The following is a 55,930-nucleotide window of genomic DNA, read 5'->3' on the forward strand; positions in this document are numbered from 1 at the left end:
CATATAAAAAGTGTTTGAGAGAAGAATGAGGAAAGTTTACTGGTTATCAGTTACTTTCCTCATTTTGGTTAAAAGTGGCGAGGACAGACGAAGACGGGAATACGACAAGATGAGACAGAGGAACGTTACCTATCCGTAACCTATACCCCAAATGGGGAATGTTAAGGTTCGGAAGAATGAGGAAGGTTACGAATTGAATTTGAACGCTCTGATTTATAGTGAGTTACTAATGAGCAACGTAAGTTTTTTGGTTACGAACCAAATTTGCCGTGTTCTGCCGTGAAATGCGTAGCAAGAAAAGACTCTTCAGGTATTAATTTTGAACGCAAAAAAGAATGACGTTATGAAGAGTACATTTTCAATTATCTTCTACCTCAAAAGACAGGTAGTAAAGAAAGATGGTACTGTTCCAGTTATGGGACGTATCACAGTGGACGGAACACAGGCGCAGTTCAGTTGCAAGACAACTGCCAATCCAGATTTGTGGGACACCAAGGGCGGACGCATGATAGGTAAGAGTATGCAGGCTTTGGAGGTGAACCGTAAATTGGACAAGATGCGTGTGAGTATCAGCAAGCATTATCAGGAGATTATGGACAGGGACAACTTCGTCACTGCCGACAAGGTGAAGAACGCCTTTCTTGGCTTGGAGTATCGTTGCCATACACTGATGAAAGTCTATTCTCAAAGCCGTGATGAAATGGAAAAGCAATATAAGGCTGGCATGAAATCTTTGAGTACATACACGAAGTATAGAATCGGGTGTGCCTATGTGGGCGAGTTCTTGCAGACGCATTACCATGTGAAGGATATTGCTCTGAAAGAGTTATCGCTGCCTTTTATCACAGACTACGAGACTTTTCTCAGAACCGACAAGCACTTGAAGATAAACTCTGCGATGGTGTTTGTCCGCAATCTCCGTGCAATGGTATTCCGTGCCATAGATAATGAATGGCTCGTAAAAGACCCTTTCAGACGATATGAGTACAAGGAAGAAGAGACGACAAGAGAGTTTCTGAGCAAAGAAGAGATTCACCTGTTGATGGAAACACCTATCACAAGAAAGAAGATGAGTATGGTGCGTGACTTGTTCCTGTTCTGTTGTTTTACAGGTCTCGCTTTCATTGATCTGTACAACTTGAAGGAAGAGAACATCAAGGAATTTTTCGATGAAGGTGAATGGATCGTTATCCATCGACAGAAGACTGGAACGGAAGCCAACATCAAGTTGCTTGATTATCCCAAGCAGATTATGGAAAAATACCGTGGATTGTGTGAAGACGGCAGGGTGTTTCCAGTACCCAACTACCAAAGTTGTATGGATTCGCTCAAAAGACTGGGCAAGAAGATGTGGTATCACCAAGCCGCTGTCCTGGCACATGAGCCGTCATTCGTTCGCAACCTCGGTTTGCCTCTCCAACGGAGTTCCAATAGAAACCGTGAGTTCAATGCTTGGTCACAAGGACATAAAGACAACCCAGGTGTATGCCAAGATTACCAAGGAGAAATTGAGCAAAGACGTGGAAAAGTTGTCTCAGCAGATTAATAACATTGAGGAATTCACGTTTGGAAATGTTTGCAACGATAATACTAACACTATAAATGGCAGAGTATGAAACGACAAGTGATAACAATACAAGAAGAAATGGTCATCTACGCCCCACATCATGGTGAGGTGTGGATGACAGTTTGGGAGATTGCCGAACTGTTGAATGTAACAGGGACAGCAGTGAAGAATACCATCAAGCGCATTTGGAAACAAAGTGTGCTGAAAGATTTCCAGCTTTCTCAATACATCAAACTTGAAAATGGATATTCTGCGCATGTCTATGATATGGAAGTGATTATCGCCATAGCACTTCAAATGGATACATACCAAGCCTTGTTGTTCAGACAATGGTTTATCAGTAAGGTTGTAAACCGCAAGGATTGCCATGCAGAGCAAGTAAAACACGAGTATCCGATGATTATTGTGATGAACGGAACGATGCCAAGAGGTGCAAGTTAGAATCTCTCATCTTTTAATAAGATTCCTACACCTTTATAAATAATAGCGTACAGAGGAAACGATTTTTGTCGTTGTACCCTGTACGCTATTTTTGTTTCACTATTATGAAGCAGTACCCTCCTCTTATGAAACAGTGCCGTCGATTATCGGCTTGCGGTAATTACCAGTGAGAAGTGCTTGTATCTCGGATTCCGGATAGAGGGTTTTGCCACATAATATAATGTAGGGCAAAATGCCTTGCTTGCGATATTCCTGCAAGGTGCGGCGACTAAGCTTCAAATGCTCGGAGAGTTCCTTGTCGGTGAGGTATCGCTCCCCGTTCAAAGGTGGGCTGTAGGACTCGATGAATGAAGATAGCCAGTTGTTGGCTTTCTTCAAGGATTGCATGGCGGTGTCTATCGACTTGCTCTCATGCGTAAGAAGTTGGTTCATGTTCATTGTTTACAATTTGGATTAAGTGGTGAATATAAAATGTGTTGGCTCGCCCAGGGTGAAGTTTTCGGCTTTGCCTTGGGCGAGTTTGGCTTTACGCTATACCGATTTGATTCTGGCGATAAGCGGAACGATGGCTTTGACCTCTTCGGGACAGTAATAGAATTGGCGACCTATCTGGGTATGCCCCAAGAAACGGCGGTCACGAAGTTTTTGTAAGGTGCGCTGGCTGATGCGAAGTTGCTGGCAGACCTCATGACCTGTAAGCCATTTGTTCAGACGCTTGCCGTTAGCCTTATGCTTCAGCAACTCAACTTTCTTTACCAAGGCATCGTATCTTGCCATCATCAAGTCGAATGCCTTCTTTTCCATTGTTACTACTTCCATATTCTCTGTTTTATTGGTTCAACAAATTCGGGTGCAAAGTTAATGTGTGTATGTTGAAAAACAATGAAAATGAATAACTGTGGCAGTACTTTTCTGGGGTTTGCCGACCGCTTGGCAAGAAAAATCAAGAAAATTATACGTGGGTCATTAATGAGTTGTTAAACGGGTATTTCGCAAATGATTAATTTTGCCACCGAGAAATCAAAACAGCAAAGTTTGTAACATTTAAAACGGAATCAAAATGGAAGTAATAACAATGGAAAGTCCAGCCTTTAAGATGCTGACAGAACAGATTGCCGACGTGGCAAAGTTGGTAGCTCTCATATATTCCAATGCGAGAGAAAATACCAAAAGAAGAAGCATGGAACTTGTGCTGACAAGCAGTGATGCAGCAAGAATACTTGGGATAAGCAAGCGAACCCTGCAGCGCTTGCGCTCTACCAACAGCATCGAGTACTTCATGGTGCGCGGACAATGCAGATATAGCATCAACGCTGTACAGAAATTGATTGAGGAACGAACCATTGCCAAGGAGACATGAGTATGGAAGATGGAACATTGAGACGATTGGAATTATATCTGCATGACCTGCACAAGAAGATTGACGGCATCTATGACATGCTGATGTTGAGACATGAGCGAAGCGGAGAGGACAAGGGATGCTCTGGCATCAACGAGAAATTGCTCGACAACCAGGATCTCTGTCTTTTGTTTCAAATTTCTCCCCGTTCCCTGCAACGCTACCGCAGTCTGGGAGTGCTTCCCTACAAGCGGCTGGGACAGAAGACCTACTACACGGAGGAAGACGTGAAGCAATTTATCAAGAACAACGTGAAGGATTTCAATCAGGAGAATGTAGAGCATTATATGACTCGCATTCACCAAAAATTCAAATAACAAAAGTATTCACCATTAAACATTTACAATTATGGGACAAAAGAAAAAGAGTGATGAACAGGACGTGCTGGTAGTCCGTGACGAAAAGACGGGCGAGATCAGCGTCGTCGCCGGACTCAGCAGAGACGGCACACCGAAGCGAGCACCCGCCAAGGCGGAGAACACGTCCGACTTCCTGCGTTTTGACCGCAACAGTGACTTGATGGACAGTTTCTTTAGAAACTTCTTCCGCCAGTGCAAGGAGCCAAGCCGATTCGGATTCTATCGCATAGCGGCAGACCAGGTGGAAAACCTGCTTGGCGTGATGAAGGAGTTGCTGAAAGATCCGGAGGCTAACAAGGAGATTCTTTCTGCCCACAAGGTTGACACCTCCAATTATGAGAAAGAGGCAAAGCAATCGGAAGGTCAGGCGAAAGAAACCGCATCATCGGACGATGCGTCCAAGACGCAAGCTAACACCGAAAAAGAGAATGTATCATCTGAACAAACCAACGAAAAAGAGAACGACATGGAACAGAAACCAGAACAGACCGCAACCGAACAGCAGGCACAGACCGCTCCGGGTGTAAAGCAGAACCTCATTAGTGGTAACGATGTGAACCTGCAGGAACTTGGTGCCAAATATGGCATAGACTTCAACAGTATGAATGAGAAGGATATGAAAGCCCTGCTCAACTACGGCAAGACGGGGCTTGTGATTGTGAAGCCGACCTTCGGCGGTGAACAGATAGAGATACAGGCCCGTCTGTCATTCCGTAAGGACGATAACGACCAGTTGCAACTCGTGCCGCATTTCGTGCGCAACGAGCCAAAACTCGATGTCGCTTACAAAGGCTATACCTTCACTCCAGAGGACAAGAAGAACCTGTTGCAGAACGGTAACCTCGGAAAGGTAGTGGATTTCCCCGACAAGAACACAGGTGAACTGCGTCCTCATTTCATCAGTATCGACCGTCTCACCAATGAGATTGTGGACATCCCTACCAACAAGGTGCGCATACCCGATACCATCGGCAAGACACCTATTACCAAGGACGACAAGAGAGTGCTCTACTCAGGTATTCCGCTTCGTAAGGAGATTGAGCTTGCCAACGGGCGCAAGTTTACACCGCTGCTGCAGGTGAATGTGGAACAGCGTGGCGTGGAGTTCGTGCCTGGCAGCACAAGACAGGCGCAAGGTCAGAAACAGAATGGAGACAAGAAGCAAACCGCTGACAAGCAGGAGCAGAAGGCAGAAGGTGATGTGGGTGGTCAGAAGAAGCAGCAAGATCCCAACCACTGGCTCAATGAGGATGGAACCATCCGCCGACTCAACACCTATTTCAAGAAGGAACTGACCGAGCAGCAGAAGGACGACTATGTGGCAGGCAAGACCATCGAGATCAAGGAAGTGCCGAACAAGAACGGCAGCGGTACCTATACCGCCTACGTGAAGTTCGATTTCGACAAGATGCAGCCACGTTCCTACCGCAACAATCCAGACATCAAACAGGCAAAGGAACAGATTCCTACCAACGAGAACAAGGTACAAGTCGCCGTCAACGAGCAGGGCAAGACCCATGAGGCAACCAAGCACACCAAGGAGCCGCTGAGTCCGGGACAGTCTGCGCCAAAGAACGAAAAGCAGCAGAAGGAACAGAGCGCCGAGGAACAGAAGCCAAAGAGAAAGGCAAGAAGCGTGAAGATGTAGTTGCCGCCACTTGATCCACAGAGTTAATCATCCATCATAACAACCGACATCTGCGACCGTCTATCCCACGGTTGCGGATGTCACAAAAACAACAGACAATGAAGACAATCATCGCAGAGAAACCAAGTGTAGCCAAGGAAATCGCCCACATTGTAGGAGCTGACAAGCGTGAGGAAGGCTATATGCAGGGCAATGGCTATTATGTGACATGGGCATTCGGACATTTAGTGCAGCCAGCCATGCCGGAAACCTACGGCATGAAGGGATTCCATGCGGAGAATCTGCCTGTGATTCCCGACCCGTTCGTTCTTGTTCCCCGACAAGTCAAGACAGAGAACGGCTACAAACCAGATGCAGGTGTGCTTGCCCAGATAAAAATTATCGGCAAGCTGTTTGACAGCAGTGAGCGCATTATTGTAGCAACCGATGCCGGACGTGAGGGAGAGTTGATTTTCCGATACCTCTATGCGTATCTTGGTTGCAGGAAACCTTTCGACCGTCTCTGGATCAGTTCGCTTACGGACACCGCCATCCGTGAGGGACTTCTGAACCTCAAGGATGGCAAGGAGTATGACAATCTCTATCATGCAGCGAAGGCACGAAGTGAGGCAGACTGGCTCGTCGGCATCAACGGCACGCAGGCCCTGACGATAGCCGCAGGACGTGGCACCTATTCCGTAGGTCGTGTGCAGACTCCGACCCTTGGCATGGTGTGCGAACGCTATTGGGAACACAAGCGTTTCGAGTCGAAACCGTTCTGGCAGGTACACTTCGGTGTGGTTGATGCAGACAGTGGCAATATACTGAAGTTCACATCTGCCAACCGATGGACAGACAAAGCTACCGCAACCGATATATATAATAAGGTGAAAGAAACAGGTTCTGTCATCATCACAAAGATCGCAACCAAGCGAAAGGTGGAGAAGGCACCGCTCCTTTACGACCTCACCACCTTGCAGAAAGAAGCCAACTCCCAGCATGGCTTCACGGCAGAGCATACACTCTCCATCGCCCAGAAACTCTACGAGGCAAAGTTCATCACCTATCCAAGAACATCAAGCCGCTATATCTCGGATGATGTATTTGCCACCCTTCCCAAACTCTTCAAGAATCTGGAGAATCATTCGGAATATGGAGAAAAAGTGAAACTCTTGCCTGGCAGTGAGGACTACAGCAAGAACAGCGTGAATGCCGCCAAGGTGACCGATCACCATGCCCTGCTCATCACAGAAAATGCAGCCATTGGTCTTTTCAAGGACGAGAAGATCGTTTATGACATGATATTGTGCCGGATGATTGAAGCGTTCTCAGCAGACTGCATCAAGGACATCACATCAGTATCGGCGCAAGTGGATCATGACGTCGAATTTGGCATCAGTGGCTCCATCATCCGACAGACTGGCTGGCGAGCGTTGTCGCTCAAGGAAAAGAACAAAAGGCAGGACAAGGATGCAGGCGCAACAGACAATGAGTTCAAGGAGCAAGTCATTCCCAACTGGCAAGAAGGACAGCATATCACTCTTTCTGGCTGCACCATTACGGAGGGCAAGACCAAACCGAAGCCTTTGCATACGGAATCCACATTGCTTGCAGCAATGGAGACCGCAGGCAAAGAGATAGAAGATGATACGATGCGCCAGGCAATGAAGGACAGCGGTATTGGCACACCTGCCACACGTGCCGCCATCATCGAAACCCTGCTCAAACGAGAGTATATGGTGCGCCAGCAGAAGAAACTTGTGCCGACGGAAAAAGGACTCGCCCTGCATTCCGTGGTGAAGAACATGGCGATTGCCAATGTGGAGATGACGGGCAAATGGGAGGCGGAACTTGCCAAGATTGAACGAGGTGAAGCAAGTGCAGACGGGTTCACCCATAGTATCGAAGGTTATACCCGTGAAATCACTGCGGAATTGTTAGGTTGTGACAGACTTTTCAGCCACAAGGATTCCGGCTGCCAGTGTCCTAAATGCAAGCAAGGTACCATGCAGTTCTTCGGAAAGGTAGTAAGATGCAGCAACAAGGAGTGCGGTATGCCAGTGTTCAAGCAGGTAGCAGGAAAGTTGCTCACTGATGCCGACATCACCGACTTGCTCACCAAGGGCAAGACCAGAACGCTCAATGGTTTCACCAGCAAGCAAGGCAAATCGTTCTCCGCAGCCATTGCCTTTGACGAGAATTTCAACACGAAATTCGTCTTTGCAGAGCACAAAACAGCAGAAAAGCGAGGAAATGTGAAGAGATACAAGAAATAGTTTGTACCTTTGCCACCGAAACATGGTTCATAAATGGTGTCTTGATTCAGGATGCTTTTATTTACTGTGGATTAAGTGGCGGCACTCGGAGGGATACCGAGTGCCTTTTTCTTGCTTTCAACAAACATCAACCGCCATCCACGGTTTATTATTCACCACTTAATCCATTCAACAGACAAATGAACAGAAAGAAACAGGCACAGACAGAACTGTCCTATTACGGACTGTACCTCTTGAACCACCTCAGAGAAAACCGTTTTCCACAAGCCAGCGATGCGGACTTTATCCGCGAACGTGCAGACCATGCCGCAGAAGTATATGAGCAGGCACGGCGTGATGCCCTCTTTGCCGATGCGGCACAAGAGCTTGCCATGTCAGCATTACTGAAAGGTCTCCATATTTCCAAGTACAGCATCCTGTATGATGTTGTTGACAGTGAGTTTCCCCTGGAGGTAGCAGTAGAAGACCAGGAAGCGTTTGTCAAGAACCTCCTGCCTTTGGTTGACAACGTGTATTCCATTTACGACCTCACCGATGACAATTTTGCCCAGTCACCGGACTATGACCAGCTCTATACAGAGTTGACGGGAGCCGTTGCCCTTTTCATAGAGTCAAATGGCATACAATAGAAAACAACGTCTGAACGACAACATCAAGGCGATAGAGACGGCATTCATCCTTGACAGGGAACAGCGCACGCCGACTGCCCGTGAGCGTCTCCTTCTGGAGCGTTACTGCGGATTCGGGGGATTGAAGTGCATCCTGAACCCTGCCAGGGAACTGGCGGATGCCGTCCATTGGGCAAAGTCAGACCTTGAATTGTTTGCTCTAACAGTGGAGCTGCATAGACTTATCCGTGAAAACAGCAAGAATGAAAGCGAGTACAAACAGTTGATGGACAGTCTGAAACAGTCTGTCCTCACGGCATTCTACACGCCGTCAGCCATTACAGAGGCTTTGGTGGATGTGTTGAAAGAGCATCAGATCATCCCCGAAAAGGTGCTTGAACCCTCGGCAGGCATCGGAGCTTTTGTCGATTCCGTCTTGGATAACAATCCCAAGGCAGACATTATGGCATTTGAAAAAGACCTGCTTACGGGAAAGATACTCCGCCATCTGCACCCGGAGCAGAAAGTGCGCATAGAGGGATTCGAGAAGATAGAAAAGCCTTTCAATGACTACTTCGACCTCGCCATCTCAAATATTCCCTTTGGCGATGTTGCCGTGTTTGATCCGTCCTATACAGCCATGAAAGGCATGAGGGCTCTTGTCACCAGACGCATACACAACTACTTCTTTGTCAAGGCTCTTGATACGGTAAGGGACGGCGGGTTGGTTGCCTTCATCACCTCACAAGGCGTATTGAATGCCAAAAACAACAGTGCCGCGCGTTTTATGATGCTCTATCATGCAGATCTCGTGTCAGCGATTCGTCTTCCCAACAACCTGTTCACGGAAAATGCCAATACGGAAGTGGGCAGTGACCTCATCATCCTCCAGAAAAACAGCCAAAAGGAGTCGCTGCGAGGAGACGACAACCTGCTTGATACCGTCTATAATGACGAGAACCGCATTCCGACAAGCAACTACTTTCTGGAGCATCCGGAACGCATTATCCATACAACGGCAAAGTTGGACACCGACCCGTTCGGCAAACCTGCAATGATATACACGCATGAGGATGGTGTGGAAGGCATTGCAGAGGATTTGCGAAGGATGCTCCATGAAGACTTTAAGAAGAACCTCAATTTGAACCGATACTTGGGGATAGAGGAAACAAAGGCTGAGGAAGTTAAGGAGGTTGAAGGAACAGAAAAGATAGAAAAAACAGAGAAGATGAAGCCGTCCATTGAGGAAAAGCAGAACGATACGGTAGTATCCTTGCAAAAGCAGGAAAAGCCTACTGATGATGCTGAGCTATCCCAAAAGTCTAATCATCAGCAGCCACCAGTCCAAATGACTCTGTTTGACCTTTGGGGAATGGAAGAAGAAAAACGTCTGACTGTCCATGCTACAAAGAAGAAAGCAGAGGTAACAGTGGGAGCTGTCGCCAAGAAAGTGTCAAGGAAGAAAGCAAGTCCGTTGGTAAAAAGCGTCAATCCGACTTTTGAAGTTGTGACAAAGCCTGTGGAAAAAGAAGAAAAGCCTTCGTTGACAGATGCAAAAGATCAGGAAACAGCACAGGAGACAAAACCAATCCTGCCTGGGGATGAGCCATACGCAAGCATCTCTTGGGAAGAGAATCCGCCAATCAACGGCTTTTACGAGATGATGATGACCATGGCTCCCGAAGACAGGGTGCTGCTGCGCCAAAAGGCGGAACTGCACCGTCAGGAACAGCTCAAGGCTTTGGGCGTTGAAGATACGCTTGATCCGAAGTTCAAGCCGCCGATGGAACCGATAGAAGTTCTCAAAGTTCAAATCGGGCATGGGCAGTCGAAAGGGAATGAGGCAAAAGAAGATTCCAAGACTCAGAGCACATTGGAAGAAACAAATCATGAGCGAGAACAACAAAAAGAGCAAGAAAGAAAGCGGGAAGAGCAGGCAAAGAAGAAAGAGGATGCTATGAAGCCCCGTCCATTTGATGAGAAACTGGAAAGTTTTCATCGTGAGGGTTCTATGGTGCTCGACTCTGCCAAAAACATCGGTGTATTGAAAGACCTTACCAAGTATGGTGCTACCTTCATGCCGTTGGATCTGAATATGGAGCAGAAAGAAAAGGCAGTCTTGTATATCGCCCTCCGTGATGCCTATCAGAAACTTTACACCTATGAAGCGGAAGAACAGACGGAAAACAAGCAGATGCGTGAGAGTCTGAATGTCTATTATGATGCTTTCTTCATTCGCTTCGGCAACCTCAATGCCAAGCAGAACGTGAAGTTCATCCTTATGGATGCCTCAGGGCGCGACATGCTGTCGTTGGAACGGGTAGAAAACGGACAGTTCACAAAATCTGACATCTTCGACCACCCGGTCTCTTTTTCGCTTGACGAGGTCAGTCATGTGGATTCTCCAGAGGAAGCGCTCACCGCCTCGCTCAACAAGTTCGGCCGTATCGACTTGCCGTATATGACAGAATTATCGGATATGCCGGAACAGGAACTGACGGAAGCGCTTAAAGGGCGCATCTATTACAATCCGCTCATAGACGGCTACGAGATAGCCGACCGCTTCATTGCTGGCAATGTCATAGAGAAAGCGGAGCGTATAGAAGAATGGCTGAAGGAAAATCCCGACCATGCAATCGTGAGGGAGTCGTTGGAAGCCTTGAAGGCAAGCATTCCCGAACCGATAGCCTTTGAGGACCTGGACTTCAACTTCGGTGAGCGTTGGATACCTACAGGTGTGTATTCCGCTTACATGAGCCACCTCTTCAATACACAGGTCAGCATCGTCTATTCTGACAGCATGGACGAATATTCGGCAAAATGCAGTATGAAGACCATGGCCATCACGGATGAGTATATGGTGAAGGGATATTACCGCAACTATGACGGCATGAGTCTTCTGAAACATGCCCTGCACAACACTTGTCCCGACATGATGAAGAGCATCGGTGAGGATGAACACGGCAACGACATCAAGGTGCGTGACAGCGAGGGCATACAGCTTGCCAATGCCAAGATTGACGAAATCCGCAACGGGTTCTCTGAATGGCTGGAGGAGCAGTCTGACTCCTTTAAGGAACGCTTGACCACAATGTACAACCGGAAGTTCAACTGCTTCGTGCGTCCGAAGTATGACGGTTCTCACCAGACCTTCCCCGGCTTGGATCTGAAAGCCCTTGGCGGAAAGTATGGTGTCAAGAGTGTGTACCCAAGTCAGAAGGACTGTGTATGGATGCTTTTGCAGAACGGCGGCGGGATATGTGACCACGCCGTAGGTACAGGCAAGACCCTCATCATGTGCATGGCTGCGCATGAGATGAAACGTCTCGGTATAGCTCACAAGCCGATGATTATCGGGCTGAAAGCCAATGTCGCGGAGATTGCCGTCACCTATCAGACGGCTTATCCCCATGCGAGGATACTCTATGCCTCGGAGAAGGATTTTTCCACCAAGAACCGTGTCAGCTTCTTCAACAACATCAAGAACAACGACTATGACTGTGTAATCATGTCGCATGACCAGTTCGGGAAGATACCGCAATCGCCAGAACTCCAGCGGCAGATATTGCAGGCGGAGCTTGATACCGTGGAGGAAAACTTGGAAGTGATACGCACGCAGGGCAAAGACGTGTCACGGGGAATGCTCAAAGGACTGGAAAAGCGAAAGCAGAATCTGGAGGCAAAGTTGCAGAAGATAGCCTACAGCATCGAGCAGCGCACCGATGATGTGGTGGATTTCCGCATGATGGGCATCGACCACTTGTTTGTGGACGAGAGCCACCAGTTCAAGAACCTCATGTTCAACACCAGACACGACCGTGTGGCAGGACTTGGCAACAGCGAGGGAAGCCAGAAGGCACTCAACATGCTCTTTGCTATCCGTACCATACAGGAGCGGACAGGCAGAGATCTGGGAGCGACATTCCTGTCGGGAACAACCATCAGTAACTCACTGACTGAGTTGTATCTGCTTTTCAAGTACCTGCGCCCCAAGGAACTGGAGCGTCAGGACATCCGCTGTTTCGATGCGTGGGCGGCAATCTTCGCCAAGAAAACTACCGACTTCGAGTTTAACGTCACCAACAACATCGTACAGAAGGAACGTTTCAGATACTTCATCAAGGTACCGGAGCTTGCTGCTTTCTACAACGAGATAACCGACTATCGCACGGCGGAGGCGGTTGGTGTGGACAGACCACAGAAGAACGAGATTCTTCATAACATACCACCGACACCCGAGCAGGAGGACTTCATCCAAAAGCTGATGGAGTTTGCCAAGACGGGTGATGCCACCATCCTCGGCAGACTGCCATTGTCGGAAACAGAGGAAAAGGCAAAGATGCTCATAGCCACGGACTATGCCCGAAAGATGGCTCTCGACATGCGCATGATAGACCCGACTTGTGAGGATCATCCCGACAACAAGGCAAGCCATTGTGCCAAGATGATAGCGGACTATTACAAACGCTATGACAATTACAAGGGCACACAGTTCGTATTCTCAGATCTTGGCACATACAGACCTGGGGAATTCAACGTGTATTCTGAAATCAAGCGTAAGCTGATAGAGGATTATGGAATACCTTCATCTGAAATCCGCTTCATTCAGGAGTGCAAGAACGAGAGGGCAAGAAAGGCGGTGATAGCAGCCATGAACGAGGGTTCGGTACGAGTATTGTTCGGCTCCACATCTATGTTAGGTACAGGCGTAAATGCACAAAAAAGGTGTGTTGCTATTCATCATTTGGACACACCGTGGGTGCGACATGAAGTCGCATAGATAATTGTTGGAATGATACTTTAAGTATCAGTTTTAACCCGCTGTTCCGTCAGCGGTAGCCTACCGACCGATGCACCTTAATGTTGTATTAAGCGGTCGGGACAAAGTACACTTTCACAAGACAAGACAGAACCGTGAGGGGAAGTCAAGTATGGTTAGTATCATACCGTAGAGTGGCGAGGCTGGATAGTATGGTTAGCGTAAGCGAACTGTTAGTAAACTTCGTAATGTCGTAAAAGAGTGCAAGATACTGATACACTCTACCCAAAATGGGATGCGGTCAGATAATCCTCTCCATGGTAGGATTACACGGATGTAAAGACCGTCGGAGGATGAGACAGAACCTAACCTATCCGTTAGTTATCTATGTGGAACATGGTAAGCCTGTACATCTCCTGTCAGACAAAAGACAGGTAAGCTGAAAGTAATGGATGCTGAATGATGTGCAGGTATAAGATAACAGAGAAAGCGAATGCCGTTCTGTAATGGGACGGATAGGGTTTGAGCCACTTATCACGAGTTGACAAGGGACAACATCAACCTACCACGAAAGTGGGCAGACTTCTGTGGTAATGTTTGGGAGGCAAATACCCAACATTAGCCAAATGGTAATTCTTTACAATAAACTTTTAGAACTTTTTAAAGTAGGAATGCAAATGAACGATAAAATCAAAGAAAATCTCCTCGACCAATCGTGTGCGCCGACTGACAACCTGCAATCAAATTGGGACAGAATAGACTGGACTAAGGCGGAGCAAGCTGTTAAGAAGCTTCAAGCTCGTATTGTAAAGGCTCAGAAGGAAGGCAGACATAACAAGGTGAAAGCCTTGCAATGGACGCTTACCCACTCTTTTTACGCAAAAGCCTTAGCCGTAAAGAGGGTTACTTCTAACGGGGGTGGTTGTACTCCTGGGGTTGACAAAGAAATATGGGATACCCCTAAAGCTAAAATGCAAGCAATAACCCAACTCAAACGCAGAGGCTACCAGCCAATGCCGCTGAGAAGAGTTCATATCAAGAAGAGCAACGGCAAACTGCGACCGTTGGGAATACCGACAATGAAAGACAGAGCCATGCAAGCACTCTATCTTATGGCATTGGAGCCTGTATCAGAAACTACAGCTGATACTCGTTCATACGGTTTCCGCAAGGAACGCTGCTGTATGGATGCAATACAGCAATGTCATAACATTCTCCGAAAGGGATATTCTCCCGAATGGATTTTGGAGGGTGACATAAAAGGGTGTTTTGACCATATCAGCCATGAGTGGTTACTTGCCAATATCCCAATGGATAAGGCAATACTCCGAAAATGGTTGAAATGTGGCTATGTTTTCAACAAGCAAATGTTCCCGACCGAGGAAGGAACACCGCAAGGTGGTATAATTTCTCCGACACTTGCCAATATGACTTTGGACGGATTGCAGAAAGCTCTTGCAGATAGATATAAGCGCCATCATGTTAATGGTAAGTTGTATTCATCAATGGTGAACCTTGTACGTTATGCGGATGATTTTATCATCACTTGCGAGAACAAGGAAACTCTTGAAAATGAAATCAAGCCATTGGTTGCTGAATTTATGTCTGAAAGAGGTCTGACCTTATCAGAGGAAAAGACGGTGATAACCAACGTGCATGACGGTTTTGATTTTCTTGGCTTTAATATCCGCAAATACGGCAAGGACATATTGACCAAGCCGACAAAGAAATCCGAGAAACGCTTTATGGAGAATATCCGTAAGGTAATTAAGGAGAACAAGGGTTGCAGACAGGAGTCGTTAATCAGAATGTTGAACTCTAAAATCCGAGGATGGGGAGGTTATTATCAGCATGGAGCGACACGTGATTCATTTCACAGAATCGACCATCAGATATTCCTCTCACTATGGCAATGGGCAAAACGCCGTCATTCCAAGAAAGGGAAACGGTGGATAAAAGACCGATATTGGCATGACATTCGAGGGAACAAATGGACTTTCGCTTCAAAATTCAAGAAACCAAACGGAAAGGAAGACCAATTGACATTATTGTCTCTGACTTCATCGTTTCCATTCCTGCAATACACGCAGATTAAAGGAGACATGAACCCGTTTGATGCAGACTGTCGTCTGTACTTCTATAAAAGAAAGAAGTCGAAAATGCTTGTTACGCTAAAAGGACGCAAGTCACTGCTGTACCTATGGGAAAAGCAAGGACGCAAATGTCCTATATGCGGTGAGCCTATTGATACGCACAAGGCATGGAATGTCATGCCAACCGTTCAAAACGGAAAGAAATGCAATCTGTTGGTTCATGATGAATGTTTTAAATTATCCCGCAAATCAAATGGAAACAAGAAGTAGTTTGAGCCGGTCTCTGCATACAAACAGAGGCTTAGAAAAGCTTGAGCCGTATGAGGGGAAACTCTCATGTACGGTTCTTAGGGGGGAAGAGGGCAGCAATGCCCTTGACCTACCCGATCGACCATCAGACTTGGCACAGCGTGACGGTCGAGGGGTGCGTGCAGGCAACGAGATTGCCAAACTGTATGCTGACAATAAGGTGGACATTATCATCTATGCGGTGGAAAAGTCGCTTGACTCGTACAAGTTCAACCTCCTGCACTGCAAGCAGACCTTCATCTCGCAGTTGAAAAGCGGAGCCTTGGGGGCGAGAACCATTGACGAGGGAGCGATGGACGAGAAATCGGGCATGAATTTTTCAGAGTATATGGCTATTCTCTCCGGGAATACCGACTTGCTCGACAAGGCGAAGCTGGAGAAGAAGATTGCTTCTTTGGAGGGTGAGCGCAAATCGTTTAACAAGGGTAAGCGTGACTCAGAAACAAAATTGCAGTCAAAGACGGCAGAGCTGGGCAACAACAAAGCCTCTCTCAAGGGAATGACCGAGGACTACGGCAAGTTTATGGGCAAAGCCAAGAAAGACAAGGACGGCAACATCCTCAACCTCATCACTCTCGATGGTGTGGAGTCCACGAACTTGGAGGTTATTGGAAAGCATCTACAGAGGTTGGCGGAGAAAGAGACGACAGGCGGACAATACAAGCGGATTGGAGAAATCTACGGATTCCCTGTCAAGATTGTCAGCGAGACAAGTTTCGAGAATGGTCTTCCATTTGTTGACAACCGCTTTTTTGTCGAGGGCAATTACAAGTACCAGTACAACTACGGTCACATTGCCAAGTCGGACCCGATAGCAGCTGCAAACAACTTTCTGAATGCCTTACAGAAGATACCAAGCTACATTGAGCAGTATGATTCAAGATGCAAGGCTTTGGAAAAGGAAATACAGCAACTGGAAGAGATAGCTGGCAAGACTTGGAAGAAAGAGGAAGAACTGAAAGGTCTTAAAGCGGAACTGGCGGCGTTGGACAGAAAAATACAGTTAGAATTGGCACCACCTGTTCCAGAAAAGGATATAAGTGATAAATCTCAAAAAGAAAACAACACTATCAAATCGGGAGAATTCTACGCAGATACTATAGTACAACAAGAAAGGAAGGTCCGTATTGGTCTTTAATTGTTCTATTTATAAAGTGGCAAACAAACTTATTATGAGTTTGTTTGCTACTTCTTTTTCTTAATACTGTATAAATTATCTAAAATTCATAGCTCTCCGTTCACGTTTTGATATCAAATAGTAATGAAAAACAGCATTTGTTTATACAAAATTTCTGAGATATTAAAGCGATTCGGCTTAAATAGTCTTAAATTTACAACGTCGTATTTATATTTTCTGCCATTTCTTGTCTTTTCTCAATAAATTTTCGTATTTTTGCAGTCGGATTGTATAGCCAGACCGCAGTTGTCGCTGTAAGACGAGTTCTTTCATGATAACCGAGTCGGCAGCCTACGCCGTGCTGAGTGTAGTGAAGTCAACCATGACATATCTATACGAAAGCGGGCTTTGGGTGGGAAAACAATCCAGACATAATGGAAGGCGTTTATCGACGCTGTGTTTAAGACTTCCTGTAATCTAGCAAATTAACAGTTAATCATAGTCTTGAATATGGTCAACGGTAGATGTCCCGGGTGTGATTATTTCAATCCCGTGGAGACCTTGTAAGCATAGATTGTACCCTTTCGGGCGCAATCAAATGTATTATATAGGTCTCTTTACACGGACATGATTTTCATATCGGCGTGGGCTCTGACGTTGTCTGTTCAACTATGATAGGCAATTGCTAGAGCCTCAGGAAGTGGAATGGACAACAGGACGATTCCACGCTTTTTTTTGTCGCAATTTAACGGATTTCTGTCTAGAAAAAAGTTAGCACCGATATGAAAGTCGATGAATGGACATCAGAAGATGTACACACCTCAGGAGGAGGTGAATTCCCTCCTTGCGCTGGACTTACCTCCAACGCCCTCCCCGAAGCTCAAAGCACAGTTTCCGCCGAGAGTTCACAAACAGGGGTGTCCACCAGAAATGCCCATATAGCAAGTAAGCCTAAAGCGCAAAAAGAGGAAGAAATTCCTCATTGGTATGTTTTACGCACCACCTATGGTAGAGAGAAAAAAGCATACGACTATATGACCGCCAAAGGCATCACGGCTTTCTATCCTACCACCGAGGTAGTGAAACTTATAAAAGGTAAGCGCAAAATTGTTATCGAGTCACGTTTACCCAACATCTTCTTCGCCTACGGTACCGAAGAACAACTCAAAACCTTTGTTTACGACAATGTAAATCTCCCATTCCTTCGTTTTTACTATCGTCACGTCCACGTTGGGCGCAGAATAGAGAAGGTTCCTATGATAGTTCCAGACTATCAGATGGAAAGTCTCAAAATCATCTGTGCTGCCGATGCGGATAATACAATCGTGTCATTAGTCGAAGTGCCAAAGTTCGAGAAAGGACAGTCGGTAAAGGTTATTGATGGTGTATTCAAAGGGGTGGTTGGAATAGTTGCACGCTGGCAGGGGCAACAGAGAGTAGGCGTGGTAGTAGATGATTTGGTAACAATGGCAACAGCCTATATACCAAGTGCGTTTCTTCAAAAAATATAAGTAACTGTTCAAAATTAATTTTATAAATATGAATAATTCACGAATAAGTTCGTACCCACAGACGCCAAGGCCATGTTCGTACAATAGAAAAGCGAGTCCGTAGTCTCGTAATCTATCGGTCTTATCCATTTGCCCTTAAGTATACGCCAAAGAATCTCGGCAGGATTAAGTTCTGGAGAATAAGGTGGAAGATAGAAGAGGAACAATCCTCTTTTCTCCCAAATTTTCCTCAGTTCTTTAACTTTCCGATTTCTATGAACAGAAGCATTGTCCAAGACAATTACAGTCTTCTTCGTAACATTGAAAGAGAATCTGTCAAGATAGTCCACAATCCTGTCTGCGTTGATGGACTCTTGTGTGGTAAAACCTTTATATTGGTTCCTTTTGGTAATCATGCCAAAGATATTAAGCCGGGCTGCCTTCTCGGATGGGATGTAAATATCCTCATTCTTGAATTGCCAGCCATATGGAACATAACCATTTGTACAAACATGGCTTTCGTCGGCATAATATAGCATAAGTTCTCCTTTGGAATCAAGTTCTTCAAGTTCTTGCAACTTCTCTTTCTTGTATGCGTAGAGCTGCGGTGAGGGTTTGCCCCTTGGGCGTTTTCTTATACGCTTATATCTTGCACCAATGTTTCTAAAAAACGTTTGAAGGTAATGTCACTGGCTTCTTTACCAGTCGCATTCTGCCATGCTTCACGTGCTTTGGACACACTCTGACGGTCTTCCTCAATTGCCTTGCGGACTGCTTCTTCATCAGAACAATCCATAATAGGCTTTCGCCCCTGACCAGGACGTGTATCCAAGCCTTTGATGCCATTTTCTTCATAACGTTTTACCCATGTGTAGACAGTAGGTACTGTTACCTCAAGCATTTCTGCTATTTGGGGAGCTGATTTACCTTCTGACTTCAGCAATATGGATTTGCATCTGATACGAAAACTATGAGTAGGGCCATTATGATAGCCTTTCTCTAATTTGAGGCGATCAACCTCTGATAATTCAAGTACTTTTATTGGTTTCATAATTCTATTTTTTCTATAAAACGGAAAATGAACCATATCTATGATGTTGCAAATACCGATGAGCAAAAAAGCAATAGCGGAAGCTATCGGAGTAGATAAAAGCACTGTTTACAGGGAGATAAAGCGCAATTGCGACGCCCGAAGTGGTAGCTATAGCATGGAGCTTGCCCAGCGAAAAGCAGACAGGCGCAAGCAGCAAAAACATCGCAAGGAAGTGCTTACACCGGCAATGAGAAAACGGATAATAAAGCTGTTGAAGAAAGGATTCAGCCCGGAGCAGATTGTCGGCAGGAGCCGCTTGGAGGGAATTGCGATGGTATCTCACGAAACGATATATCGCTGGATTTGGGAGGATAAGCGGCGGGGTGGCAAACTGCACAAATATCTTCGCAGACAAGGTCGCAGGTATGCCAAACGTGGTTCTAAAAATGCAGGGCGAGGATTTATCCCAGGCAGGGTGGATATTGATGAGCGTCCCGAGATAGTGGAACTGAAGGAGAGATTTGGTGATTTAGAGATAGATACAATTATTGGTAAGAACCACAAAGGTGCCATTCTTACCATTAACGACAGAGCAACAAGCAGGGTCTGGATACGCAAGTTGTCGGGAAAAGAAGCCATCCCGGTAGCTAAGATTGCAGTATGGGCACTGCGGAAAGTGAAAAACTTAATACACACAATTACGGCTGACAATGGAAAGGAGTTTGCAAAGCACGAGGAAATTGCGCAAAAATTGGAAATAAAATTCTATTTTTGCAAACCATACCACTCATGGGAACGTGGTGCCAATGAAAACACCAACGGGCTTATCAGGCAGTATATCCCAAAGGGTAAGGACTTTAGTGAAGTAACCAACAAACAGATTAAGTGGATTGAAAATAAACTCAATAATCGACCTCGTAAAAGACTTGGATACCTCACGCCAAACGAAAAATTTAAACAAATTATTAATCAGAATTCTGTTGCATTTGCAAGTTGAATTCAGCCCTGTAAGAAGTTACTAATGACAAAAAAGAAATTGCCCGTTCGTTTTACGGGTCAGCACTTTACTATTGATAAAGTGCTAATAAAAGATGCAATAAGACAAGCAAATATAAGTAATCAGGATACGGTTTTAGATATTGGGGCAGGCAAGGGGTTTCTTACTGTTCATTTATTAAAAATCGCCAACAATGTTGTTGCTATTGAAAACGACACAGCTTTGGTTGAACATTTACGAAAATTGTTTTCTGATGCCCGAAATGTTCAAGTTGTCGGTTGTGATTTTAGGAATTTTGCAGTTCCGAAATTTCCTTTCAAAGTGGTGTCAAATATTCCTTATGGCATTACTTCCGATATTTTCAAAATCCTGATGTTTGAGAGTCTTGGAAATTTTCTGGGAGGTTCCATTGTCCTTCAATTAGAACCTGCACAAAAGTTATTTTCGAGGAAGCTTTACAATCCATATACCGTTTTCTATCATACTTTTTTTGATTTGAAACTTGTCTATGAGGTAGGTCCTGAAAGTTTCTTGCCACCGCCAACTGTCAAATCAGCCCTGTTAAACATTAAAAGAAAACACTTATTTTTTGATTTTAAGTTTAAAGCCAAATACTTAGCATTTATTTCCTGTCTGTTAGAGAAACCTGATTTATCTGTAAAAACAGCTTTAAAGTCGATTTTCAGGAAAAGTCAGGTCAGGTCAATTTCGGAAAAATTCGGTTTAAACCTTAATGCTCAAATTGTTTGTTTGTCTCCAAGTCAATGGTTAAACTGTTTTTTGGAAATGCTGGAAGTTGTCCCTGAAAAATTTCATCCTTCGTAGTTCAAAGTCGGGTGGTTGTCAAGATGATTTTTTTGGTTTGGTGTCGTCTTTTTTTAAGCTGCCGCATAACGGTTTGGCGCTTGGCGCAGTGGCGGATTTTGGAGCACAAAACTGTCAATACACCACAAAAGTTGATGCGAGGTAGAATGTTCAATTAACCACGTCACCCGCCATTGAGCCAAACGCCTGTTACCTGCTGGCATTCTTTTAAATTATATTCAAGTCTTTAAATACTTTTTTGGTAATTTCTTTTCTGCAACTTCCGAAATCACAATACTCTGTTAATTCTTATGTAATCGATTGAAAATGAGAGAGTTAATTAACGTAATATAACTAATAAAATTTGGTTAAGTGGCTGATTATCAGTAACTTTATAGTTCTCTAAGCTCAAAGTTATATGACATCAGAACCACTCAACCAATATACGGAAATATGCAGAGATGCTATCAAAAGTTCATCTGCAAAGTTAAGCAAAACTTTCGAGAGTCTACTCTTGGAAATACTTTTATTATACATGACGATACAAAGAAAGATAAATTTCACTCAAATGGAGCGTTACGGTACCCATTGTGAGCAGACCTACAGAACGAACTTCAACCGTGGTCGTGCTAAATGCATAGACTGGGTGAAGTTCAACCTTGCCCTATGCCGACGTTACTTGAATATGGATGGTCTATTGGCTATAGCCATCGATCCGAGCTACATCAGCAAGTCGGGTAAGAAGACTCCGCATATCGGTACTTTCTGGTCCGGTTGTGCAAGTTCCATGAAGCATGGGCTTGAAATCATGGGGCTTGCACTTGTCGATGTCCATGCCAACAGTTGCATGATGCTGCGCGCCCATCAGACTCCATCTACTGGAGAATTGAAAATGCGTAACATGACTCTCGTGCAACATTACATAGCGGTCATCAAGCGTTATAAGAAGGATTTGTTGAAGGTCACCGATATTGTTGTCGCTGACGCTTTCTTCTCTATCCGTCCGTTTGTGGACGGAATCAAAGAGTGCGGTTTCCATCTTGTCAGCCGCTTCAGGGATACTGCGAGCCTATATTATGTGTATACGGGACCTCGTTCCAATAAGCCTGGACGTCCCAAGACACTTGACGGAAAAATCAACTACAAGAAACTTGACCTCACACGTATGGCAGAGTTGCATATTGAAGGACTTGAAGGCACAGCCTACACACTCATAGCCTATTCAAAGGCATTGAAGCAGAAAGTGCGTCTTGTCATTTGGGTTATGCCGAACGGAAAACACAAGCTTTTCTTCTCAACAAAGACATCCATGTCGGGTGAGGAAGTGTTGCGCACATACCGCTCAAGATTCCAAATAGAGTTTTGTTTTCGCGATGCAAAGCAATATACTGGTCTTACGCATTGCCAAGCAAGACACAAGAACCAGTTGGACTTTTCCTATAATGCATCATTCGCATCACAGAATGTTGCGAAAGTGATGATGAAGGAAAATGGAGTGCCGTATTCCATGGCTTCTTTCAAGGAAATCATGGCAAGCACATACATCGCTAAACTAATTTTCGACAAGTGTCAGAGTAAACCGAACCGAAAGTTAATTAGTCATACTATCAAAGAACTCTTTGGCTGGCAGCGTAAAGCCGCTTAGCCGTTATCTCAAATTTTAACGAACCATTGATTAAAGGGAAAGTTCCATTAAATACAAGTAAAGACTATGCCTCAGAAGTAAGTTCGTACACTAAGGGCTTAGGCATTTTTATGGTTAAGCCATGTGGGTATCAAATAACAAAAGACGGTTATTCTGATAATACCCGTATGGAAGAAAAGGATAAACTTTTATTCATGTTTGAAAAATCAGTATCATCAAAATAATGGAACGATCCAGGAATTTCTATAAGACAATACGGTTGGGGTATATACTTATCTCCGTTCTTATCGGATGTATAGCATATAATAGCTTCTATGAATGGCAGGAGATAGAAGCATTAGAACTTGACAATAAAAAAATAGACGAGTTCCGAAAAGAGATAAACAATATCAATATTCAAATGATAAAATTTTCTCTATTGGGTGAAACAATACTGGAATGGAACGATAAAGATATCGAGCATTACCATGCACGGCGTATGGCAATGGACAGTATGCTCTGCCGTTTCAAGGTCACCTATCCAGCAGAGCGTATCGATAGTGTGCGCAGTCTTTTAGAGGATAAGGAACGACAGATGTTCCAGATAGTCCGGTTAATGGATGAACAACAATCTATTAACCCTCAAATCCGCAACCTATAGGGTTTAGTGGGATTTTGCTTGCAAAGCGACAAAATTCATTTTATTGTACATATTTCTTGCACAACAGAAATGTCGCAGACACAAAATCCCCTTACCCCATAAAGCGACTTGAGGTAATACGCTGGTTTAACCAGAAAAGCATGGTCTTTAACCAAAGTCTGTCTTGAACAGGTTGGCATAAGCATTGTTGTCTGAGTAAATGTTCAATACATGCCTACGTGATGTCTTAATCCATTTCGCAGGAACAGAGATGAACTTGAAAACAAAGGTCTTGATTCTGCTGGTGGCACGCAATCCAAATTCATGGGTTTTCAATCTCTGCATAATAGCTTTGTAGAAGTTTCTGATGAGAGCTGTCATAAGCAGGAATACAGTATTCTGTGCCATGAACGATTTTGGCAATCGATTCCAGCCAAAGCCATTGTTCATGTCATCGAAGATGCGTTCCTTGCCACCACGAAGATTGTAGAATTCCACGATGTCTCTTGCACTCGACTTGTAATCGTTAGTCAGTATACATCTGTAGGTATATTCGCCTTCCCAAATGTCAAGGTCTCCATCTATTCGCCTTTGTCTCTGTATGACAAGACGATACGGTTTTCCTTTCCATTTCTCAACAAGGATAGAATTCAACTCAAACTCAATACCGTTGATTTCAACAGTTTTCCATCCAGTTAAGGCAAACATGGAATCGTAGAAAGAAGAGCATCTGTTGGCACGAATATAAAAATGCCTGCAATGAGCCTCTACCATATCTACGATTTCCTCCGAACATGAGCCGCAATCCATGCGGGCACGAGAAATATATATTTCCGAAGCCTCCAATCGCTTGAAGATTCTTTCCAAAGTTTCTTTTTGGTTGAAGCGTACGTTTGTGTTGCCGTCTCTATTTTCAATACCAACAATCATGTCGTTAATGACAGCTACGCCTGGACTATAGCCCAAGAACTTCTTGTAGGTTGGTTTTGCATCATACTTCTCTGTTTCAATGAACTGATGGTCAAAGTCAAAATCATACTCTTGACCGGATTTCAATTGACCAGTAGCAAGCAGGGCATTGACCAGTAAGCAGTTCATCTTGTCTGCAGTATTGAAATCATAGGATTTGCCAGAAGCAGACTTATAGGTGATGCTCTTAAAAGTCAGTTCTTCGATAGCACGTAATATGGTGTCTGCGCTGCAAGTGCGAAGAGTTGGATGAAGAGACAAATGTTTCATCAGGTGAGTTGTAACATCCTCAATACATGAGCCACCACAAAGATATACGCACATCAGAGAGCGTAGAATCTCGCTATATTGATAACCAAACATAGTGCATCTCAATCCCAAGGTGGAATCTATGGTTTGAGCTAAAAGAGCATCAAATTGCTCCATAATCGAAAAAATTCCCCCAAAAGGAGTGAGTTTCTCAGATTTTATTTGTATCTTTGCCATGTCATATTAGAGTTTTGCTTGTCTTCTTTTCGCAACACTAAGGTAAGTGAAAATTCTGACATGGCAAAATCCTGGGTAACTTTTTGTTGCACAGGCACTTATAAATAATGTTAAATATAGTGTTGCGGAATTAAGGTTATCTAAAACAATCTGACATTTCTGAAAAAAGTCCATGCAAGACTTGTAAAGATTACGAAATATGTAGAATTCCGAAACAAGTATGTTATAGGGATATTGTAAGAAAATATGGTGAAAAACATTGGGATTATCCAGATGTTAATTGCCCTAAATGCCTATGAAAAAGTATTTGTATATTCTTTGTTTTTACCTTGTGCAAAGCACGTTAATGAGCTTTGCGCAAGGTAAACATGCCTCAATGCAGGACACTATCAAACTTTCCGATGTAACCGTCATGGCAGAAAGAACTTTGGTTCAGCATAAAGCCGACAGGATGATAGTAAGTGTAGAACATAATAAATTACTGAAGTCACGTTCTCTTTCTAGTATTTTGGACTTGATTCCTGATGTCGATTATGATGGTGAGGGAGGCATCAGCGTCATGGGAAATGGCGTAAAAATATATGAAAACGGAAAAGTGGTGAACCTGAGTGGTGTTCAACTGAAAAGATACCTGTCTTCTTTGCATGGAAATGACATCAAGAGTTTGGAAATATTACCTCGAGCAACGGCTGAGTATGATGCAGAAGGTGGTACTGCAATTCTTGTTGTCAATAGACAGAAGAAGCATGAATATGGACTTTCTGGTTATGTGGGCAGCGATTATGAGCGGAAAAGCAGAAATTCATACTCTGAATTTACTGGATTGACGTATTCATGGGGTAAGCTCGCCCTTTATTCCAATATGACTTTTGGACATTCGGAAAGTAAAAGTGTAACTTATGAAAATGACTATGGACGAGACCTAACTGTTGGCAGCAATTCGAGAAGCAATGATAAAGGGCATTACTATATGCCAAAGTTTGGTCTTGACTTCAATATCTCTCACAAACAATATTTGGGTGTCGAGTGGTCGGGAAGCTACTCAAAAGACTACTCCAATGCTTGTTGGTTAAATTCTACGATTACGGACAAGAACAATTATCCAACAAATATAAAGACCTTTGCCCCATACTCATTAAAGGACAACGCCAACAACGTTACCTTAAACTACGAATGGGCTGTAGACTCATTGGGTAGCAAGTTGAACGTTATAGCTGATTATGCAGGGAAAAGAGAGCATGATTTGTATGAATATGAGAACCTATATACTTTAGGCATTGGCTCGGACAGCATCATTTCCAAGTCGCAACCCTCTTTAGAGAGTATGGATATTTATAGCGCACAGGTAGGTTTCACCAAGTCTTTAAAACTTCATCAGTTTGCCTTCGGTGCCAAGTATGTCTATGCTGACATCGGATACAATAGCAGATTGAATCTTGGAAACACGACCTTGGCAGGAGTGTTGTCTGAAGATATAGATCAAAGAGACGATTTCAAATATTTTGAAAAACGATTAGCTGTATACGGAATGTATAAGTATACATCACAGTTATGGGAAGTTCAAGTGGGATTGCGTAATGAATACACAGAATGGGAAACAAGGCAACGTGTGAAGAATCAATTGTATACCAAAAGAAATGATAACATTCTCTTCCCTTCTTTCTTTGTGAGCAGAGAAATGGGAGAAGGCAATTCTTTATCGCTGAGTTATACACAATCAATCAATCGTCCGTTGTATCAAATGGTGAATCCGTTCGTTTTTCATCTGTCAGAGACCTCTTACAAAGAAGGTAATCCTGATTTAAAAGGTGAGTTGCTATACAACGCAGGCTTACAATTCATGCTGAAATCTAAATATATATTCTCTTTGTCTGCTCTCTTCATCGACAGGAAAATCAATGAGATATATGAACAGATTGGAGAATATCAAACTCGCTACATGTTAAGGAACAACGGCACAACGAAGAGGTTGACGCTGTACATGGGCATACCTTTTACATGGGGAATTTGGAATTGCAGAAACAATGTAGAGTTAAGTCAGAGTTGGTACCAGAATAGTGCCAATTGTGTCAACGACTTTGGTGTAGTTCTGTCCAGTTATAATCGCATCAGGTTGTCAAAACAACTTACAGCGATGTCAAACCTACGTTATGTCAGACATTACAAGCAACTCTTCCTTATCCAGAAGACAGATTACATCGGTGTTGATGTTGAGGGCGATTACAATTGCTGTAAGAATAGGGTGAATGTTAATTTTGGCGTAAAAGACTTGCTTAACTGTAGGGGAAAGAACAAGCAAATCTTTAGAAATGGCGATTTTGAGCATCATTCAGAATTTGATTTTCTTTCACGAAAGTTTTTTGTCAGTGTAACGTTTAATTTCTCAGTAGGCGCAAAACGCGCAATTCGGCATAATAAGGAATTTTCTAATGAAGAGGACAAAGAAAGAATGTAAAATTTTCCGAATCCGCTATCATAAATTCATTTTCTAAAGTAAAGCTTGAATATTTACAACATAGTCTACATGTCAAACAGGTAACTATTCAGCGAATGCCATAGCATAGCTGTCCGTGCCCCCCAAAAAAGGCACGGATAGCTATGGTGATAAGTCATACTTTTTTGCTGTTAACTTTTTTCCGAATATAAATTTAGAAAAAGAGACTCTTCCTTCTTGTTGAAGACAAAAGGTGGTAAGCAATTTATTGAGATGGATCACTGGATTGACGAAGCAACATCATCTCTCCTCCAAGATATTGCGATATTACAGCCATTGGCTACGACTTGTATTTATGAAAAACTGATGATGTTAGAAGTGAAGTTCTGAATGGTAAAGGTGTAAGAGTTAGGTAAACGACTCTCTCATTTACTCATTGATAAAGCTGACAACGCAAAAGACTTTTCAATAAGATTCAAAAGGATGGTAGGATTGAAACTCTTGCCATCCTTTTTCGATTAAGTCTCACAATCTACACTCTGTCAGCTTTTGGCTTTCTTGCCAATGGTTATTATTCAATAATGGCTCTTTTTCTGACGATATACTGTTTTTACCAAGAATTTACATAAAAGTTGTTATAATATATATAAATATTCGTCTTTGATACTTCCTGCCATTATCTTTGCCGATTAAAATGTTAGTGCAAAGCAATAATGAAGTAATAGAAACGTAAAAAGTAAACAACATGGAACGCAAAGAACAGACCGGGCATATCTGTAGATGGATGGCTTTAGGCATCATGACTGCCATCATCATCGTAGGATGTACCATTGTAATCGGCCTATTTGAATGGCGCGACAGAAAGGAGATTGAGTGTAGAAATGCAGAACTGCATCAGTGGCGAAAGAATGTGCATGACTTAAACTTGCACATAACGGAATTGTCACTGCTTGGTGAAATGGTTGCGGATTGGGACTCAACAGATGTAAATGAGTATCATTCGCTTCGATTGGAAGTGGACAGTATGCTTGAAGGCATCGCAGGTATCTGTCCGAAAGAAGATTCTGATACGATCTGCCGTCTTCTTGCAGAAAAGGAACAGCTCCTTCTGGATATAAAGGATGCCATGCAGGATCTGAATGCCACTCAAGAAAAGCTGACCGCAGAAGTTCCAAGAATTGTAGAGCAGAATAAAACTGAAAGCAAAAGACTTTCAGCTATGCCACAGCAGGCAAAGCCAAAGAAGCGCGGTTTCTTCAGCAGATTGTTCGGCAAGAAAGAAAATGCAGTAACAACAGGCAGCCGTTTAACCCAAACAGAAAAGATGCTCACCAACCTAAACCAAACGGTTGTTGCTAAACATCACCAGCAAAGCCGTAAGGTAGTGGAGATATTGGATAGTCTTGGAAACAGAAATGAAGGTATCAATAAGCAGTTGCAAAGAGTAATCAGCTTAGCTGATGAGAATGTGGATAATGGCATAAAAGTTCGTGAGCGACAAATCGCAGACTTGGAAGGCAATTATACCTATTATTATATAGGGATGATAGGATTGTTGATATTGGTATTTTTCGTATTATTCCTATTGGTATGGCGATTCGCATTCAAGACACGTAAGAGCAAGGAAGAAACAAGAAAGGTGATGCTGACAGTAACGCATGAGATGCGCAGTCCCTTGTCTGCCATCAAGGATTATGCTCGCAAGATTAGCGGACTTGATGATGCTACGGATGAAAGCAAACGATATGCCGACTTGATTGTTGACACATCGAAAGGCTTGACTTCTATGATTGACAGTTTCCTGGTTTACTCCAAATTAGCGAATGGAAAGGCGACCGTCAAGGAACGCCCTTTCCGTATGATGGACATTGCCGAGCAATTAAAGATAGAGTATGAGCCCTTTGCAGCGAAGAAGCAACTGGAATTGAGCGTCAGCAATAAGGCAGATGGTGTTGTCAATGGAGATAAGGAAAAGGTGCTTACAATAGGACGCAATCTGCTTTCCAATGCCATCAAATATACGGAAAAGGGTGAGATAGTATTGTCCACAACCTATAAAGATGGTGTGTTCATGCTAAAGGTTAAGGATACGGGAACAGGATTGGATGACAAGCAACAAAAACAAATCTTCAAGGAATTTGCAAGATTGGGAAATGCGGTCACCCAACCGGGATTTGGCTTGGGGCTTTCTATTGTCAAGAACCTCGTTTCACTGATGAAAGGAAAAATCGATGTGTCCAGTCACCAAGGGCTTGGAAGTATCTTTACCATTAGTCTTCCTATGGCTGCAGCCGAAAAGCAGAATGTGGAACCAATCCTGTATAGAACGAAACGACAAGATTCGTTTACTGTCATTGCCATTGATGATAGCCATGTGCAACTGAGTACCATCCGTGAGGCGTTTGCATCGAACGGCATCGTATGTGACACTTGTAATAATGCCACGGACTTGTTGGATATGATGCGCAAAAAATCTTATGATCTGCTGATAACGGATTTGAAGATGGCTGAAGTGAATGGTATCGAGATTCTGGAAATGATGCGTATGGTGAACGTGCGTAACTCTAAGACTATTCCTGTTGTTGTTATGACAGCAGCACCAAATGTGAGTGAGCAAGAACTGCTTGACGCAGGATTTGTCGCTTGTCTGTTCAAGCCGATGTCTGACAAGGATTTGATAAACACTGCAAGAAAGTGTGTGAATGGCAAGATAGCAGAAAAACAAATAGACTTCTCTATGTTGCTGACCTACGGCAATGAAAAAGAGACTTTGGAGAATTTCGTAAAGGAAATGACTGACACATTGGGCAGTATCCGTAATGCAGCCCAGAGAGGAGAACCGCAAGAAAATGTCCGATGCCATTCACCACGCAAGAAGCTCGTGGATGATGGCACAATCTGACGAGTCTTTGAACTATCTTTTTGACCTGATAGAAGATTCTACATCATCAGACGACGTTATCAATCAAGCGGTTGAGGATGTTTTCGCACATGGTGAGGAAATCATCAAAGCCGCACAAAAGAAAATTGAGGAGGTAACAGCATGAAGAAAGTAATAATCATTGAAGACAGCCCGACATTTTGCAATATGTTGGGCAAGAAGTTGGAGGCAAAGGGCTGGGAAATAATCTTATGCTACAATTACAGAGATGGTCTGAAAGCTGTGAGGGAATCCTCTGAATGGGATGTTGTCATTTCGGATATGCGCTTGGGGAATGATAACGGCATCGACCTGTTGGAATGGATGCGTAGTAACGGCTACCAGAATCCATTTATCATCATGACATCTTACGATGAAAGCATGAGTGCCGTGAGGACTATGAAATTGGGAGCAGAAGACTATATACCGAAGAAATTGTTGCTTGATGTAGTTTATGAACGTTTGGAAGAAATCATAGACAAGCAGAAACGACTCGTAGAGTTGAATAACAAGATTGTTTACCGCAAAAGTGAGAAGTTTCGCCGTATATACAAAATGGCAGAATTGTTTGCCAAAAGCGACATGGCTGTTATGATATTGGGAGACAACGGAACAGGCAAAGAACATATAGCGGAAAAGATACATCTGCAAAGCAAAAGAGCCGACAAGCCTTTTGAAGTAGTAGATTGCGGTACGCTTTCTGCGGAACTTGCCGTTTCCGCTCTCTTCGGACATGAGAAAGGAGCATTCACAAGTGCAGACGCAGCAAGAAAAGGTTACTTTGAATTGGCTGCTGGAGGTACGCTGTTCTTGGACGAGATAGGCAACCTGCCGAAAGACGTACAGGCGATGTTGCTGCGTGTGTTGCAATCCAAGAGCTACCGACCATTGGGAGCTACAAAAGATAAAGTGGCTGATGTGCGCATTATTGCCGCCACCAACGAAAACCTGCAAGAGGCAGTTCGGGAAGGACGATTCAGAAGCGACTCTGTATTATCGACTTCACGAAGCGGTTATTGAGATTCCACGGTTGCGAGATTGCAAGGAAGATATTATGCCATTAGCTAACTTCTTCCTGAAACTATATGATAGGCATACGGACAAAGAAATAAAATGTATCAGTAAGGAAGCGCAAAGGGCACTTGTAAGCCATACATGGCCAGGCAATGTGCGTGAGTTGAAATCATGTATCATGCGAGCTATGCTGTTATGCGAGAATGAGATAATAGATGTCGAGGACTTGCAGTTGTCACAATCGGCATTGACAGAAGAGGCTTTGGACTTTGATGAACAAGAACGCAAGATCAATCGAGAGCGTATCTTGTGGGCTTTGAAGCAATGCAATGGCATCAAGCGTGATGCGGCAAAAATGTTGGAAATGAGCCATACTACATTCTATGCCCGTATGAAAGAGTATGGTATTCCAACTAACAAGTTGTAACGGTATAAGAACCGTGTAAGGAAGATTGGACGAGTGTCCGGTTTTCCTTACACTATTTCTGCTTGCAATTTCCTTGTGAAAATCTTATTCTCTTGATAAAGTTGCTGATTATCAGGAAATATCATCATCCTATTGTTTAGTCTGTCTTGGAATGGCATAGGTGTTGGACTAATAAATGGTGTGCGCACAGAAACATCAAATTAGTACAAACCCATAAAAGAGACAGCAACATGGAATACAACATATTGATAGAGACTGATTTTTTCAACTTGCTGAATGCAGGTCATAAGAACAAAGGTGGTAACGCTTTGGAGAACTCATACCGTGAGTTTATCAAGGTTGTGGTTGATTTATGCAGCACCAACGTGAAGCAAGCGGTCTTTGCACTGTCATACGCAGAGACCGAGCTTGACTTTCATCTGTCAATGCCCCATATAAAGGATTGTTTGGGAACCGTAGGCTTGTATGTGCGCAAGGCTATTGCATTTGTCCGAAGGATGCAAGAGCATGTGGCAGCAACATATCATCTTCATGTGACCACATCCACTTCAGAAGCCTCTCCGCCAGTATCATCAGAATCAAAGCCATTAGTAAAATGGACTGGCAATGCCGTTGACCTTGTAGAAATGGTATATGGCATCTGCGTAATGGGAAGCGTGAACGATGGCGATGTGAAGTTCAAGGACTTGGCGCAAGCCATGTACCAGTTCTTTGGTATCAAAGCCAAGGACTGCTATCGTTTCTATACCGACATCAGAAGACGCAAGAACCATAGCCGTACTTACTTCCTTGACAGAATGCAGGAGAAGTTGAACGACAAAATGCGAAAGGATGATGAATTGGAAAGAATGAGACGATAAAAAACGATAAATCCCATATATGTATGCAGGGGCGAGTAACTGAAAAGGACAATTCCTAAAAGTTACTCGCCTTATTGTTTATTTCTGTATGAGATGCTTTAAGCTCTCGTCACCAGTGATGCGCTCCAGCTCGTCCTTGACAATCAGCTTGACATCTTCCTTGATTTGGTTGTAGTTGTCCTGAATGGCTTGCTTCATGCAGTCGTTGCCATCCGCATCCTTGAAGTCGTTGATGATGGGGATAGGCTGATAATGGCTTTCCTCTCGCTTTACCTTGTCGGTGTCAACGACAATCTCGGCATGGAAGATCTTCTGCTCTATGCGCTCGGTGAAGTTGTCGGAAACAGAGCCGACAAACATACCTTGGGTAAGACCACTAATCTTGCTTGGCGGAATGAGACTGTCCATTTGGGTATTGATGGACGTAGAGACATCCTGTCGGTTGATGGAAATGGACTGACGCTTTTGGAGCACCTTGCCGAAACGCTCGGATAAAGTCTTGGCGGTCTCGCCAACGACCTGTCCGCTGAAGATATTACCAACGGTATTGATAACCACCTTTGCCTCCTTGTCTCCATAATCGCGAACCAACTGCGAGAAGTCTTGGAAGCCTAAACACACCGCCACCTTGTTGCTTCGTGCCGTAGCAATCAGATTATCCAAGCCTTTGAAATAGATAGTTGGTAACTCGTCAATGATAACGGATGATTTGAGTTGTCCCTTCTTGTTGATGAGTTTCACGATGCGGCTGTTGTACAAACCGAGTGCGGCACCATAAATATTCTGTCGGTCAGGATTATTTCCGACACACAGAATCTTAGGTTCATTGGGATTGTTGATGTCGAGTGTAAACTCGCTTGCGGACATCACCCAGTAGAGTTGTGGTGAAATCATTCGTGACAACGGAATCTTTGCGCTTGCAATCTGCCCCGCCAACTGCTCCATCGCCCCACCTTGCCAGGCATCCATGAACGGAGATAAATAATTTTCAAGTTCGGGATAGCTCGTTAGTATCGGAAAGACATCTTCGTATCTGCGGTTGAGCAGTTCGATGGCATGAGGAAAGGTGCAATACTTTCCGTCCTTGTAGATTCTTAGGTACCAGATGATGGCAGCAAACAGAATAATCGGACTCTCCACGAAGAAGTCGCCCTGCTTCTGTACCCACGTCTTGTTGAGATTGAGCATGATGGTGTATGCACTCTCATAAGCATCGGAAATGTCACTCATAAAATCTGGGTGAATAGGATTGCAGCGATGACTTCTGCGAGGATCATCAAAGTTGATGACATAGAACTGGGGCTTGACCTTATATCCATTCTGATGGTTCATCATGTGGTTGTAGGCAATCGTCGAAAGGTCGGGAAACTTGAAATCATAGATATACATTGAATACCCCTTCTCTATCTGCTGTTTGATGTAGTTGTTCACTACAGCAAAGGACTTACCACTACCCGGTGTACCTAACACGATGGTCGCTCGGAACGGATTGACCACGTTGATCCATCCTCTCTGCCATTTCTTCTTGTAATAGAATCGTGTTGGCAGATTGACGGAATACTCGTTCTCCATGAGTTTGGTTTCCTGCATGAAACTCTCATTCTCATTATTGAACACATCCTCCATGAGGTTGTATTTCAAGAGTCTGCTCATCCAGAGTCCTCCCATCAACAGGCAGATATAACCTGCTGTCATTGTAAAGATGTACAGCGTGGCATTGCCCAAATGAGATATAGGCAACAATAATATCCACCAGTTGAGGAAGAATAGGCAGAAGCCCACGACAAGAACTGTAGAAATCCTGTTCCAACTCATCTTTTCTGCCTTTACGCCCTTGGTTCCCAGACATGAGAGTGCCAGGAGCAGAAGCGAAAACAGCTTGGTATAGAGGATGGAATGGAATAAACCGCCTGTACGGTTGAAGTTGATCAGGATTCTGTCAACAACCCCGATTGTCACTCCCCACATGTGCATTGCCTCGTAGCAATACCAATATACATTCATAATAGCGAGAATTATACTCACGGCACGGAGAAAATCCATAATTTTCCCCAATGCTCTCAAATCGTCTTCTTGTGCCATTGTTTTTCTGTTTTGAAGTTATACCTTGATAATACGATTAAAGGTTTCTCCCTTTTCGTTTCTTTTTCTTTCTGCGTAACTCTCTATCAAATGCTGCTTCCTGTGCCTCGTTGGAAGAACCATTCCCTGCCATAAGTCCAAGACCGCTGCCGTACTCATCGAACAAGCCAGAACCATGATATTCCAGTTCCGGCATTGTGCCATCTTCCTTCGGGATGGTAAGTGGTATCGGCTGCTCATTCTCGTAAGGCAAGGTGAAGTGCTCCTGCAGGGCATTGGCAGAAAGATTCTTTCCAAGCCTTGAACCATTGAAAACGCTTTTGGTGCGGTGATCAATGAATGTTGCTCCGTAGATACGGCCGTCAGCTGTATGGCGGAAAACAACATCAATGCCCTTTGCTTTCAGCAACTCAACGAACTTATCCTTATGATACGTCTGCTTCAAGACAGCTTCCACGCTATGACGGGTCATCTCGGAGAGTTTCTTGTCCTCCTTGAACTTCTTGGTAGAATAAGCGAACCGCTTTTCTATCGCCTCTATACCGACAGATTTATCAATCTTGGAAGCCTTGAAAGGATTTCCAACCTTATTGCCCTGTCCGTCCGTGGCAGAATAGACAAAACCATGATACTCACGACCGCCAACTTCGCCTCTGACTTCCTCCAAGGATATATTATATAAGGAAAGAAGTGCACGGTACTCGCCCAATGACTGGAACCTGTAGGTAGCGCAGAGAGATTTTACTGTGTTGGCAACCTGCTTCTTCACATTGCCTTGGCTTACATCCACCTTACGAAGTGGATTGTCTGCCTGGCGTTGCTTGCGGTCTGCCTTGTGGAGATTGTACTTCTCCTCCAAGTCACGGGTGATAGCCTTGCTCTTATGGTAGTTGTATCGGCTATCCAAGCACTTGCCGTTTTCATCCACCCGGATGGTTACGATGTGCATGTGGTGACGGTCAATGTCCTCATGCTTGTAGACCATGTATGGCTGGTTGCCATATCCCATGCGCTCCAAGTATTCACGGGCAATATTCTCCATCTCCATATCCGTCAGCACATCATCAGGATGCGGATTCAAGGATATATGCACTACAGGCTTCTCTGTTCTGATGTGCGGAGAAAGGTATCGCTGGAAATCACGCAAGGCATTGGCTATGCTCGTCTTTCCAGAACAATCATCAAAGATCTTGTTTGTAGCCAAGAGTTTTCCTTCTTCCTTGTTAATCTTCTCACCATTGTATGCCAGTGCACCATACAATGAACTTCCGAAACTTATCTTTGCGACCATCTTTCCTCAAACTTACGGGTTAGTTCAACAATCTCACGGGTAAGAGAGACCAGTTCCCTGGTGCAGTTCTCCAGCTTATAGAGCAAAGCCATCGCCTTTTTCTCTGAGAAATGACAACGGAGTTCCTTGACAACCTGGTTGTAGTTGTTGCCAATCATTCGGTACTGCGAGTGAAAAGAAGAAAGCTTGGTGTAGTATTCCACCAGTGTCTTGTCCTCGCGCAGCACCTTGAACGGCTCGCCGAAGATGCGTGCCTTGGCAAAAACAGCCTTCGCCTTCACATCAGTCTGCTCATACATGACGAGGAATTTCATCCATTCGTCATCGTCGAACCGAAGCATCACATGGTGCGACTTCGGGTTCAGCTTGGGGATTCGTCCCCCTCGTTTTCTTTCTGTGTTCATATAAAATGGATTAAGTGGTACATGCGGCAATAATGGAATTGCACAAACTATCGTCAGATTGGAACATGGGGAGCCCGACTTCGGAGAGGCTACCAACCCGGCAGGGCAAGGTCTTTGGAGAGTAACTCCAAAGGTTTTGAGTAACTCAAAACATACCTTGCTATGTCTTTGAGGACATAAAAATCCGCTTAGGGTGGATTGAAGTTAGCCTTCGTAAGAAGCTGTCCCCATCCCGAATGGAAGCTGTTCGGGAAATCCTGTCCTTTGCGGAGCATCAAGCCTTGTTCTTCTCGGAACGATATGGATGCGCTATCCATCGCTTTGCCTTTCGGGTGCAAAATTACGGCTAAAATAGCACCCTTGGAACAGATGCACCCCAGACAACCACTGCAACTATCGGCAACATGCTGCCACAGGATTTGAAAACCATTGTTTTTCGGAAAAAGCGTTGTTACTTTGCAGCCGTAAACATCGAACTAATGATTTGAAAATATGATGAAACAAGCATTTGTAGAAATGAATAAACCTGTCATTATTGCAGTATCGCCTTGCATCAATGATGCGCTACTGACGTACAGACTTAATGATTCACTGTCGTACTGTCGTATGGAAATGATGAAGCACTGCAATGGTTCAAGGTCTCCATAATGGAGCAATGACTTATAGACATGGACACTTATGTGTTCATATCATTAAATTGGCAGAAAATCATGGAAGTGAGTTATCAACAAATTAAAAAGTTAAAGATATGAGTAAAACAAGATTTGTAGCTTTTGCAACACAGAAAGGTGGAATCGGAAAATCCACCATCACGGCTCTTGTAGCCAACTACATTCACAATGTTAAAGGTTTCAATGTAGCAGTCATTGACTGTGACGAACCACAGCACAATATCGCAGACCTGCGTGATGAGGAAATGGAACTCATCAAGGACAGCGTTTATTTCAAGGCACAAGCCTGTGAGCATTTCAAGAAGTTGGGCAAGAAATCCTACAGTGTTACGAGAAGCAATGCACTCAACGCACTTGATGACGCAGAGAAAGTGTTGGAGGAATCTGAGGTTGAACCCGACTTTATTTTCTTTGACATGCCGGGAACAATCAAAAGCGAAGGTGTCATGAAGACCTTGTCACAGATGGATTACATCTTTGTTCCTGTCAGCGCTGACCGCTTTGTGATAGAAAGCGCATTGAGTTTTGTCCAGTTGTTCTACGACAACCTCGTGACTCCGGGCTTGTCTGTCACCAAGGAACTTGCATTCTTCTGGACGATGGTTGACAAACGAGAACGCACGAATTTATATGAAGTGTATGAAGGAATGTTTGCTTCTCTCGGCTATTCACTTCTCAACACACGACTTCCAGACAGCAAGCGTTTCAGAAGAGAACTGTCGGAGAATCGAAAGGCTGTGTTCCGTTCCACCATCTTCCCCGCAGACCCGAATCTGTTGCGAGGGAGTGGCATCAAGGAATTGTCTGACGAAATTTGTGAAATTATAAAAACATAATGCCTATGGTAAGCAGAAAAATTAACACCGATGCAATAGATGAAAGTCTGCTCATTGCCTCTGTTGGCAAGAGCAAGATAGGCACGACAACGGCATCCATCCTTAATGGAGCCTCTCAAAACCAAGTGAGGGATACCGAAGAGAAAGAAGAGGATGAAAAGAAAAATCCACGTTCACAGATGGATAAGCCTGCAGCCCCACGCAAGCCATCCAAGGTTTCCTCTGAAAGTTATGATGCTGCATTTCTCAAACGAAACGAGATAAAGACTCGTCAATGCGTTTATATCAGTCGTGAGATACACAAGAGAATTTCGAGGATTGTCAGTGTGCTCGCAAAGCATGAGTTGACAGTTGGTGGTTATATCGACCTTATTCTTGAGAGACATCTTGAAGAGAACCAGGAAGAAATCAACGTCTTGCTGAGAAAAGAGATAGATGACTGGAATGTATGACACATAAAAAGGAATAAGCATGACAATGGAAAGTATATTCATGATAGTTTTGGTTGCATTCAATGTCTGGACTATCTATTTTTACAACAAGTTGCTCCTTGAAGTTGCGAACAATAAGGAAGAAGAGGAAAAGCCACCCATCGACCCTATGGCGCTTGTTGGCAAAAGCCTTTTCAAGGTGTCTCAGTTGCGAAAGAAAGAAGAAACAGAACAGAAGCAAACTGAATCAGAGCCTGTATCAGAGAATGACGTGACATTCGAGGATCCACCAAAGAACACGGCAAGGATTCCTGATGAACAGCTTGACGATGTGTTTACGAATGTTCGCATAGAGGACGTTGATGTGAAATATTCTGACGATGAGGGTGATGCCGATGTGCCGCAAGCCAAAGGGTCAAGTTTTGAAGACATTGACACAGCCGTAAAAACGGTCAAGGCTTCAAAAGCTACGGACAAGGAGAAAAGACATGCAGGAAAGGTCTTCCACGAGATGGATGGTAACCAATTCTATGAGAAATTCATGGAGAACAGCAAGGAGTGCAAGAAAAACATTCATGATTTCGTCACCTTTTACCTGCAAGGACATAAGATAGAACAAACGTCCAAGCCAAAGAAGGAGTTTAAAGTGCCAGATAGCATAGAGGACTTCAATATCCTTGATTTTGTATAACAATAAAATTTAGAGAACAATGGAAAGAAACAGAAAAAGAAAGAATGGTGCGACAAAGGAATACATCAGTATTCAGTCCACAGTGAATGTAACCGTGTCGTCCCAAGCAGAAAAAAGAGTTGGGTATATAGACAAGTTTATGTCCAAAGCCGACTTTACTGCAAGAAACGGTAAGCAAGTCTGCATCAAAGAAGAGACACATGAGCGCATTATGAAGTTTGTGAATGTGGTTGGTAAAGGACAGGCTACTGTAGCAAGTTTCATAGACAACATCATCAACGAGCATTTTGCTATCCATGCTGCCGAAATCAAGGCTGCATTTGATGAAGGACTCAAGGCATATCGCCTCTAACAATAATTTTAAAGTACACCAATGAAAAAGAAAGACTACGGCTAAAATCTCAGCTCGCCACTGAATCCACAAGTCGGCATCATGCCGCATGAGTAAACAAAAGTATCAACCGCCAGTCGGGACCATCCAATCCCCAAGGCACAGAAAAAAAACGATTTATGAACAAGAAAAACAGAATCATTCTTTTTGCTGCGATGATTGTCGCAGCCGTATCACAGACATTTGCGCAAGGCAACGGACTTGCAGGTATCAACGAGGCAACAAGTATGGTGACCTCCTACTTCGACCCGGGCACGAAGCTCATCTACGCCATCGGTGCCGTGGTGGGTCTCATCGGAGGCATCAAGGTGTATGGCAAGTTCTCGTCAGGCGACCCCGACACGAGCAAGACTGCCGCAAGCTGGTTCGGAGCCTGCATCTTCCTCATCGTGAGTGCAACCATCCTCCGCTCGTTCTTCCTATAATATAATAAGGTATAAGACTTATGGCTGACTACCCAATCAACAAGGGCATCGGTCATTCGGTTGAGTTCAAGGGACTGAAGGCACAGTACCTCTTCATCTTCGCAGGTGGACTGCTTGTCGTCTTCTTCCTTGTGGTAGTCCTCTATATGGCAGGTGCGGACCAACTGGTCTGCATCGGCTTGGGTCTCACGCTCGGATCATTGCTTGTATGGGGAACATTCCATCTGAACAACAAGTATGGTGAGCATGGACTGATGAAGCTCCTTGCCGCCAAGAGCCATCCACGCTATATCCTCAACCGAAGGAAAACAAACCGAATGTTCAAACATAAAAAGAAAGAAGAATGAGAAATATCAGAAAATCAAGCACCCTTGAGAGCAAGTTTCCGCTGCTTGCCGTGGAGCAAGGCTGCATCATCTCCAAGGATGGCGACATCACGGTCGCCTACGAGGTGACACTCCCCGAAATCTTCACGGTAACATCGCAGGAGTATGAGTCGGTACATGCCGCATGGTGCAAGGCTATCAAGGTGCTGCCCGACTACAGCATCGTACACAAGCAGGACTGGTTCGTGAAAGAGAACTACGAACCGGACTTGCTGAAAAGCGATATGAGCTTTCTGTCAAGAAGCTACGAGAGACACTTCAATGAGCGTCCTTACCTGCATCACCAGTGTTACCTGTTCCTTAGCAAGACCTCCAAGGAGCGCATGGCACACCAGAGCAATTTTTCCACCTTGTGCCGTGGGCATATCATCCCCAAGGAAATCAAGGACAAGGAAACGGTCGCAAGATTCCTCGATGCCGTGGAGCAGTTCGCAAGAATCATCAACGACTCCGGCTATATCTCCTTACGCAGACTGACGGATGAGGAAATCACAGGCACGGAACGGACAACGGGACTTGTAGGCAAGTACCTCTCGCTCTCCACGGAGAACGTGCAATGTTTGGAGGATATGGAATTGTCTGCAAGTGGTATGCGTATAGGAAACAAACATCTTTGTCTGCATACCTTGTCACAAACGGAAGACCTGCCAACGGAAGTATCTACGGACAACCGCTTTGAGCGATTGTCAACTGACCGAAGTGACTGCCGTCTGTCCTTTGCCGCTCCAGTTGGCTTGCTGTTGTCCTGCAACCATATCTATAACCAGTATGTATTCATAGACAACAGTGACGAGACCTTGCAGAAGTTCGAGAAAACCGCCCGTAACATGCACTCGCTGTCAAGGTACAGCCGACAGAACGCCATCAACAAGGAATGGATTGACGAGTATTTGAACGAGGCTCACTCACAAGGCTTGCAGTCTGTCCGTGCCCATTTCAATGTTATGGCATGGGGCGAGGATATGGAAGAGTTGAAGCATCTTCGCAATGATGTGGGCAGTCAGTTGGCAAGCATGGAATGTGTGCCACGCCACAATACGGTGGATTGTCCGACATTATTCTGGGCTGCGATACCCGGCAACGAGGGTGATTTCCCGTCAGAGGAAAGTTTCCATACCTTCGTTGAGCAGTCGGTATGCCTCTTCACGGAGGAAACCAACTATATGGATTCTCCCTCACCGTTCGGCATCAAAATGGCAGACCGCATCAGTGGAAAGCCGCTGCACATTGACATCTCTGACCTGCCGATGAGAAAAGGCGTGACAACCAATCGCAACAAGTTCGTGCTCGGACCCTCGGGAAGCGGAAAGTCGTTCTTCATGAACCATCTCGTCAGACAGTATTACGAGCAAGGCACGCATGTGGTCTTGGTCGATACGGGAAACTCCTACCAGGGACTCTGCGAGATGATCAACAGAAAGACAGGCGGAAAGGACGGTATCTACTATACCTATACGGATGAGAGTCCCATCTCATTCAATCCCTTTTTCACCGAGGATAAGGTCTTTGACATCGAGAAGCGAGAGAGCATCAAGACATTGCTCCTGACACTTTGGAAGAAGGACAACGAGCCAGCCACACGAGCAGAAGAGGTCGCCTTGTCGAATGCCGTGTCGCTCTACATCGGTAAACTGAAAGAGGAAAGCGACATCGTTCCATGCTTCAATACCTTCTATGAGTTTGTGGGAACGGAATACCGCAAGGTTCTGGAAGAAAAGAAAGTCCGTGAGAAAGATTTTGATATAGACGGATTTCTCAACGTGCTGGAACCTTACTACAAAGGTGGCGAATATGACTATCTGCTTAACTCAGACAAGGAGCTTGACCTGCTGCACAAGCGGTTCATCGTTTTCGAGATTGATTCCATCAAGGACCATCCAATCCTGTTCCCGGTCACGACCATCATCATCATGGAGTTGTTCATCAACAAGATGCGCCGCCTGAAAGGCATCCGTAAGATGATAGTGATAGAAGAAGCATGGAAAGCGATAGCTTCGGCAAACATGGCTTCCTATATCAAGTATCTCTATAAGACGGTCAGAAAGTTCTTCGGTGAGGCGGTTGTGGTGACGCAGGAAGTCGAGGACATCATATCCTCCGCTATCGTGAAGGACAGTATCATCAACAACTCAGACTGCAAGATACTCCTTGACCAGAGGAAGTTCATGAACAAGTTCGAGCAGATACAGTCATTGCTCGGATTGACGGAAAAGGAGAAGTCGCAGATTCTCTCCATCAACCAGTCCAACGACCCGTCACGTCTCTACAAGGAAGTATGGATAGGACTTGGCGGAACGCAGTCGGCAGTATATGCCACAGAGGTGTCCACGCAGGAATATCTCGCCTATACGACTGAGGAAAGTGAGAAACTGGAGGTAAGGGCATTGGCGGAGAAACTCGGTGACGACATGGAAGCTGCCATCCGACAGCTTGCAGAGGACAAACAAGAGAACAAGTAAATTCATTATCCACTTAATCCAAAAGTAAAAATGAGAACAAAAGTAATCATGACAATCTGCCTGTTCCTGCTGATAGTAGGAAAGGCAAGCGCACAGTGGTCTGTCATAGATCCTACCAACATTGCGCAGAGTATCATCAACTCGTCCAACAACATCGTCCACACGTCTTCGACGGCTCAGAACATGCTCAACAACTGTGCGCCCGTATAGGCTGAATAAGTAAATGTAGCTATTGCAAGCTATTAGGTAAGTGTTCTTTGAGAAACCTATCATCACCCGACTTATCTGAAAGGGAAACTGGACAGGGAGTGTAGCATGTCGGGATAAGTCATAAGTCAGTTAGTTACCAAACTGCGACTGAGTGGCGTGATGAAAATGATAGATATGAGGATAAAAACCGAATTGTTTGAATGATAGTCCAAGTGGTAAGTGACCAAACTGCAACGTAAGGTAACTGAACTCGTTGCACCGTAGCACTTCTGATATGGAAGTTGTGTAGCAGAAGCAAGAACTTGTTACGGCACAATCGCAGTAAGCGAAAAAGGACGGAAGTCATATCCGACAATCTATCAATGCAAAGTTACTTATTGAGTAAACGGGGATTGCCTAAATCGGAATGCCTCACAAAAGGCTATGAGGTGCAGACCTCTGAATATCCGACATGGCAACGGAGCCACCGCAGTAGTCCGAGCAAGGGAAAGCCTTGTACATGGCAAAGGGTGGCAGCTAACATTTTTAATACAATAAACGGAAAATGTGAGAGACATTATGAGAAATCCAGAAAGAGTATTAAGCAGTCTGGCAGAACATAGCAAAGCGTCAAACTACCAGTTTGAAAGACTTTACCGTATTCTGTTCAACGAGGAGATGTTTTATATCGCCTATCAACGCATTAGTGCTAATAAAGGCGGTATGACAGCGGGCGTTGACGGTACGACTACCGATGCAATGAGCCTGCCTCGTATTGAAAAGCTGATAGATTCATTGAAAGATGAAAGTTATCAGCCCCAACCTGCACGCAGGGTATATATCCCTAAAAAGAATGGAAAGAAACGTCCATTGGGAATACCGTCAGCGAATGACAAGTTAGTGCAAGAAGTGGTGAGGATGATTTTGGAAGCAATTTATGAGGGGCAATTTGAATATACCTCTCATGGATTCAGACCTAATCGGAGTTGTCATACTGCATTGGCTCAAATTCAAAAGACATTTTGCGGAGCTAAATGGTTTGTTGAAGGCGACATCAAAGGATTTTTCGATAACATCAACCATGATGTATTGATTAACATTCTGAAAGAGCGTATTGCCGATGACCGTTTTATCCGCTTAATCCGCAAACTGTTGAAAGCAGGTTACATCGAAGATTGGAAATTTCATAGAACTTATAGCGGTACTCCACAAGGGGGAATAGTAAGCCCATTGTTGGCAAACATATACCTCGACAAATTGGATAAGTATATGAAAGAATACATCCAAGACTTCGACAAGGGAAAGAACAGAAAACGAAATCAAGCCTCTTGTTCTCTTGGGTACAAAAGACGCTGGATTGTTCACAAGCTTAAAAAGACGGTCAATGAAGCTGAACGTGCCGAATTGATTAAGAGTTACAAAGAGAACAAAGCCCAAAGCATGCTTATTCCAAGCAGTGACGAAATGGATGCAGGTTACAAACGTCTCAAATATGTGAGATACGCCGATGATTTTCTGATTGGGATAATCGGCAGTAAAGAAGATGCAAGACATATTAAAGAGGATGTCAAAACATTCCTTGCTGATAAACTTGCTCTTGAACTGTCAGAGGAGAAAACCCTCATAACCCATACTTCAAAGGCAGCCAAATTTCTCGGATATGAGATAGATGTAACATCATCCAACACCACTCGCAGGAGTATAAACGGAGTAATGCGTAGGGCTTTCAACAAGAGAGTAAGACTTATGATTGGTAAAAACACTATCAAGAATAAGTTACTTGAAGAACGTATGATTGAGATTAAAATCCACAACGGCAGAGAGCAGTGGAAACCCAAATCAAAATCCGTATTGGTCTTCAATGACGACCTTGAAATCCTCGACCGCTATAATAGCATGATAAGAGGTTTTGTAAACTACTATTCACTTGCGAATAACTGCTATGAGCTGCAATTGTTCAAATACATACTCGAATACAGTATGTATAAAACCTTTGCCCACAAGTACCGCTCACGAGTACCTGTGATTTTGAGGAAATACAAAAAGAATGGACTGTTTACAGTCAGATTCAAGCTCAAAAACGGCAAAGAAAAGGAACGAACACTATACCATGATGGGTTCAGCCGCAAAGTCCCGACTAAACAATCGGAAATAGACAAGCAGCCCAACCTTATGATGTATGCCTGCCGAACAAGTCTTATAGACCGATTAAAAGCAGGAAAATGTGAATTGTGCGGAGCAACGGGAGCTATCCAAATGCACCATATCAATAAACTCGGAGACCTTTCAGGGAAAGAGAACTGGGAAAAATTGATGATTGCAAGAAGACGGAAAACCCTTGCTCTTTGCGAAAACTGTCATAAAATGATTCATTATGGAACAAATTAGACTGATAATGTTAGTGGAAAGCCGGATACGCGGGAACGTGTACGTCCGGTTTGGGGGCGAGTATCTGAAAACCTCCCATAGCAATATGGAAAGGCGTTGGGAACTTAGCCTACTCAAGGAGACCGTGAAGATTTACGAGCAGGGCAAGAAGTACTACGATGCGCTGAAGTCGGTGAACAACCTCGTCAAGGACGCACGCAAGGTGCAGCAGACCATCCTCATGGTGGGCGACATCACGGACATCTACATCAACAACTACCAGAAGATGATGCACGATGACAATTTCTCCGTGGAGGAACTCTCCGCCATCGGCTTCGGCTACACCAAACTGCTGGAGGAAAGCAACGATGTGCTGACAGAACTGAAGAATGTGGTGAACATCACGACCCTTTCCATGACGGACAAGGAGCGAATGGACGTGGTGGAACGCTGCTACTCGAAGATGAAGCGTTACCGCAATCTCGTGAGCTATTATACCAACAAGAACATTTCCGTGAGTTATCTGCGTGCCAAGAAGAAAAACGACCTCGACCGCATTATGGGACTCTACGGCAAGTCAAACGAGAAATACTGGTAGCCTATGGATTTCGAGAATCTTCACCAGATACTGCGCTCCCTGTATGACGAGATGATGCCGCTGTGTTCCGACATGACGGACATCGCCAAGGGACTTGCAGGACTTGGGGCGCTGTTCTATGTCGCCCTGAGGGTTTGGCAGTCACTGTCAAGGGCAGAGCCGATAGATGTATTTCCGCTGCTCCGTCCGTTTGCCATCGGACTTGCCATCATGTTCTTCCCGACCATCGTGCTCGGTACGCTCAACAGCGTGATGAGTCCCATCGTGCAAGGTACACATTCCATGTTGGAGACACAGACCTTCGACATGAATGAATACCGGGCGCAGAAAGACAAACTGGAGTATGAGGCGATGAAACGCAATCCGGAAACTGCATACCTTGTAAGCAACGAGGAGTTTGACAAGCAGCTTGACGAACTCGGCTGGTCACCAGGCGACGTGGTGACAATGGCAGGAATGTATGTGGAGCGTGGCATGTACAGCATGAAAAAGAGCATCCGTGATTTCTTCCGTGAACTGCTGGAGCTGCTGTTCCAAGCCGCTGCACTGGTCATAGACGTGCTGAGGACATTCTTCCTCATTGTCCTGTCCATCCTCGGACCGCTTTGTTTCGCCATATCGGTATGGGACGGATTCCAGTCCACGCTGACGCAATGGTTCTGCAGGTACATACAGATTTATCTCTGGCTACCCGTTTCGGACTTGTTCAGTACCATCCTTGCCAAGATACAGGTGCTGATGCTGCAAAACGACATCGAGGCATTGCAGAACGATCCGAACTTTTCCATTGAGGCAAGCAACGGTGTTTACATCGTTTTCCTCATCATCGGAATCATCGGTTACTTCACCATACCGACCGTGGCGGGATGGATCATACAGGCAGGTGGCGGCATCGGCAACTACAACCGGAACGTGAACACGGCAGGCTCACTGGGCGGAAGCATTGCAGGAGCAACGGCTGGAAATGTGGCAGGACGTGCCGGAAGGCTCATCAAGAGCGGATTTAAGAAAATATAGTCATTCATGAACAATACAACGAAAAGAAAAATGGAATTCAAGTCATTGAAGAATATCGAGACCTCGTTCAGGCAGATACGCCTGTTCTGCATCGTCCTCGTCATCGGTTGCGCTGTTGTCGCAATATGTTCGGTGGTGTTCGCATTCAGATTTGCGGAGAAGCAACGCGAGAAGATATACGTCCTTGATGGAGGCAAGTCGCTGATGCTCGCCCTCTCGCAAGACCTCTCACAGAACAGACCTGCCGAGGCAAGGGAACACGTGAGACGCTTTCATGAGCTGTTCTTTACGCTATCTCCCGAAAAGAGCGCCATCGAGCACAACGTGAAACGAGCCTTGCTGCTGGCAGACAAGAGCGCATACAACTATTACCAGGACTTTGCGGAGAAAGGTTTTTACAACAGACTCATCGCGGGAAACATCAACCAGTCGCTGCAAGTTGACAGCGTGGTCTGTAACTTTGATAACTACCCTTATCAAGCCAAGACCTACGCACGGCAGGTGATACTCCGAGAGAGCAATGTGACGGAGAGAAGTCTTGTCACCGTATGCAGGTTGGTGAACGCCACACGCTCCGACGACAACCCGAATGGTTTTACCATTGAAGGTTTCACCATTGTGGAGAACAGGGACATCAGTACAGTAGAACGATAAAAATAGCAAGAATGGAAAATCCGATAAAGACAATCCAAGAAAAGGTGAATGGTATGAAGGGAAGACTGCGTGACAGGCTGGATTCCCTTCCGCCAAGGGTGAGACTGAAAGTCGTGCTCGTCATGTTCGGCTTGTTTGCCCTCTGTAGCCTTTACATGATAGGTTCAGCCATCATCAACTTTGGAAACGGCAAGACCTCAAATATAGAGGTTGAGCATATTGAGAGTGTAAAGTTGCCCACCGACAAGGGGCAGCAAGTGACCAACCAAAATGAATTGACACATGGAGAAGGAGAAGAATGACAAGGTGGAGCCGGATAAGGCTCCAAAGGAAAAGAAGCCTTTGACAGAGGAACAGCGTATCAAGCGCAACAAGATGATAGCCATACCGTGCATGTGTCTCGTCTGCGCATTGGTGTTATGGCTCATCTTCAAGCCGTCGGCATCAGAGGGTGAGAAAGGCAGCAAGGGATTCAACATGGAAATGCCTGATGCGGAGAAGACTGATGTGGAGGCGGACAAGCGTAAGGCATACTCCAAGGAGGATCTTGCCAACAAGCAAAAGGAAAAAAGCAGAGCAATGAACACTCTTGGTGAGTACATGCCAGGCATTGATTCGACAGCATCCGGTCAAGGCAAGGATTTTGACCTGATGCAGTCTGGGCAGCAGCCAACAAAGGAAGAAAGGAAAGAGGCGGATGCCATCCGCTCGTCTGCCGAGGCATACCAAACCTTGAACACGACCTTGGGCGGTTTCTATGAACAGCCACAGCAAGGGGGAAGCAGCGAAGATGCTGAGTTGAGGAAACGTCTTGACGAGCTGGAGGCAAGCATGATGCAGCAGGAAAACAAGCGTTCCAATATGGACGAGCAAGTCGCCCTTATGGAGAAGTCCTATCAACTTGCGGCAAAGTACATGCCTGGTGGAAATGCCAATGCGGCAAGTCCTTCATCGGCTGAAACAGCAACAGAGGAAAACAAGGAAGCTGTCACCAAGGGCAAGAAAGCCAAGGTTTCCTCTGTAAGGCAAGTGCAAAGGCGTGTGGTCTCGTCTTTGACCCGCCCCATGAGTAACGAGGAGTTTGTCGCCTCTTACTCGGAAAAGGCTTCGGCAAGGTTCAATACCGCCATCGGAAGAGGTGGTGTTTCCGACAAAAACACGATTTCTGCCTGCATCCACGGCAACCAGACCATAACGGACGGACAGGCAGTAAGGTTGAGACTGCTGGAAGCCATGCGTGTCGGCAATAGAGAGATACCACGAAATTCTGTCATTGTCGGAGTGGCACGATTGCAAGGCGAAAGGCTTTCCATAGCCTTGAAGTCCATTGAGCACAACGGCATGATTATCCCGATTGAGCTTGCCGTCTATGACAATGACGGTCAGGAGGGCATCTTCATTCCGAAGTCGATGGAGGTTGACGCAGCCAATGAAGTCGGTGCCAACATGGGAAGCTCGCTGAACAGCAGCATCAACATTTCCTCCAATGCCGGGGCACAGCTTGCCTCCGACTTGGGAAAAGGTGTCATACAAGGCGTGTCGCAGTATATCTCCAAGAAGATGCGTACCGTCAAGATACACCTGAAGGCTGGCTACAGGGTCATGCTCTACCAAGAGGAAGATTAGCCGAAAGGCAACAACATTTATACCACTTAATCCAAAAGTTTAATTAAAAGCAAACCAAAATGAAAAAGACAACAATCATGTTCGCCCTTATGCTGGGCGTAGCCTGCACTGCATCAGCGCAGAAGACAGGCAAGAAAAAAGCGCAGAAGTCTGTAAAGACTGAGCAAGTAAGCAATGTTTCTTCCGACCAGGAAGAGAAGCTGACCTTGACCAAGGAGGTGTATCCGCAGAAGGAAGAGAACAGCAACCTCTATCACGGCTTGACCAAGAAGTTGACCTTCGACCGCATGATTCCACCTCATGGTTTGGAAGTGACTTATGACAAGACGGTTCATATTCTCTTTCCTGCCTCTGTCAAGTACGTTGACTTGGGTTCAGAGGATTTGATAGCTGGCAAGGCGGACGGTGCGGAGAATGTTATCCGTGTAAAAGCAGCCGTGAAGAACTTCAAGAAAGAGACCAATATGAGCGTCATCACGGAGAATGGCTCATTCTACACATTCAATGTGAAGTATGCCAAGGAACCGCTCATGCTCAATATCGAGATGGCTGACTTCATCCATGACGGTGAGGCGGTGAACCGTCCGAACAATGCACAGGAGATTTATCTCAAGGAGTTGGGCAAGGAAAGTCCCATGCTGGTACACCTCATCATGAAGTCCATCCATAAGGAGAACAAGCGCAAGGTGAAGCACATCGGCAGCAAGCGTTTCGGAATCCAGTACCTTTTGAAGGGCATCTATGTACACAGCGACTTGCTGTATTTCCACACAGAAATCAAGAACCAGAGCAACGTGCCGTTTGACGTGGACTATGTCACGTTCAAGGTGGTGGACAAGAAGGTGGCGAAGCGAACCGCCATTCAGGAGCAGGTGCTTCTTCCTGTCCGTGCCTACAACTATGTGGTGCGTGTGGCTGGCAAGAAAACGGAGCAGACGGTGTTCTGCTTGCCGAAATTTACCATTCCCGACGACAAGGAGCTTGTCGTGGAGATGAACGAGAAGGAAGGCGGTCGCCATCAGTCGTTTGTCGTGGAGAACAGCGACTTGGTGCGAGCTTTGACAATCAACGAACTTAGCGTGAAGTAACGGATGAAAAGAAGAAACATTGCAATCATGGCGATGCTTGCCCTCACCGCAGGGCAGGCATTCGCCCAACGATGCCTTCCTCAGATGAAAGGCATCGAGGTGAAGGTCGGCATGGCTGACGGAGTATATAACGGCAAGAAGTCCTGCAAGGCTGGCTATTATGCAGGTCTCGGACTTTCGAGCTATACCAAAGGTGGTGACAAGTGGACGTATGGGGCGGAATATCTGCAAGTACATCAGCCTTACCGTAACACTTCCGTTCCAATAGCACAAATGACGGGCGAGTTCGGTTATTCCTACAACTTCCTTTCCGACAACAGTAAGACGGTGCTGTTCTATATCGGAGGTACGGCACTGGCTGGCTATGAGTCCGTAAACTGGGGCAAGAGAACCATGTCGGACGGAGCGACCTTGCAGAACAAGGGAGCGTTTATCTATGGTGGTGCCGTGGCATTGGAAACGGAAATATACCTGTCGGATGCTATAGCTTTGACCGCTTCCGTTAAGGAAAGGCTTGTTTGGGGCAACAGCACGGGACATTTCCACACGCAGTTTGGCATCGGCATGAAGTTCATCATCAACTAAAACAGTGAGCCTATGGATATCAATGAAATCAAACAAGTGCCTATCGTGGACTTTCTCTATATTCTCGGCATTGAGCCTGTCAAGCACAAGGCTTCGGGACTTTGGTATCATGCGCCATACCGCAACGACCGCAATCCTTCGCTTCGGGTATCAACGGACAAGAATGTCTGGTATGACTATGGCATCGCCAGAGGTGGTGACATCTTCAACCTCGCAGGGGAGTTCATCAACAGCAATGAGTTTGTGGCACAAGCCAAGTTCATATCTGAAACGCTTGGTGGCAGTTTCCCGACATCGTTTCAGCATTATCAAAGAACAGAAGAAAAGGCTGTGAAGGCGAAAGGCAATCCCTTTAGTGATATTGTGGAAAAGGCATTGAGCCATCCTGCACTTCGGCAATACTTGCGTGAGCGTGGCATATCGGCTGACGTGGCGAGCCGTTTCTGCTGTCAGGTGGAATACCGATACAATGGCAAACAGTTCTTTGCTGTCGGTTTCAAGAACAACAGCGATGGCTACGAGATACGCAACCGCTTCTTCAAAGGTTGCGTGTCGCCAAAGGACGTCACTCTCATTGGCAGGAACAGCAACGTCTGCCATCTGTACGAGGGTTTTATGGATTTCCTCTCTGCCGTCATGCTCGGTATAGGTCGTGGTGAGGATCATATTATCCTCAATTCGGTGGCTAATATGCAAAAGGTGCATCATCTTTTAGATGGCTATGCACAAGTGTATTGTCACTTGGACAATGACGAAGCTGGCGAGAATGCCTGTGTCGAACTGCAAAAGCGATATGGCGATAAGTTCATTGACCATTCGCATCTATACACAGGTTACAAGGACTTGAACGAGTACCTGATGAGCCATAAGACAAGAAAGTAACAATCATTCAAAAACATCAAGACAATGAAGAAGAACAATAAAATCAAGAAATCAGTGAGCGTATTGGCATTCCTTTTCGTGTGTGCCGTGTCGGTAATCCTTTCATCGTGCAGCGATGAGCTGGACATTCAGCAGTCGTATCCTTTCAAGGTGGAGACGATGCCTGTGCCAAAGGACATTGTGCGTGGACAGACCGTTGAAATCCGCTGCGAGTTGAAGGCGGAGGGAAAGTTTGACGGCACCATCTATACCATCCGCTATTTTCAGCATGACGGAAAAGGCTCGTTGAGAATGGAGAACGGAACGGTGTTCCAACCAAACGACCGCTATCTGTTGGAGAACGAGAAGTTCCGTCTTTACTATACCTCGGCAAGCACGGAGACACAGACGCTGACAGTGGTGGTGGAGGACAACTTCGGCAAGTCATACGAAGTGGAGTTCAACTTCAACGATACTGATGAGGAGGAAGAGTTTGCGAGAAGTGCCAACAAACTCGGTAGCGTATGAGGTTGATGATATTGTTAGCCTTGCTTCTTGTATCGGGCAGCTTGTCTGCCCAGACGCAAGGGGCGATAAAGCGAGTTCGTCATGTGTCACGTTTTGAGTTGGCTGTCGCCTGCATCAAGAAGTACGAGGGTCTGCACGGACCGAAGCATCATCCTTATGTCGGATATGGGCACAAGCTGTTGCCTGGCGAGCGGTTTTCTCCAAGAATGACGGAACGGCAAGCCGATGCATTGCTGCGCTCTGACCTCAGAAAGCTCTGCGCCATGTTTCGTGACTTCGGTCGTGACTCGCTGCTCTTGGCTGCACTTGCCTACAATGTGGGATGTGGAAAGGTGATGAAAAGCCGGATGTATGCCAAGATGCGAAGTGGCAACAGAAACATCTATCGTGACTATGTGGACTTCAAAAGGTGGAACGGAAAGATAGTGCCTTCCATCGAGCGAAGAAGAAAAATGGAGTATCTGCTCTTGTTTACTCCATAGTATAAGGTTTTATAAAATAGGACAGTCCTTTTGATTGGGGGCTGTCCTTTGTTCTTTGCAAGCATCGCAGATAAGGAAAAGACGGTTTCTTTGCCACTTTCTTTTCCGCTCCTCGGCTCAAGAAAGAAAGTGGCGGAACGAATTTTCATCGCTCCGCCGATATGGATTTCATGTCGTTGCAACCATACGCTGCTCTATAAGTCTTGCATTGCTGTTCACCAAGTTGATGATGTCAGCATGGTGCTCGGTATCCTTATTCTGTAGTCCGTGGCATTGTACGACTTTCATCTGTTCGAGTGAAAACTCCACGGTCTCAACCCTTTGTTCGGCTATTCTTGCAGAGAAGATGATGCAGTCGGGATTGAGTGAATAGTTTGTACCGCTGCCTACGCAATGATGCATCGCCTTGCCCTCAAGAACGTGCTCCCTGACGCTTTCAAGCATTCTCACCACGATATTGCCGTCCGTGAACATCAAACCGAAGAAACGGCTCTTCATTTCCTTGAACTTGTCCTCGTTCTTCAATGCCTTGCGTATCTCCTCCTCGGTACGCTCCTTTTCTTTCTTTGCTCTGATTTTCTCGGATATTCTGTCGTGCTCGGCTTCAAGGTTGTCGGGGCAAATGTAATGTGGACTTCTGATGTCCTTGCCCATTTCTACCAACATACAGATGTAGTCCGCCCATTTGCCGATGTCTGTAATAAGGTAATGGTTGCGGTTGGCTATCTTGTAGGCATTCCAACAAGTTTCCAAGTGCCGTGGGTGGTCTATGAAGTGGCGGACGTGTCCGTAACGACATTGCTTCATCATTGTTTCGATGCGGTGGTCTGTCAGCATCGCCTTGAACAATGTAAGCGGTTCGATGCCGTGAAACGCTCCGTCAAAGCCGTTGCGCCATATCTGAGGAATGACTTTCATATCGGGGCAGACCGGAAATGAAGCAATATGCTGATAGGTGGTGTTGTCCTTGCGCAGTTCAATGTCGGAGTCGTAGCAGAACGTGTCCATATAGATACCCATTGTGCGCTTGCGTGCCATAACCTCCACCTTGCCTTTCTCGTTCATCCAATAGCGTGCCACCTCCCAACAATAAATGTCTGCCTTTTGTCCCTTGCGGTAATAGGCTTTCATCTGAAATGCTCGCATAAGTTGCAGTTCCTTGCGCTCGGTGAGTACACTGAAATAGGTAGAAGACATTGCCTTCTGTCGCTTGGTGCGCTGCACTTCCAACTTTGCCTTACACTTCGGGCAGACACATTTGTCCGCATCCTCGTCCGTAGTCCAAGTGTGTCCGCAGTCCATGCAGGTGGTCTGTCCGTGTTTCAACTGAAAGGCATAGTGGTCAAGGCATTCACGGAATGCCCATTGCATTTGCGCTCCCTTGATAGGTCGTAACCCCTTGTTTGAGGTTACGACTTGCTTCTGATATTTCGTTCTTGGTTTCATAACGTGTCGAATAATGATGGTTGGTGTACTTCTGTTTCCGTTCTCTGTGAGGTGCGCTTGGCGGTATCTCTGTTACGCATCTTGTTCATCTGCTCTTGCTGATATTGGCGGATGGCTTCCTGTCTTGCCTGTGCCTTCTCCTCCTCTGTGAGTTCGATGTGGTGGTTAACAGACACTTGGCAGTTCAATGGTTTTCCTACCTCGATGTCCTTCTCCTCGTAGTAGTGGATGGCTTGCCCATATATCTCGTCATCGCAAAAGCCGTTGCAACCGCTCTTCTGTACCCAATTAAGGATATAGGTGACGCAATCGTCTATGTTCTTGTCGGGGTTGTCATACTTGGCTGCAAAGAGTTCGTCCTCCATAGCACGCTCCTCCAAATAGGATTGTATGGTTCTCTTGAAATATTCTGTAGTGTTCATGTCTGATGTTGTTAAAGGGGTTGTTACTCGTGATAGATGATGTCGCAGTCCTCAACTTCTGTAGGCAGTCCGAAGAACGGATAATGGCTGAAGTAAGGTTCTGTGCACATGTCCTCGTTGTATCTTGGACTTACTATCTCAATATTGTTCTTGCGCATGGCTTCGTCCACCATACGGATTTCCTCGTCTGTCAGTCCGCTTGCATCGCCATTGATGATGTAGCAGAGTGCCCATGTAGGTATCGCTTCAATGCTTCTGTTCATATCGCTTGTACTTTAAAGTGTTAATAACCAAATGAATGTTCCAATCAGTACCACCATAGAAAGAATGGAAATGATGATGCCGAAGATGAACTTCACAATTCCTAATATGACTTCACCGACCATGCAGAGAGCCATATATCCCAACCAAGCCACCAAAGTGATGAGGGTTGAGCCGACTGCGGAGAGTAATCTCCACCAAGTCTGTGTTATGTTGATGTTTGTTGTCATATAGCCTTGAATTAAATTTATTTGCGGTTCCAGGAACTGAAGGGAAGTTCTCGTTTCTTCACCTTTTTGTCGCTCCATTTTCCGACATTTTTTTTTGCGTCTTCCTGTCGCATCGGTCGTTTCGTTTCAGGTGCCTTTCAAGGGCGGCGAGGCTGGAAATACAAGGTTTTTCGGAAAAATACTACCCAACGGTGTGGAGATTTTTTTGAAAACCGAAGGCTCGACCTTTTATTTCCAAAGCCCGCTGCCATACCTTTGCACCTGCACGATAACGGTTGATGCCAAAAGGAAAGACCATGTGGAGGAAAGAAAATCAGAGCGGCAAATGAAAATAGAAACTTCACGGAAGTTTTTGGACTGCACGATTATCGCATACTCATTTCTGAGAAATGGATACAACGTCGTCTTACAAACGTCTTGAAAAATGGAAATCGCATACAAAAATGGCACAGCCATCAGAAAAATTCCGATGAAAGAAGAGTATGGCTTGTCCATGCTTCTTGCATCGGGTTTTCTCCAAGGCTGTGCAGCCAAGCATGAAAGTGGTCGTTGAGGTTTACATCAATGACTTCTTTCTTGCGGTGGAGTATGCAAACAAAATGGTACGGCAAATCAAGGAATGGTGTTTCTTTTGATCGGTTAGCCTGCAACCGACAAAAAGAAACACTTTTCCTCATGCCGTACTACTGAGACATGAAAGGGTGGCGTGCCACTGTTTCATGTCGTTTGGATTGTGCGATAAAAAATGGAACTGCGAGTTGTGGCTATAAAAATCAGCCGTTGTCAGCACGGCAAACAAAGAAAAGTCCTTGGCAGTATAGTCTTGAAGCATTTCAAGGCATACTGTCAAGGATTTTTCTTGCCGTGCCATAGTCGGAGGAAGTTAGTCTGAGGTATGAGGACTGTCTTTCTTCGACGACGGCTGACTTTTATACAAAACACACGAAAGAATGAGAATATGCAAACGAAATAGACAATTCAAAAAACAGGAACCATTGCCACATAAGTTTGAATGGATTGAAATGGAAATAGCAAAGAACAGAGAAGAATATGGTTTAATAAAAACAGATTTACCCAAGCAAAAAATCGAGGATAAAAAATCTTAAAACATTCTTTATCCCCGATTAAATATCGTACCTTTGCAACCGAAAGAGTTCTTTGGATGGTTATGCAAATCACAGCAGGATGCTACATTCTGTTTATTTCTAATTCGTAACCTCTTCTTTTTATGAGATAAAAACTTATCTCATTCTCAA

At 45.0% G+C, this 55,930-nt stretch carries 48 protein-coding genes and 7 pseudogenes; 42 read left to right on the plus strand and 13 right to left on the minus strand.

Annotated features, from left to right (window positions below):
• Window positions 1-343 precede the first annotated feature (343 nt).
• Together RCO84_RS16590 and RCO84_RS16595 are read left to right on the plus strand one after the other, a co-directional pair.
• Window positions 344-1,616 (plus strand): annotated as a pseudogene (locus RCO84_RS16590) (site-specific integrase).
• Entirely contained in the window at window positions 1,613-2,008 is a 396-nt protein-coding gene (locus RCO84_RS16595; protein ID WP_233339746.1) for a hypothetical protein, read from the plus strand. Before RCO84_RS16590 ends, RCO84_RS16595 begins: the two are co-directional and overlap by 4 nt.
• A 123-nt stretch (window positions 2,009-2,131) precedes the next feature.
• On the opposite strand, the gene RCO84_RS16600 is transcribed toward RCO84_RS16595, so the two are convergent.
• Entirely contained in the window at window positions 2,132-2,446 is a 315-nt protein-coding gene (locus RCO84_RS16600; RefSeq protein ID WP_217758001.1) for a helix-turn-helix domain-containing protein, read from the minus strand.
• A 93-nt stretch (window positions 2,447-2,539) separates the two neighbouring features.
• Window positions 2,540-2,827, minus strand: coding sequence for a helix-turn-helix domain-containing protein (locus RCO84_RS16605; protein ID WP_071122342.1), 288 nt, complete (start codon window positions 2,825-2,827; stop codon window positions 2,540-2,542).
• A 241-nt stretch (window positions 2,828-3,068) separates the two neighbouring features.
• Between RCO84_RS16605 and RCO84_RS16610 the strand changes: the two genes are divergently transcribed.
• The 9 genes and pseudogenes from RCO84_RS16610 to RCO84_RS16650 all read left to right on the plus strand — a co-directional run bounded on the left by RCO84_RS16610 (window position 3,069) and on the right by RCO84_RS16650 (window position 18,066).
• Window positions 3,069-3,368, plus strand: coding sequence for a helix-turn-helix domain-containing protein (locus RCO84_RS16610; RefSeq protein ID WP_262302261.1), 300 nt, complete (start codon window positions 3,069-3,071; stop codon window positions 3,366-3,368).
• Window positions 3,369-3,370: 2 nt separating this feature from the next.
• On the plus strand, window positions 3,371-3,724 hold the full coding sequence (locus tag RCO84_RS16615; RefSeq protein WP_373690145.1) for a helix-turn-helix domain-containing protein: 354 nt from the start codon (window positions 3,371-3,373) through the stop codon (window positions 3,722-3,724).
• A 31-nt stretch (window positions 3,725-3,755) separates the two neighbouring features.
• Window positions 3,756-5,414: a DUF4099 domain-containing protein gene (locus RCO84_RS16620; protein WP_262302262.1), complete on the plus strand. Its 1,659-nt coding sequence runs from the start codon at window positions 3,756-3,758 to the stop codon at window positions 5,412-5,414.
• A gap of 98 nt (window positions 5,415-5,512) precedes the next feature.
• Complete coding sequence (locus RCO84_RS16625) at window positions 5,513-7,669, plus strand: type IA DNA topoisomerase (protein ID WP_233905991.1); 2,157 nt, start codon at window positions 5,513-5,515, stop codon at window positions 7,667-7,669.
• A gap of 179 nt (window positions 7,670-7,848) precedes the next feature.
• On the plus strand, window positions 7,849-8,298 hold the full coding sequence (locus RCO84_RS16630; protein ID WP_233905992.1) for a DUF1896 domain-containing protein: 450 nt from the start codon (window positions 7,849-7,851) through the stop codon (window positions 8,296-8,298).
• Window positions 8,285-13,036, plus strand: a pseudogene (locus RCO84_RS16635) (N-6 DNA methylase); the annotation flags it as partial. The gene RCO84_RS16630 and the pseudogene RCO84_RS16635, both read left to right, overlap by 14 nt.
• A 677-nt stretch (window positions 13,037-13,713) precedes the next feature.
• Window positions 13,714-15,399 carry a group II intron reverse transcriptase/maturase gene (ltrA, locus tag RCO84_RS16640; protein ID WP_317511389.1) on the plus strand — a complete coding sequence of 562 codons (1,686 nt, stop codon included), beginning with the start codon at window positions 13,714-13,716 and terminating at the stop codon, window positions 15,397-15,399.
• A gap of 103 nt (window positions 15,400-15,502) precedes the next feature.
• Window positions 15,503-16,501, plus strand: a pseudogene (locus tag RCO84_RS16645) (DNA methylase); the annotation flags it as partial.
• A gap of 836 nt (window positions 16,502-17,337) precedes the next feature.
• Window positions 17,338-18,066 carry a UpxY family transcription antiterminator gene (locus RCO84_RS16650; RefSeq protein ID WP_264951755.1) on the plus strand — a complete coding sequence of 243 codons (729 nt, stop codon included), beginning with the start codon at window positions 17,338-17,340 and terminating at the stop codon, window positions 18,064-18,066.
• Window positions 18,067-18,086: 20 nt separating this feature from the next.
• Here the strand turns inward: RCO84_RS16650 and RCO84_RS16655 are convergent, their stop codons facing one another.
• Window positions 18,087-18,704, minus strand: coding sequence for an IS630 family transposase (locus RCO84_RS16655; protein WP_142990670.1), 618 nt, complete (start codon window positions 18,702-18,704; stop codon window positions 18,087-18,089).
• Entirely contained in the window at window positions 18,680-19,096 is a 417-nt protein-coding gene (locus RCO84_RS16660; protein WP_089545438.1) for a helix-turn-helix domain-containing protein, read from the minus strand. The genes RCO84_RS16655 and RCO84_RS16660 overlap by 25 nt, the downstream gene beginning before the upstream one ends.
• A 40-nt stretch (window positions 19,097-19,136) precedes the next feature.
• Between RCO84_RS16660 and RCO84_RS16665 the strand changes: the two genes are divergently transcribed.
• The 5 genes and pseudogenes from RCO84_RS16665 to RCO84_RS16685 all read left to right on the plus strand — a co-directional run.
• Window positions 19,137-20,075, plus strand: a complete 939-nt coding sequence (locus RCO84_RS16665) for an IS30-like element IS4351 family transposase (RefSeq protein WP_304237365.1) — start codon at window positions 19,137-19,139, stop codon at window positions 20,073-20,075.
• A gap of 24 nt (window positions 20,076-20,099) precedes the next feature.
• Window positions 20,100-20,900 carry a 23S rRNA (adenine(2058)-N(6))-methyltransferase Erm(F) gene (erm(F), locus tag RCO84_RS16670; RefSeq protein WP_118079546.1) on the plus strand — a complete coding sequence of 267 codons (801 nt, stop codon included), beginning with the start codon at window positions 20,100-20,102 and terminating at the stop codon, window positions 20,898-20,900.
• A gap of 514 nt (window positions 20,901-21,414) precedes the next feature.
• A complete protein-coding gene (locus tag RCO84_RS16675) occupies window positions 21,415-22,524 on the plus strand; it encodes a transposase (protein WP_074759719.1) in 1,110 nt (369 codons plus the stop codon).
• 29 nt (window positions 22,525-22,553) lie between these two features.
• Window positions 22,554-22,748 (plus strand): annotated as a pseudogene (locus tag RCO84_RS16680) (hypothetical protein); the annotation flags it as partial.
• Window positions 22,748-23,158: pseudogene (locus RCO84_RS16685) on the plus strand (two component system sensor kinase); the annotation flags it as partial. The pseudogenes RCO84_RS16680 and RCO84_RS16685, both read left to right, overlap by 1 nt.
• 153 nt (window positions 23,159-23,311) lie before the next feature.
• Here RCO84_RS16685 and RCO84_RS16690 read toward each other — a convergent pair.
• Window positions 23,312-24,598, minus strand: a complete 1,287-nt coding sequence (locus RCO84_RS16690) for an IS1380 family transposase (protein WP_200756500.1) — start codon at window positions 24,596-24,598, stop codon at window positions 23,312-23,314.
• A 295-nt stretch (window positions 24,599-24,893) separates the two neighbouring features.
• Between RCO84_RS16690 and RCO84_RS16695 the strand changes: the two genes are divergently transcribed.
• From RCO84_RS16695 to RCO84_RS16720, 6 genes are all read left to right on the plus strand, one after another.
• A complete protein-coding gene (locus RCO84_RS16695) occupies window positions 24,894-27,053 on the plus strand; it encodes an outer membrane beta-barrel family protein (protein ID WP_304237554.1) in 2,160 nt (719 codons plus the stop codon).
• 724 nt (window positions 27,054-27,777) lie between these two features.
• Window positions 27,778-29,934, plus strand: a complete 2,157-nt coding sequence (locus RCO84_RS16700) for an ATP-binding response regulator (protein WP_317585811.1) — start codon at window positions 27,778-27,780, stop codon at window positions 29,932-29,934.
• A complete protein-coding gene (locus tag RCO84_RS16705) occupies window positions 29,918-30,079 on the plus strand; it encodes a hypothetical protein (RefSeq protein ID WP_317585812.1) in 162 nt (53 codons plus the stop codon). The genes RCO84_RS16700 and RCO84_RS16705 overlap by 17 nt, the downstream gene beginning before the upstream one ends.
• Window positions 30,076-30,972 (plus strand): sigma-54-dependent transcriptional regulator, encoded by an 897-nt coding sequence (locus RCO84_RS16710; protein WP_317585813.1) that lies wholly within the window; start codon window positions 30,076-30,078, stop codon window positions 30,970-30,972. Before RCO84_RS16705 ends, RCO84_RS16710 begins: the two co-directional genes overlap by 4 nt.
• Window positions 30,869-31,393 (plus strand): helix-turn-helix domain-containing protein, encoded by a 525-nt coding sequence (locus RCO84_RS16715; protein WP_445081701.1) that lies wholly within the window; start codon window positions 30,869-30,871, stop codon window positions 31,391-31,393. The genes RCO84_RS16710 and RCO84_RS16715 overlap by 104 nt, the downstream gene beginning before the upstream one ends.
• A gap of 230 nt (window positions 31,394-31,623) precedes the next feature.
• On the plus strand, window positions 31,624-32,253 hold the full coding sequence (locus tag RCO84_RS16720; RefSeq protein ID WP_117663913.1) for an RteC domain-containing protein: 630 nt from the start codon (window positions 31,624-31,626) through the stop codon (window positions 32,251-32,253).
• Window positions 32,254-32,331: 78 nt separating this feature from the next.
• Here RCO84_RS16720 and mobC read toward each other — a convergent pair whose 3' ends face one another.
• The 4 genes from mobC to RCO84_RS16740 form a co-directional block, all read right to left on the minus strand.
• Window positions 32,332-34,335: a conjugal transfer protein MobC gene (mobC, locus tag RCO84_RS16725; RefSeq protein ID WP_317511425.1), complete on the minus strand. Its 2,004-nt coding sequence runs from the start codon at window positions 34,333-34,335 to the stop codon at window positions 32,332-32,334.
• A 37-nt stretch (window positions 34,336-34,372) separates the two neighbouring features.
• Window positions 34,373-35,626: a conjugal transfer protein MobB gene (mobB, locus tag RCO84_RS16730; RefSeq protein ID WP_317511426.1), complete on the minus strand. Its 1,254-nt coding sequence runs from the start codon at window positions 35,624-35,626 to the stop codon at window positions 34,373-34,375.
• Window positions 35,611-36,030 (minus strand): conjugal transfer protein MobA, encoded by a 420-nt coding sequence (gene mobA, locus RCO84_RS16735; RefSeq protein WP_032856281.1) that lies wholly within the window; start codon window positions 36,028-36,030, stop codon window positions 35,611-35,613. The genes mobB and mobA overlap by 16 nt, the downstream gene beginning before the upstream one ends.
• Before the next feature lie 188 nt (window positions 36,031-36,218).
• Window positions 36,219-36,347 (minus strand): hypothetical protein, encoded by a 129-nt coding sequence (locus RCO84_RS16740; protein WP_258754139.1) that lies wholly within the window; start codon window positions 36,345-36,347, stop codon window positions 36,219-36,221.
• A gap of 431 nt (window positions 36,348-36,778) precedes the next feature.
• Here RCO84_RS16740 and RCO84_RS16745 point away from each other — a divergent pair, with 431 nt between their 5' ends.
• The 19 genes and pseudogenes from RCO84_RS16745 (at window position 36,779) to RCO84_RS16835 (ending at window position 52,315) form a co-directional block, all read left to right on the plus strand.
• The gene (locus RCO84_RS16745) at window positions 36,779-37,537 is read left to right on the plus strand and encodes a ParA family protein (RefSeq protein ID WP_118153011.1); all 759 of its coding nucleotides are present in this window, start codon (window positions 36,779-36,781) and stop codon (window positions 37,535-37,537) included.
• 5 nt (window positions 37,538-37,542) lie between these two features.
• On the plus strand, window positions 37,543-37,989 hold the full coding sequence (locus tag RCO84_RS16750; RefSeq protein WP_317585814.1) for a DUF3408 domain-containing protein: 447 nt from the start codon (window positions 37,543-37,545) through the stop codon (window positions 37,987-37,989).
• A gap of 25 nt (window positions 37,990-38,014) precedes the next feature.
• Window positions 38,015-38,659 carry a hypothetical protein gene (locus RCO84_RS16755; protein ID WP_317585815.1) on the plus strand — a complete coding sequence of 215 codons (645 nt, stop codon included), beginning with the start codon at window positions 38,015-38,017 and terminating at the stop codon, window positions 38,657-38,659.
• A gap of 19 nt (window positions 38,660-38,678) precedes the next feature.
• Window positions 38,679-39,011 carry a DUF3408 domain-containing protein gene (locus RCO84_RS16760; RefSeq protein WP_106813439.1) on the plus strand — a complete coding sequence of 111 codons (333 nt, stop codon included), beginning with the start codon at window positions 38,679-38,681 and terminating at the stop codon, window positions 39,009-39,011.
• Between the two features lie 158 nt (window positions 39,012-39,169).
• The gene (locus tag RCO84_RS16765) at window positions 39,170-39,475 is read left to right on the plus strand and encodes a DUF4134 domain-containing protein (protein WP_203051881.1); all 306 of its coding nucleotides are present in this window, start codon (window positions 39,170-39,172) and stop codon (window positions 39,473-39,475) included.
• A 20-nt stretch (window positions 39,476-39,495) separates the two neighbouring features.
• Window positions 39,496-39,822: a DUF4133 domain-containing protein gene (locus RCO84_RS16770; protein ID WP_118153007.1), complete on the plus strand. Its 327-nt coding sequence runs from the start codon at window positions 39,496-39,498 to the stop codon at window positions 39,820-39,822.
• A complete protein-coding gene (locus RCO84_RS16775) occupies window positions 39,819-42,320 on the plus strand; it encodes a TraG family conjugative transposon ATPase (RefSeq protein ID WP_317585816.1) in 2,502 nt (833 codons plus the stop codon). Before RCO84_RS16770 ends, RCO84_RS16775 begins: the two co-directional genes overlap by 4 nt.
• 30 nt (window positions 42,321-42,350) lie before the next feature.
• Window positions 42,351-42,515 (plus strand): annotated as a pseudogene (locus RCO84_RS16780) (DUF4141 domain-containing protein); the annotation flags it as partial.
• 573 nt (window positions 42,516-43,088) lie between these two features.
• A complete protein-coding gene (gene ltrA / locus RCO84_RS16785; protein WP_294809166.1) occupies window positions 43,089-44,897 on the plus strand; it encodes a group II intron reverse transcriptase/maturase in 1,809 nt (602 codons plus the stop codon).
• Window positions 44,898-45,012: 115 nt separating this feature from the next.
• Window positions 45,013-45,474: pseudogene (locus RCO84_RS16790) on the plus strand (DUF4141 domain-containing protein); the annotation flags it as partial.
• Between the two features lie 3 nt (window positions 45,475-45,477).
• Window positions 45,478-46,491, plus strand: coding sequence for a conjugative transposon protein TraJ (gene traJ, locus RCO84_RS16795; protein ID WP_068856391.1), 1,014 nt, complete (start codon window positions 45,478-45,480; stop codon window positions 46,489-46,491).
• 30 nt (window positions 46,492-46,521) lie between these two features.
• Window positions 46,522-47,145 (plus strand): conjugative transposon protein TraK, encoded by a 624-nt coding sequence (gene traK, locus RCO84_RS16800; RefSeq protein WP_068856390.1) that lies wholly within the window; start codon window positions 46,522-46,524, stop codon window positions 47,143-47,145.
• Window positions 47,146-47,156: 11 nt separating this feature from the next.
• On the plus strand, window positions 47,157-47,447 hold the full coding sequence (locus tag RCO84_RS16805) for a TraL conjugative transposon family protein (RefSeq protein ID WP_287830127.1): 291 nt from the start codon (window positions 47,157-47,159) through the stop codon (window positions 47,445-47,447).
• Complete coding sequence (gene traM, locus RCO84_RS16810; RefSeq protein ID WP_317583551.1) at window positions 47,428-48,771, plus strand: conjugative transposon protein TraM; 1,344 nt, start codon at window positions 47,428-47,430, stop codon at window positions 48,769-48,771. The genes RCO84_RS16805 and traM overlap by 20 nt, the downstream gene beginning before the upstream one ends.
• 59 nt (window positions 48,772-48,830) lie before the next feature.
• A complete protein-coding gene (traN, locus tag RCO84_RS16815; protein WP_195204526.1) occupies window positions 48,831-49,859 on the plus strand; it encodes a conjugative transposon protein TraN in 1,029 nt (342 codons plus the stop codon).
• Between the two features lie 3 nt (window positions 49,860-49,862).
• Window positions 49,863-50,444 carry a conjugal transfer protein TraO gene (locus tag RCO84_RS16820; RefSeq protein ID WP_287830124.1) on the plus strand — a complete coding sequence of 194 codons (582 nt, stop codon included), beginning with the start codon at window positions 49,863-49,865 and terminating at the stop codon, window positions 50,442-50,444.
• 12 nt (window positions 50,445-50,456) lie between these two features.
• Window positions 50,457-51,326 (plus strand): toprim domain-containing protein, encoded by an 870-nt coding sequence (locus RCO84_RS16825; RefSeq protein ID WP_264906987.1) that lies wholly within the window; start codon window positions 50,457-50,459, stop codon window positions 51,324-51,326.
• A 15-nt stretch (window positions 51,327-51,341) separates the two neighbouring features.
• On the plus strand, window positions 51,342-51,833 hold the full coding sequence (locus RCO84_RS16830) for a DUF3872 domain-containing protein (protein ID WP_373690147.1): 492 nt from the start codon (window positions 51,342-51,344) through the stop codon (window positions 51,831-51,833).
• Entirely contained in the window at window positions 51,830-52,315 is a 486-nt protein-coding gene (locus tag RCO84_RS16835; RefSeq protein WP_264906991.1) for a lysozyme, read from the plus strand. Before RCO84_RS16830 ends, RCO84_RS16835 begins: the two co-directional genes overlap by 4 nt.
• 168 nt (window positions 52,316-52,483) lie before the next feature.
• Here the strand turns inward: RCO84_RS16835 and RCO84_RS16840 are convergent, their stop codons facing one another.
• The 4 genes from RCO84_RS16840 to RCO84_RS16855 are packed head-to-tail and all read right to left on the minus strand — an operon-like array spanning window position 52,484 to window position 54,674.
• Complete coding sequence (locus tag RCO84_RS16840) at window positions 52,484-53,761, minus strand: PcfJ domain-containing protein (protein WP_317583556.1); 1,278 nt, start codon at window positions 53,759-53,761, stop codon at window positions 52,484-52,486.
• Complete coding sequence (locus RCO84_RS16845) at window positions 53,758-54,183, minus strand: PcfK-like family protein (RefSeq protein WP_317583558.1); 426 nt, start codon at window positions 54,181-54,183, stop codon at window positions 53,758-53,760. The genes RCO84_RS16840 and RCO84_RS16845 overlap by 4 nt, the downstream gene beginning before the upstream one ends.
• 23 nt (window positions 54,184-54,206) lie before the next feature.
• Window positions 54,207-54,446, minus strand: coding sequence for a DUF6926 domain-containing protein (locus RCO84_RS16850; protein WP_022159259.1), 240 nt, complete (start codon window positions 54,444-54,446; stop codon window positions 54,207-54,209).
• A gap of 12 nt (window positions 54,447-54,458) precedes the next feature.
• Window positions 54,459-54,674 carry a hypothetical protein gene (locus RCO84_RS16855; RefSeq protein ID WP_005823733.1) on the minus strand — a complete coding sequence of 72 codons (216 nt, stop codon included), beginning with the start codon at window positions 54,672-54,674 and terminating at the stop codon, window positions 54,459-54,461.
• Between the two features lie 424 nt (window positions 54,675-55,098).
• On the opposite strand from RCO84_RS16855, the gene RCO84_RS16860 reads away from it, so the two are divergent.
• Complete coding sequence (locus RCO84_RS16860; RefSeq protein WP_264911349.1) at window positions 55,099-55,227, plus strand: hypothetical protein; 129 nt, start codon at window positions 55,099-55,101, stop codon at window positions 55,225-55,227.
• The last annotated feature ends 703 nt before the right edge of the window (window positions 55,228-55,930 follow it).

Source organism: Segatella copri, from assembly GCF_949820605.1.
GTDB lineage: Bacteria > Bacteroidota > Bacteroidia > Bacteroidales > Bacteroidaceae > Prevotella.

Bases quoted from the DNA above. Each gene is read 5' to 3' on its own strand.
- RCO84_RS16595 (WP_233339746.1), top strand. From the start codon at position 1,613: ATGAAACGACAAGTGATAACAATACAAGAAGAAATGGTCATCTACGCC.
- RCO84_RS16600 (WP_217758001.1), bottom strand. From the start codon at position 2,446: ATGAACATGAACCAACTTCTTACGCATGAGAGCAAGTCGATAGACACC.
- RCO84_RS16605 (WP_071122342.1), bottom strand. From the start codon at position 2,827: ATGGAAGTAGTAACAATGGAAAAGAAGGCATTCGACTTGATGATGGCA.
- RCO84_RS16610 (WP_262302261.1), top strand. From the start codon at position 3,069: ATGGAAGTAATAACAATGGAAAGTCCAGCCTTTAAGATGCTGACAGAA.
- RCO84_RS16615 (WP_373690145.1), top strand. From the start codon at position 3,371: ATGGAAGATGGAACATTGAGACGATTGGAATTATATCTGCATGACCTG.
- RCO84_RS16620 (WP_262302262.1), top strand. From the start codon at position 3,756: ATGGGACAAAAGAAAAAGAGTGATGAACAGGACGTGCTGGTAGTCCGT.
- RCO84_RS16625 (WP_233905991.1), top strand. From the start codon at position 5,513: ATGAAGACAATCATCGCAGAGAAACCAAGTGTAGCCAAGGAAATCGCC.
- RCO84_RS16630 (WP_233905992.1), top strand. From the start codon at position 7,849: ATGAACAGAAAGAAACAGGCACAGACAGAACTGTCCTATTACGGACTG.
- ltrA (WP_317511389.1), top strand. From the start codon at position 13,714: ATGAACGATAAAATCAAAGAAAATCTCCTCGACCAATCGTGTGCGCCG.
- RCO84_RS16650 (WP_264951755.1), top strand. From the start codon at position 17,338: ATGAAAGTCGATGAATGGACATCAGAAGATGTACACACCTCAGGAGGA.
- RCO84_RS16660 (WP_089545438.1), bottom strand. From the start codon at position 19,096: ATGAAACCAATAAAAGTACTTGAATTATCAGAGGTTGATCGCCTCAAA.
- RCO84_RS16665 (WP_304237365.1), top strand. From the start codon at position 19,137: ATGATGTTGCAAATACCGATGAGCAAAAAAGCAATAGCGGAAGCTATC.
- RCO84_RS16675 (WP_074759719.1), top strand. From the start codon at position 21,415: ATGACGATACAAAGAAAGATAAATTTCACTCAAATGGAGCGTTACGGT.
- RCO84_RS16690 (WP_200756500.1), bottom strand. From the start codon at position 24,598: ATGGCAAAGATACAAATAAAATCTGAGAAACTCACTCCTTTTGGGGGA.
- RCO84_RS16695 (WP_304237554.1), top strand. From the start codon at position 24,894: ATGAAAAAGTATTTGTATATTCTTTGTTTTTACCTTGTGCAAAGCACG.
- RCO84_RS16700 (WP_317585811.1), top strand. From the start codon at position 27,778: ATGGAACGCAAAGAACAGACCGGGCATATCTGTAGATGGATGGCTTTA.
- RCO84_RS16705 (WP_317585812.1), top strand. From the start codon at position 29,918: ATGATGGCACAATCTGACGAGTCTTTGAACTATCTTTTTGACCTGATA.
- RCO84_RS16710 (WP_317585813.1), top strand. From the start codon at position 30,076: ATGAAGAAAGTAATAATCATTGAAGACAGCCCGACATTTTGCAATATG.
- RCO84_RS16715 (WP_445081701.1), top strand. From the start codon at position 30,869: ATGTGCGCATTATTGCCGCCACCAACGAAAACCTGCAAGAGGCAGTTC.
- RCO84_RS16720 (WP_117663913.1), top strand. From the start codon at position 31,624: ATGGAATACAACATATTGATAGAGACTGATTTTTTCAACTTGCTGAAT.
- mobC (WP_317511425.1), bottom strand. From the start codon at position 34,335: ATGGCACAAGAAGACGATTTGAGAGCATTGGGGAAAATTATGGATTTT.
- mobB (WP_317511426.1), bottom strand. From the start codon at position 35,626: ATGGTCGCAAAGATAAGTTTCGGAAGTTCATTGTATGGTGCACTGGCA.
- mobA (WP_032856281.1), bottom strand. From the start codon at position 36,030: ATGAACACAGAAAGAAAACGAGGGGGACGAATCCCCAAGCTGAACCCG.
- RCO84_RS16740 (WP_258754139.1), bottom strand. From the start codon at position 36,347: ATGGATAGCGCATCCATATCGTTCCGAGAAGAACAAGGCTTGATGCTC.
- RCO84_RS16745 (WP_118153011.1), top strand. From the start codon at position 36,779: ATGAGTAAAACAAGATTTGTAGCTTTTGCAACACAGAAAGGTGGAATC.
- RCO84_RS16750 (WP_317585814.1), top strand. From the start codon at position 37,543: ATGGTAAGCAGAAAAATTAACACCGATGCAATAGATGAAAGTCTGCTC.
- RCO84_RS16755 (WP_317585815.1), top strand. From the start codon at position 38,015: ATGGAAAGTATATTCATGATAGTTTTGGTTGCATTCAATGTCTGGACT.
- RCO84_RS16760 (WP_106813439.1), top strand. From the start codon at position 38,679: ATGGAAAGAAACAGAAAAAGAAAGAATGGTGCGACAAAGGAATACATC.
- RCO84_RS16765 (WP_203051881.1), top strand. From the start codon at position 39,170: ATGAACAAGAAAAACAGAATCATTCTTTTTGCTGCGATGATTGTCGCA.
- RCO84_RS16770 (WP_118153007.1), top strand. From the start codon at position 39,496: ATGGCTGACTACCCAATCAACAAGGGCATCGGTCATTCGGTTGAGTTC.
- RCO84_RS16775 (WP_317585816.1), top strand. From the start codon at position 39,819: ATGAGAAATATCAGAAAATCAAGCACCCTTGAGAGCAAGTTTCCGCTG.
- ltrA (WP_294809166.1), top strand. From the start codon at position 43,089: ATGAGAAATCCAGAAAGAGTATTAAGCAGTCTGGCAGAACATAGCAAA.
- traJ (WP_068856391.1), top strand. From the start codon at position 45,478: ATGGATTTCGAGAATCTTCACCAGATACTGCGCTCCCTGTATGACGAG.
- traK (WP_068856390.1), top strand. From the start codon at position 46,522: ATGGAATTCAAGTCATTGAAGAATATCGAGACCTCGTTCAGGCAGATA.
- RCO84_RS16805 (WP_287830127.1), top strand. From the start codon at position 47,157: ATGGAAAATCCGATAAAGACAATCCAAGAAAAGGTGAATGGTATGAAG.
- traM (WP_317583551.1), top strand. From the start codon at position 47,428: ATGGAGAAGGAGAAGAATGACAAGGTGGAGCCGGATAAGGCTCCAAAG.
- traN (WP_195204526.1), top strand. From the start codon at position 48,831: ATGAAAAAGACAACAATCATGTTCGCCCTTATGCTGGGCGTAGCCTGC.
- RCO84_RS16820 (WP_287830124.1), top strand. From the start codon at position 49,863: ATGAAAAGAAGAAACATTGCAATCATGGCGATGCTTGCCCTCACCGCA.
- RCO84_RS16825 (WP_264906987.1), top strand. From the start codon at position 50,457: ATGGATATCAATGAAATCAAACAAGTGCCTATCGTGGACTTTCTCTAT.
- RCO84_RS16835 (WP_264906991.1), top strand. From the start codon at position 51,830: ATGAGGTTGATGATATTGTTAGCCTTGCTTCTTGTATCGGGCAGCTTG.
- RCO84_RS16840 (WP_317583556.1), bottom strand. From the start codon at position 53,761: ATGAAACCAAGAACGAAATATCAGAAGCAAGTCGTAACCTCAAACAAG.
- RCO84_RS16845 (WP_317583558.1), bottom strand. From the start codon at position 54,183: ATGAACACTACAGAATATTTCAAGAGAACCATACAATCCTATTTGGAG.
- RCO84_RS16850 (WP_022159259.1), bottom strand. From the start codon at position 54,446: ATGAACAGAAGCATTGAAGCGATACCTACATGGGCACTCTGCTACATC.
- RCO84_RS16855 (WP_005823733.1), bottom strand. From the start codon at position 54,674: ATGACAACAAACATCAACATAACACAGACTTGGTGGAGATTACTCTCC.
- RCO84_RS16860 (WP_264911349.1), top strand. From the start codon at position 55,099: ATGGAAATCGCATACAAAAATGGCACAGCCATCAGAAAAATTCCGATG.